We start from the raw sequence: 56,879 nt of genomic DNA, 5'->3' as shown, positions 1-56,879 counted from the left end.
GGACGCTTGACCGGGCCGAAAAGGTGTTCAAGGTATTTAACGACCTGCTGGATTGATGCGTTGAAGCACCATGCGCCTTCTCTTGATAGCTCTTGGTTGACTGTGTACTCGCAGAGACGGGCGGCCGCGACTGCTTTGTGCTGCGCTCGGCATGCTCGAAACGATCGTCGGGCATAGAGTTGTTTCTCAAACTGCGTACGCCGCTCCTAATGAGTCGCCGTTCGACCTCAACCAACCCACCGGTGCTGGTCCGCACACGTCTGCTCCTGGCTAGCGGCGGACATTGACGGAGAAGGGGATAAGACTGATTTATCGGGGGTAGGGAAGGGGACTTTTCGACCCATAGCGGACATGGGCGGAGCACGCCATCACTCGCTTGCGGTTACCCAGCTTGCAGAACACACTTAGGCTGACACTTCACGCATGAGAGCAAAGCCGATGCGTGCTCAGCGCGATAACGCGCTCGGTCGAGCCAGATTGCCCTGGATCACCAGTACGCAGATCGACACGGCGCCGTGTGCATGAGTGCGGATGTCAAGCAGCGTTTCTGGCGGCACCGGCGCCGTCTTCTTATCGCTACTGTCGAGCACACACAAAATTGCCGTGCGCTTGGATTTGGCTACGGCATAGCTAGCGGTTTGGGCGAGGAATGGTTCGCACTGGTCGACAGAGGTGATCAGCGTGTCGACGACTTTCAGTTCGATCGGTATTCCGCGCAATGACAAATCGGTGATGCCGCCGGCGGCATGGGCGTGTTCGTCCAGATCCGCGCCTATCGGTGGGTGGCGACGCAACTCTGCGCGCACGTGGCGTTGAAATGCAGCTTCGTCCCATTGCCCTTTAAACTCGGCGTCCTGAACCGCGCGGCCAGCCAAATTGCAGAGCGTGGCGAGCACGAGCAGCGCATCGGCAGTTTCCGCTTGCGGCACGCCCGGGCGGCGACGCAGCGCCTCCCGAAGTGCGAACAGCGTTTGGTCCAGCCCTGGGTAACCGCAGATCTGTAGCTTCGTGACGTCGGCACCGTCCACGATCAGCGTGCGGTGTCCTACGACGGCCACCGGTTGATCCCCCCGTTCAGGGATGAACTCGGCCGTGTATTTGAACTCGAAGGGGCGCGCCTGCATGCCTTGGGGTAGCAACAAGGCGGCGCGACCACTTTGCCGCATCGTGTACGGCGCCTCGCCGTCAGGCTTTTCGAACTGGAAGCTGGGGAAGTCATAGGTGGACTTCGGCTCGACGGAGATCGGCGTCAGCCGCAGCTCTCGCTTGTCTTGCGGCCAGCGCGACACACGCACTTCGATCTCAAGATCGTGAACCTCTCGCGCCACCAGCTGGTGTACTTCCGCGGCAGGTTGGCCGTCGAACTGGAACTTCAAGAACGCCACGGTCAGGTCGACCAGCGGTTCCTCTTTCGGGGCAGCCAAGTCCGCCTTGATGGCCCAGTCCGGTCGTATCGGCTGCGCGAAGATGCCGATGGGCAGCGGCACGGCGGTCAGCGCCCGGGCGATGTCGGCGACCTGATTAGTCGATTCCAGGCTTGCCAGGCCTTGTGCGGCTGCACACAGATCCGCCGCGGCATCGCTGTGGCCGTAGTCTTCCAACCATAGGCGATGACGCTCGCGGGCGCTGCGCAGATACCGATCGGCATCCGGCTCGGCGTCGAGGACGGCCCGGCGCCAATGCGCCAACATGTCGACAATGCGCACGACGCCGCCGAAGGCGTTGTATGCCGTTGCGGCCGCCGCACTCGACAAGGCCACCGACACCGAATCCAGGGCCACAGCCAGCGCCTTCAGATCATGCGGCGGCCACTGGCCCTGGGCGATGGCCGCCAAGGCCTCCACGGCCTGCAGGCGCGGCTGCAAGGACTCAGAAGAGAGGGAATTTTTCATCGTTCTCAAACAATTGTGCCAGCTCGGCGTCGGTCTGCATCCAGGCTTGACCCAAAGCCAAGGCCTCTTCCAGTTGGCGCTCGCTGATCAAGTATTCGAAGCAGATACGGCGCTCGAGCTGCTGCGCCTGCAGTCGGCGCACACGTTCGCGCACGGTGTCGGGGAAGGCGGCCACATGCAACGCGGCGACCTGCGTTGCGCCCAACCAAGCGCGATCGCGCGAGAGGAGCTCCACGAATGTGCAGCACAACTGGAGGTTGGTTGGGTCGGTCGCTACCGCCTCCAAAATCGCCGGCACGTGGGGTGCGCACGCGCCTAGGGGAAGATCCGCCGCCAGTTCCAGCGCATGCTCGAGTTCGTAGTCTTCCCGGGATTGGGCGACCCAACCTAACACCAACGCTGCCCATCCATCGAGGTGCTGAAACTCCCTGAGGAAGTATTGGTGTCCGCTACGCAAGAGCACCGACGGCTCCAGCTCCGCGATCAGGGCCAGCAGGAGCTGGCCCTGCTCCTGGGGCATAGGGCCTTCGCCTCGGTACATCGCCACCTTCGCCTCGATGCACTCGAGCAAGAACTCGGAATCATTGCCATGTCGATAGGCGACGATGAGGTTATCCAGGGCGGCGGCCACCAAGCGGTGGAAATGGGCCGGAAGCCGAAGTCGCCCCAGCGCCTGCACCGCCGCCTTGTGCACGACAACGTAGGGATCGAAGAGCATCAGAACCAGGCTGTCGGCGACCAGGTCTGGCAGATCGGCGAATCGCTGTCTGCCGATGTCCTTGAGTGCGTCGGCGGCCGCGGCGCGGCCGACGACCGAGGCACCGACCATCGCGCCGTACAGGTAAGGCAGCATGGCCTTGAGCCCGGCGCTGGTCGCGAGCAGCGGAGCGATCTCCCGCACGATCGCCGCCTCGAACGAGTCGCCGAGCAGGCCGCGCTGGCTGAGAAACGCCTCAAAGCGGGCCAGTCCCTCGGCATCGGCGAGCGCGCCTTGGATGGCCAGCTTGAGCAGCGCAGCACGCAGATACCACAGATTCGAGCGACGGTTGGCTTTCTCCATGTCCGCCAGCGGATGGGGGGGCGTGAGGACGCTGGGCTTTGGCTCTGGCACCTGCAGCTTGGAATCGAGTACTGCGGCGGTGCCCAGCAGCACATCCATCGCAGCCTTCGCGGCCTGTGCGAGCGCGGCACTCGGATGTCGAAATGCGCTCAGGACCTGCTGGGTGACCTCGCTGTTGTCCGAGGTCCCCGACAGCGCCGCCAGCCGTCGAATCGCCACGACGAACGCATGGGTGTGGGCCGGCCCGACGACGAGCGGGGTGTCACGAGTGCGATGCGCGAGACGCAGCACGTGCTCGTAGACTCCCGCCACGCGACCTTCGCCTTCGTCCGAGGCACTCTCGAACTGGCGCATTAGTTCTTCATCTGCCAAGTCGGGCGCGGCCAAGAAAGCACTGGCCAAAGCCACCTGGAGGTCATGGGCGATTTTGCGCAGCTCGGAGTCGCGCTCGATCTCGACCAGAACGTCCAGCCGGGACAGGTGCCCCGCCAGCGGACGCAGGAAGGGGCGGATCCAACGCTCGCTTCGAGCGATCAGCTGGCCCATGGCCCGGGTTGTCACGCCTACCCGGAGTTGATCGCGGCGTGTGAGCAAGGCGAGCAGGCCGCGCTCAACGGCCTCGGGAAAGCGATCCGCCAATTGGGTTAACGGTTTCGAATCGCCATCGTCGTGGTGCTGGTGGCCAAACTCCGAACGAGGTGGCGTCGCGACGTACGCCAAGCCGATGACCGCCTCGGTGACGTCGGCGGCATCGATGTCGTCCAGTCGCTGCGTAACCGTCGCGGCGGCGAGATCGAGCGCATACCCCTGTCGCAGGCATTTCATCGCACAGCGGACCAGTCGAGGCTGGTCTGGCGTGTCGGCCAGAAGGGTCATCCCGACCGCATCCAGCCAGTGGTCGTCACCTTCTAAGACCGAGAACAGGTATTCGGTCAGCGCGGGCACGAGCATTTCCGGCGCTAGGCGGGCGCTCTCGATAACGCGGGTCGCCGCCTCGTCATTGCGATCGGCATCGAGCCGATCCAGATCTTCCATGAAGGTCTTGGCCAGGACCGGCAAAATCGTCCGCAGCTCGGCGCGGACGGCTACGCGGGCTTCCAGCGCGGCCTCCTTGGTGCGTTGCGCTTCCTGCTTACGCGTCTGTGCATCTTGGCGATCGGTGTCGCGTTGCGCCACCAGCATGGCGAGGTTGGGCAACCCGACCGGCATGCGATGCGGGCAGCTCACGCAATTGGCGTCATGGAAGCGCACCGCGGATTCTTCCAGTAGCCAGGTCGCCATCCCGGAGGCCGGAGCGAAATCGCAAACCATGGAGTGGTGTCCGATGGGCAGGCCGGTTTGCATCTCGATCATGCCCGTGCCGCCGAACTTCTGCACGCGGGCATGACGGCACCAGTTGTGGATCAGGCGTTTGGCTTCCTGGTTACGCTCGCCATCCCGGATCGTGCGCTCGATGTCCAGATCCCGACTCACCCAATCGCTCCTGTCACGATTGCCTGTTTCCCTGGCAGAGTATACCGGTTGCCTGCACGAGACTTGACCAGGCAAACCCTGTGTTCAATGCAGGTATTTTGCCTGCCGATTCTCAAATGCCGGGGTGGTGCCCTCAAGCACGTTGAGGACGGACTTATTCAGCTCCATGCTTTCAATGGCTCCGCTTTGGTAACGCAACGCATATCCTCCAGCACGATCAAACTCCGCGTGGATGATCTGCTCGGCGTCACAGCACACGGCTAGGTTGGCATTGTGAGTAACCATCACGATCTGACGGGTCTGCTTGGCCCGCTGGATGATCGGAACCAGCATTGAGTAGACCGTCTGGTTATCAAGGTTCTCCTCGGGTTGATCGAGGATAAGGGGTGTGGGGTCAGTATCGACGAGCAAATAGAAGATCAGCAGCAATGCCCCCCTTTGACCAGGCGACATTTGCTGGATGCTTGTACCTGCCAGGCTGAGAGAAAACTTTGCCTCCAGATTGCGAAGATCGAAAAGGGAATCATAGAAATGCGCCGCCTCAACCTTTGCTCTCAGAATCGGCAATAAGGGCAATTCGGTATCGCCACTTTGCGTGATCTCGTTGCGAATTCCTCGTAGCCCGGCAACAACGCTCTCTGTGTCGTTGAAGTCAATACTGCGAAGTAGCCGGGTAAGTTTCGATGCGCCTTCCTCCTCGCCCCGGAAGCCACCTGTGTTCTGCTTCACCTGCCCAAAGAAGCTTTCAAAGAATGCGTTTCGATCGAAGAACAGGGCGCTCTGAAACGCGACCTTGAGCTCCTCAGCGACGCCAGGCACTGACCTGACAATCTCTTCGACGCCATCGAAGAGCGGTCGACGCAACTCCGCAATTGAAAGGAGCTCTTGGTGAATCTGACGCACAAGCTCATCCTGCTTCACCTGCAGCTCCCTGCATCGGTGGGGCAGGGTGGATAGCTCTGCAATTCTGGCCTTGTAGAAAGCTATGGTGTCTGTCTGGCTATCTGTGCCAACAATCTGTGCGCGAACGCGCTCCCATGACGCACTCGCAGCCAAGTACTGCTGGTAGGCTTTGGACGGGCCGTCTAGCTTTTCCTGAAGCTGCTTCTGCTCGGTTTCCAGCGTCTGCCGAACCACTTGATGCTCCAGCTCCTGTCTAACAAGCTGCTCGACGTGAAGCGCATCCTCTGCCGCCACCTCTCGCAAAAGAGCTGACTTGACGTCAACTGTGATCAGAGACTGGATGTTGACAGCTACTTCTTCTAGCTCCTTTTCCAGGCTTGCACTTAGCTGCGTGGCCTGTGCGGCGTAGTCGTCCAGGCGCTGTGCAACGCTGACCACCTTAGTGCGTCGTGACGCCAGCATGCGCCGGGTTGCCTCGGAGCTTTGACGTATCGATTCTCTGGTAGCCAGCTCCTCGGCAATGACCTTCAGTCGCTCCGCTTCCGGGGATGCGTCATCACTGCTGGTTTCAGGTTTCAGGACCTCGACGGGCATCTTGGCGTTGTGATCACCGAGCTCGAGCTCCTTTGAAGCCAGCCGCTCCCTGAGCTCATTGAGGTGGCTTGCGCTAGCTTGACGCTCCAGGTCAGCGAGCGCGTTATTGATCTCGCCGAGCGCGATTCTGTGAGCACTGACGCGTTCATGCGTAGGGCGCTCCTTGTCCGCCAGGTATTCATCCAAGCCGGCGTGTGAACCCTTGTCAGCGCTATCCAAGTGCGAGAAAAGTACTTGCCGAATCTCTGCGCTGAATTGATCGGACTGTCCGTTGATGTGATCGTTGCAGAGCATCTCGAAGTAGTCCTGCGAGATGTACTTTACGCGCTCGGGTTGATCCTCTTTGAACCGCTGGTCCAACGACACTTGCCCTACATCGTCGTTGCACCAAGTCAGCGCTGCCTCGAACGCTGTGGCCCGCTGGGTCGCCCCGCTCTTGAAGCGATCATCGATCAGGAAGGTGAAGTACTCATGGGCTTTGGAATTGCCGGCCAAGGCCAATACTTCTGCCAAGCCGCTCTTGCCTGAGCCCTTGTTGCCGATGATCGCCACCAGATCCGGGTTCAGCTCAATGTCCGTGCCGTCAAACCACGCCTCGGTAAGGGTGGCCGAGGGTTTGCGCGTGACCTCCAGCCTTTTCATGAACAGGCGGCCGTTGTCTCTCACCTGAGCCAATTTGGATGGAATGTCGCCGATAAAGGAACGGAAGGATGGCTCCTTGATCGCGTGGCACATGCCTTGGAACGTAGGCTCGGCCTTGATCCACGTCTTCATGCCGTTCGGAAACACGCCGTAGTCTGCATGCTTGTGGGCATCGGTACCACGCACACACAATCGCGGGGTCGACCCCAGCGATTCCCAAAATGCGTCAAAGTACTTCTCATTGGCAGCCGACCTGACGCCGTGAAAGGCGTCGCGGTTGCCCTGGTCCTTGCATTCGAAGATGCTCGCGGCGGTCATGTGACGCCTGACCTCCGCATAGTGCGGCCCCGACTTGATATCTTTGAGACCGCCATAGGTGTCCCAAGGCATCAGAAGCAGTCCGCGCGAGCCCAGCGTGTCCAGTGCTTTGGTCAGGGACTGGGGCGTCACCATTGCGGTTTGCCACCCAACCTTCAATGCGTACTCGGCGTCTTGGGCTAGAAGTGTAGGGTCGAAGCCGGAAGGGGTGAGTTTGTCTGCGCCCAGCTCTCGGGCGTACTGCACGAGGCACGCCTCGCTCAGCCCTCGTTCGCCTCCACGAAGGCTTAGTTTCAGGTCGTTCAACACGTCTTGGAGGACTTGGCGCTCTACCGTAGGATCGATGATCAGATGCACATTGAGTCGCTTGTCCAGCGAGCTCTCTACACGCAGCTCGATACCGGGGAAGACCTGCTTGTTCGGCAGCTCATCCGGGTGCTGGCGCACATAGTCGGCCACCGCCAGGTAACCATCGAATGTCCAGTAGTCCATAATTACGAAGACATCCGGTTCGGCATTCTTCAGTGAAAGGACGGTCTGTTTGACGATCGCCTGCCTGGCCTCGCCAATGGCTCCACGCAAGTTGGGTGAACCATTCCATTGATACGATGCCGGTGTGTGACAGTGGAAGTCCCACACTCTCCACAGCGCCCCTTGCGACGTACGATCCATCACTGAACTCCCCTGTTCTCGTAGTTGTATATCGCTGCCAACGTTTCGCGCCGGACGAAGCCAAGCAGATGCGCCTGCGTGGACTTCACCGGTTTGTGTGCAGATCAGACCCTATCTTCAGCTTCAGTCCTGGCAGCGCCGCATCAGGGCTAACCACAGCGCAGAGCAGTTCGCCGATGGCCATGCGCTCGGCGGGCACCCCGGCACCGAGGCCCGTCCAGGGGGAGCAATCCATCCTGAAGATGTTTCCATTCTCCAGCGGCGCGTCGGTCGAGGTATTCGGCTGATGCGCATTCATGTGAATTCGAGAATCCTGCTTTCCGCGCTGGGCGATCAACCGCTGCTCGCTGACGAAGCTCTCGACCATCACAGCAAAATCAAGGTTCGCGCCACGATCCACGCTGATTTCCGATCGGCTTATGTGGGTAATGAACTCAAAGCCCACACGCTCAATGCGAACGGCTGCCTTCTGTAGCCGCAACTGGCAGAAAGGTGTGCCAGTGAAGTCAAGTTCAGCACGGGCGGACAGTTGCAGTATTCCGCGCTGTGACCAGTCACGCGCCGGCTTGAGCTGGCTGACAAATGACAGAAGCAGGCGATGGGCCTCCCCCAGTAGACTTACCAAGCTCGCGCCGTGTTCCCCCGTGCGTGTTGAAAACAGATCGAATTGAGGATCCAATGCCTTCTCGGGCCGAAGATCGATGTGTAACTCAAGATCCGGCTCTAACTCGTCGATGAGTGGAATGGCGGTTGCAGCGAAGTGCACATGTCGCAGTTCGGCCGCAGCCAGATGCGCGTGGAAGTGCAGGTGCCTGCCCGGCAGTCCCCACTCCTGATCCGAAAGATCACGAACCAGGTACAGCTCAATGCCCTTGCTACGAGCATACGCGACCGCCCCTTCCTCAAACCCCGTGGTCGTGAATATGGCACCGTGATTGGCTGCCAAGCCTTCCAGGCTGACCGCAAGCACGTCGACACGGTCACGCCCCACGGGCTCCTTCCAGCGCTTGCATTCCACCAGCGTAGTGAAGGTGTAGAGCGGAGATTTTCGAACGATTTTGACGTCAATCTGCCGCTTGGCACCGTACCGATCAACTTCGGTGACATTGTGCTGGACGATGACATCCCCGTCGGCGGCATGAAGCTCCTTGATGAACCGCTCGAACGCATTCCAGTCGTAGTACTGATGCATGAAGCCCGATGGATCCACCTCCCCCCCTTCGGTGCGAACTCCGCGCACATGGTGCTCAGTCCGATTGTACTGCGGCCCGCACACGTTCGGGCCGCTACACCTTCACCCACAGCAATCCACCGTCAGCGGCGGCAGCGAGCCCACACCCGTCGGAACAGCGCCCCTCGGTGAGCCAGGCCTGCAGGGCGACAGCGACCGGCCCAGCAGCGGCTTGTCCGGACCGTGGTACCCGCTCCATCGACGAGCCTTAATGGCGTTGGCCTTCAGTCTTCAAGCAATCGAGCAGCTGGATTTGCTGTAGCTCCGCCTGTTTGAAAATACCCTACAACACTCGACACCGCCCGGTGCTCGGTCATCTGCATGATCGCGGCCAGCGGCACGCCTTGGCGGCTGGCTTCCGTCACGAAGCCCGAGCGAAGGCTGTGTCCCCCAAAGTCTCCCTCGATTCCCGCGAGCTTCGCCCGGCGTTGCACGATCTCGGCCACGGCGGCGGGGGACAGGGCAGGGCCCACGCGGCGCTTCCACAGACGGCGGAAGATCGCCCCCTCCTTAATGCCCGCCTCGGCGATCCATTCCTCAAGGGCCACAGCAGCGCGGTCCAGCACCGGCTTATCCGGGGTCGAGCTCGCGGTGACGCCAGCCTGCTGCGTCTTGCTGTGCTCCAGGCGGTAGAGGTAGCCCGCCTCTCCGATCCGGCGCAGGTCGCGTAGGTCGGCCGCGGCGATCTCGCTACGCCGGCGGCCGCCGCTGGCGAACCCAAAGCAGAGCAGGGCGCGGTCGCGGATCCCTTCCAGGCTGTCGTCACAGGTGGCCAGCATCGCCTCCAGCTCGGGTAGGGTGATCGCGGTCTTCTTGCGCGGTCGCTCACCGCGCTTGACCGCGGCCCGGGCTGCCCGGCTCAGCACCGTGCGGATCGCCGGCTGCTCGCAGGGATTGGCCACCTGTTTGAGCCGGTGCGCGGTCGACAGCACGGCGACCCGATGCCGCACGGTGGCCAAGGTCCAGGGCCCAAGCTTGGCCTTCAGGCCGGCGGCCACCAAGGTCTGGTCCACGATCGGCGGCAGCTCCCACGCCAGCTCACCGTCAGTCGAGCGGCGCTGCACGTGGTCGACCACAAACTGCAGCACGGTGGCTTCGGGCACCGGCAATGTGAGCTCGATGCCGTAGCGCGCCGCATGCCAGCCGGCCCAGTAGCGCAGGGCACTGGTGTAGCTGCGGGTGGTGTTCTCTGCCGCTGCTTCGGCCAGCAGCTCGCGCACCGCGTCCGCCGCCTGTTGCGCCAGCTGTTCGGGCAGTACCAGCTGGTGGACGGTCTGGACGAGGGCGGCACTAGTGGAATTAACATTCATAGTATGTAATGTACGCTACGAATTAGCAGGCGTAGCCACGATAATCATCACTTATCGCGAGTACGTCAACTGCAGGGCAGGGCGCCAATCCGGGAGGCACTTCAATGGCCAGAGGCATCACAGAATCAGACGTCCACGCCGCCGCCGACACGCTTGTCGCGCTTGGCGAACGTCCGACCGTGGAACGCATCCGTGCTCATCTAGGCACCGGATCGCCGAACACTGTCGTGCGGCACCTCGAGACCTGGTGGAAAGCGCTGGGCAAGCGCCTCGCAAATAGCGATCAAGCCCGCGTTGCCACGGCTAACGTACCGGAGGCTATCGCTAACCTGGCGGGGCAGTGGTGGGCATTGGCGCTTGACCATGCGCGCATGCATGCTGACGAGGCCTTAGCCAGCGAGCACACCGCTCTGTTGGATGCGCGGGAGGCATTGGATCACGATCGCCAAAGTATGGACGCAGAACTTGTCCACATCCGCGCGCAGGCTGACTCCGCCCGTCAGGCGGAGCGGCTTGCGGAAGCACGCGGCGGCGAGCTAGAACGTCTTGTCGAACAGCTGAAGCATCAGGTGGCTGAGCTAGGCAGACAGCGCGATGCCGCACTAGCACGAGTCGTCGACGTAGAAGCCAACCGTGATGCTCTACAGATCCAGATTCAAAACCTACAGGAAGCGGCTCGCGTCGAGCGCGAGGATTTGACAAGCCATGTACGCGCAATAGAGGACCGCGCTCACGCAGAGATTGATCGTGCACGGCAAGACGCTAACGAGCTGCGCCATCAGCTGGCCGCGCTCCGGCACAATCTGGCAGCCATAGAACGAGACCATCGCGAATCGCTCAGCGAAGCGGCTGCAACAGCCGGCAGTTTGCAACAGGAGCTCATTGCACAGCGAGCTCGAGCGGATGCGCTCGATACTCAGTTGATGCATTTACGAGATCTACCTGCTGCTCTGGAGGCCGCTTGGCGGAAGCATGGGCCAGAGGCCGAACCGGTGGCAGCAAAGCCAAAACGAGCACGTAAGTCACGTGTGGCAACCTAGATCCTCTCATCCGCCGGATGCGCAGGGCGTCCTGCAGTGGAAATATGGCGCGTTGATCCGGATGTGGACGCCAAGCTCTCACTGGACGGTCGCCTAGACTACCAAGGTGACGAGGTCACAGACAACGTCGAGTTGGAGCTCTCAATCGCTGAAGCCGAACAGTTGGCCGAAGGACTGCTCGCTGCTGCAAGGATTGCCGCCGATAAGCTCAGGCGTTGTACACCTGTGTAACGCTGCGGATGACCACCTCAGGGCGCCCCACTTCACGTCAGAATTCAGCCACACCGGCTGCACGCAAGCCACGCCGAGCCGCACGTTAGACAACAAGTGCATGGTATGTTCAAGCTATGAGTGTCCACCACACTTGGAGAACAGTATGGGTGACCTCGCAGACCATCTAGATCCATCATACCGATCATGGCTGTTGTCTCAGGCCGCGCCGCGAGTGTGGGCTGCGACGTTTGCTCTCCATCTTGATAAAGGCGAAGACGCGGCAGTCACGGCAGCTGATGCCGCCGCAGGCGTGGTGAAAAAGCTAAAGGACGAACCTCTGCTTTCTCCAGAGGCCATTGTTGCTAAGTCGGGCTTCGTCTTTTCCTATGACGATTTTCAGGGCTGGTACCGGGTAGCTCATCGATTGCAGCAGCCCAGTGGCTCACTCTACCAAGATCCCACTGATTCGCAGATCGAGCAGGCTTTTCAGGTCTACCGACGAAGCAGTAGTGACTTCTACTAGGAGCCAGACGTCCGCGATTTCGCAGCGCGTATTCCATATATGAAGCACATTGCCGGATCCTCATCTACCCATGACAACCGCAGCCGAAACAGTCCGCCATATCACACAGGCAGGAGCCTTCCTCGTTGAGCTGGCTCTCAACGAAGACTTACCACGTGAAGTTCGCCAAGAAGCGTGCAGATTGGTCCGTCACTATCCAACGCTCAGTATGACCAAGCAGTTGGCGCGCGCCTTAGGCGTCGACGAGCAGGTCCCGGAGCCTTCTTGGCTCGCCGGCTATGAACACGGGCCGCTCACAGAAAGTCTCAGCGATAGGCTGTCACGGCTAACTTACAAGTCGCAGGATTAGTCGAGACTAATTGTGCGACAGCGGGGCGGCTGCTCACAATTTGGTGCGCTCAACACCTGGTTGCACACTCGTTGCGCCCGAAGAAGTAGCACAGTTACATGGCGCGTGGTAGCAGATTTACCTGCTTCGTCAGTCGAGCGGCGCTGCACGTGGTCGACCACGAACTGCAGCACGGTGGCTTCGGGCACCAGCAATGCGAGTTCGCATAATGTATATTATGTAAAACACACTGGTAGCTCTGTGCCACAGCGGCAAAGACCCATGCACCTCGCTCAAATCGAACGCTCAAATCGTACCTGGACACCCCCCCGCACACCGAGCCTGCATACCGAGGTCCCGCCCTGGGTGCTCGTTCGTGCCAAGCCACGACCGCAGTTTTGCGCTACCAACCATCGAAGTGCTGATCGTCAGATAGTGCAAGCATGACAAGAACCGGCTCTGCATTGCCCGCTACGCGTTTAGCGACGGCGCCGACTGCGCATGGGACCATCAGCAGCGCCATCGGCCTGTACTGATCGAACCACCCACGGACCTGGCACTAGACGACCGGTCTAATCGAGTGTATGGTGCCCCCATGAACTCCGCCACAGCCACTGACACCGTCGATGCCCGCCAGAAGATCCTGGTCACAGGCCAACGGATCATCGGTGGCAAGGGCTTCTCGGCCGTCGGGCTGAACGAGGTCCTGACGGCCGCGGGCGTGCCGAAGGGGTCCTTCTACCACTACTTCGCGTCCAAGGACGCCTTCGGCGAGGCGCTGCTCGAGGATTACTTCGAGGACTATCTCGCCGAGATCGACACCATCTTTCGCCAGCCAGGCCAGACGAAGGCGCAGCAATTAAGCAACTATTTCCTGGCCTGGAAGGACAACCAATCTTTCGAGGATTGCCAGGGCAAGTGCCTGGCCGTGAAGCTGGGCGCCGAGGTCGCTGATCTGTCCGAAGCCATGCGCGCCAGCCTGAAGCGCGGGACCTCGGCGATCATCGACCGCCTGGCGCGCGCGATCGAGGCAGGCGTGGCGGAGGGCTCGCTGTCCATCGACGGCGAGCCGCATACCGTGGCGCAAAGCCTCTACCAACTCTGGCTGGGCGCCAGTGTCATGGTCAAGATCGTCCGCAACACCCAACCGTTCGAAACAGCACTGGGCACGACGGCTCGGATTCTTCACCTTTCGCCCTGACCGGGGACCGCTGCACGCACTTCCTCGTCGAGGTGCATTTCCACGACCGCTTTCCAGACGACCGGTCTATTACAATCCACTACAGGAGCATCACCATGAAAGTCCTCATCGTTCTGACCTCGCACGACGAACTCGGCGACACCGGCCGCAAGACCGGCTTCTGGCTCGAAGAGCTGGCCGCGCCCTACTACGCGCTCAAGGATGCCGGCGCCGAGATCGTGCTCGCCTCTCCCAAGGGCGGCCAACCGCCGCTGGATCCGAAGAGCAACGAGCCCTCCTTCCAGACCAAACTCACGCATCGGTTCGAAGCCGATCCGGCCGCGAACGCGCAGCTGGCGAGCACCGTTCGCCTCGACAGCGTCTCGCAGGCGGACTTCGACGCGGTCTTCTACCCGGGCGGCCACGGCCCGCTGTGGGACCTTGCCGAAGACCAGCACTCCATCGCGTTGATCGAGTCGTTCATCGAAGCCGGCAAGCCGGTCGCGCTGGTGTGTCACGCGCCGGGCGTACTCCGCCACGTCAAGGCATCGAACGGCAGGCCACTGGTCGAAGGCAAGCAGGTCACCGGATTCACCAACACCGAGGAGGACGGCGTCGGCCTGACCGAGGTGGTGCCGTTCCTGGTCGAGGATGCGCTCAAGGCCAACGGCGGCCTCTACTCGAAGGGTCCGGACTGGGGTTCGTACGTCGTCAGCGACGGTCTGCTGATCACCGGCCAGAACCCTGCCTCGTCCTCGGAAGCGGCGGCCGCGCTCATCGCGCAGCTCGCCACGATTGCCAAGGCTTGAAAGCCGATATCGGATCGCTCCACCGCCTTGCGAAGGGCGCCATCATCCAGATGGCGTTGCATGGCGCATCGACGTCGTGCTGGACGCCGCCGGCAGGCGCGGCCATGCATCGCTTCCGGCGATGAAGACGTACGGGGGCCATCGCCGTCCCGCCTGTCGGGCGCGGGCGGCGCGAACACAACGCGCCGCCCTACGCGTGAGGAGACGTCTTCGACAGACCGAAGACCCGCCTGGTCCGCACTAGAGCCGTGCGGAAGAACAAGCCGGGCTGGCCGCTCGTCGCCACCTCCCGTCACGTCGCCTGCGCCAGCCGGCGATGTCGCGCGGCCGGAAACAGCAGCGCGATCGCCACCGCGCCCAGGCCTACCGCCATCGAGCCCAGGTACAGCCACGTGTAGCTTCCGTAGCGATCGTACAGCCAGCCGCCGGCCAGCGGCCCCAGCGCCATGCCCAGGCTGGACAGCAGGCTCGCCGCGCCGAGCACGGTGCCGAGGATCCGCGGGCCGAATGCTTCGCGCGCGAGCGAGGCGTACAGCGGCATGGTGCCGCCATAGGCCACGCCGAACACGATCGCCACCGCATAGAAGCCGCCGAGCTGGCTCGCCTGCAGGTAGGCGGCCGCGGCCAGCGCCTGCACGAGCAGGCCGGCCACCAGCACGGGCTTGGCCCCCACGCGGTCGGCAAGGACGCCGAACAGCAGCCGCCCGCCCAGCCCGGCCGCGCCCTCCATGCTGTAGATGGTGACGGCGGCGGTCACGCTCAGGCCGCAGCCGATGGCATAGCTCACGGTGTGGAAGATCGGCCCCGAATGCGCGGCGCAGCAGGCGAAGAACGTCGTGGCCAGCACGATGAACGGCCTGGAGCGCAGCGCCTGCCCGGCCGACAGCGTTTGCGTCGCGCCGCCGTCGTCGCTGGCGGCCTTGGCTGCGCAGGCGCTGCGCACGAACCAGGCCGCCGGCAAGGTCAATGTCCAGGCCAGCGCACCGACGATCAGCAGCGTGGTACGCCAATCGTGTTCGCTCACCAGCCATGCCACCAGCGGCGACAAGGTCATCGGCGCGACGCCCATGCCGGCCGACACCAGCGATACCGCCAGGTTGCGGCGCCGCTCGAACGACGCCGCGGTGGCGGCGATCACCGGCGCGAAGAAGCTGGCCGCCGCGGCGCCGAGCAGCACGCCGTAGGCAAGCTGGAACTGCAGCAGGCTGGTGGCGCGGCTGGCCAGCACGCAGGCCAGGCCCAGCAGCAGCGAACCGGCCAGCACCACCGCCCGCGGGCCGAAGCGGTCGCTCAGGATGCCCCACCCGAAACCAGCCACGCCCATGCTCAGGAAGGCGAGCGTCATCGCGCTGGAAAGGCCCGCGCGCGACCAGCCGGTGGCCGCGCTCATCGGCCCGAGCAGCACCGCCAGCGAAAACACCGTGCCCACCGCCACGCAACCCATCAGCGCGCCGGCGGCGACCAGCGGCCAGTTGCGATCCATGGCCATGGCGGGAGTGTCCGTGGAGTCGTTCATCGGCGATAGCTCGGCAAGGTCGTCCTCCGTACGACGAAGCAGTCGCAGCGGAATCGACATTCGCGCAGGTTGCGGATCGTTCCCCACGGCCACTCGCACTGCCGCTGCCGGGAACGGCACTCGTCTGCAGCGTCGGCTGCAACGGGCAGGTCCATTGCCGGCAGAAGCAGCGCAGGCCTGGCACGGCCCAGGCGCGCCGCCGATCGGCCGATGGATCGTCCTATCGGCTGTATAGGATGTTGTAGAACGACGCGCGATCGTCCTCGATCGCGGACAGGTCATGGCCGAGGTCGATACCGTCGAACGTCGCCCGGTCGACCTCCATCCGGCGCCTGATCAGCGCCTCCAGCAGCTTGCCGAACCGGCCGTCGTCGCCGATGCGCCGTTTCAGCTTCAGGATCTCCCGGGGCCGTTCCTTCAACACATGGAACGAGTAGTTCATCAGGATCATGTTGGAGACGAACAGATTCTCCGTCGACTGGAGCGGGTCTACCGTATCGGCGAGCGCCATGAAGATCCGCTTGTCGTTCCTGGCGTAGGCCTCCAGAAAGATGTCCGGATACATGAATTCACTGTTCCGGTCGTCGATGGCCAGCCGGTGGTCCAGGCCATCGGGCTGCGCCAACAGCCGCACGACGCTGGCCTGGTAGTCCTTCAAGGTCGCCAGCAATGCATGTTCCTTCCTGCCGGCCGCGTCGAGCGCGTCGTAGACCAGATCGATGACGCGCAGGAAGTCCACGGACCCCAACGCATCGGTGGCCATCGCCATCCGCTCGTCCCTGATGCCGAACCGGCGGTAGGCCTCGTCGTCGATGCCCAGTTCGAAGAGAAGGAACCTGAGCATGTGGTTCCTGATCCGCCCGTCGGCATCGATCCGGCTGTTCTTCAACCGGATCAACTGGATCAGATAGAAGAAGACGAAGTAGTCCTTGTTGATCCGCCGCCGGTTGTCGATTTCGAGCAGATGGCCCAAGCGCGACAGGACCACGAGGATCGCGTGGCAGTCAGGCTCGCTGAAGCCGCGTTTCGCCATGGACCTTTCGAAAGCGCTCACGGAAAACAGCTCGTGCCAGCGGCTCACGAACAAGCGCGAACCGTCGCTCTTCCTGGCGGCGACCAGGAGCAGACCGATCTCGTCGTGCTCATGGAAGACCGGACCCTGCGCCTTTGCGCACGGCCGGATGTTGAGGAAGTTCTCCAGCTTGTACGAAAGAAGGTCGAATACGTTCATAGGCTCCCGGCCTTTCCTTGTTGTCGGATGCTGCGCCATCGGCGTGTCGATCGATGCCACTGCCTGGACGACATGGCAGGCGCGTGGACTGCTGCGGATGCCGCCCACCTGCCCTGCCCCTGCGTCAATCGGTGCACGCCAGCGCCCTCAGCGCATCCCGCTCCCCTTTCGAGAAACAATTCTTCGCCGCGACGAGGATACATTCGCGGTTGCGTTGTGCATCGGCTCGCAGCCCAGACTCGTCGCTCATTTTTTCCTACACGACCTTGCTAAGTGGAGAGTGCCTCCATATCATAAGTGGAGTAACCCTCCATTTTCGCATGAAGGCATTCGGATGACTAGGCGATTTGAAAACAAGGTCGTAGTAATTACCGGCGGCAGCGACGGTATCGGCTTGGCAACGGCAAAACTCTTCGCAAAGGAAGGCGCCCAGGTTTACATTACCGGACGCCGGCAGGAACTGCTCGATGAAGCTTTGAAACATATCGGCCACGGCGCCATCGGCGTACGAGGCGATGCCTCCAACCTCGCCGACCTGACCAGGCTCTACGAACGGATCGAGCGCGACCACAACAAAGTCGATGTTGTTTTCGCCAATGCCGGAATTCACGAGGTCGTCCCGCTCGAGGCGATCGACGAAACCCACTTCGACACCGTATTCGGCCTGAACGTCAAGGGTATGGTCTTCACCGTGCAGAAAGCACTGCCGCTGATGACCGACGGAAGTACGATCGTCCTCAATGGCTCGATCGCCGGCTCCAAAGGAATACCAGGTCAGTCGCTCTACAATGCCAGCAAGGCAGCAGTTCGCTCGTTCGCGCGAAGCTGGACGACCGACCTCAAGGAGCGAGGCATTCGCGTCAACGTCGTGGCACCTGGCGGTACGGAGACACGCCTTATTCGCAGCTATCTCGACGCGCGACCGGGAGCGGAAGACGTCCTGACCCAGGGGGTGCCGCTTGGGCGATTGGGACAGCCGGACGAAGTGGCGCGGGCGGTGCTCTTCTTGGCATCCGAAGATGGCAGCTTCGTCGCTGGCCACGAACTGTTCGTGGATGGTGGCGTCGCAGCTGTCTGACAGGACAGACCATTCGGAGCAATCACGTTCGGGAGTGGTCGCTCCGTTTGGTAGCGGAAGGACAGGCTTCGTTGATATCGAATGACAGCTATCCGACTTGAGAGCCGAAAAGCTCCCGGTCCTGTCCCCCCTCATCAAAGAAATATGGAGATTAGCCTCGGAATGACCGCATTGGGCCGAACTCGGACCGCGGCCACAAGAAAGGCGATGTCCGCTTTCCTGCATGTATGCCGTTGCAGTGGGGCGGCCGAGCCATCGCCCACAAATTCCCAAGGTCGAACCGAACGTCGCATTGCAACGCACAGATAGGAATGCGTATCATTAACGCGACAGTCGTTCCTCTGCCGCGCCCCGCTAGCCTGACGCCATGCCGGTGCCTCCACCCGACAGGCCTATGCATCCCACCTCGCCCCCGGTCTCGTCCCGACCGGCTCCCGCCGCCTCGCGGCGCCCGCTCCCGCCCTGGCTGGGCGTGCTGTCGCGCACGCTGGCGGCGATCTTCGGCGGCTATGCGCTTGCCGCGGCGACCTCGGCGCTGATCCCGCTGCTATGGCCGGCGCTGCGCGCGCAGGCGGTGCTCAGCGGCATGATGCTGGGCATCGTGGTCTGCGCATGCACGGCGCTGTGGGCGTTCGCCACGCGCACCGCCACGCGCGCCTGGCTCGGCATCGCCGCGTTGCTGGCGCCGATGGCGCTGGGCATCGCCTGGCTGCAGTCGCACGCATGAAGCGGCACGCATGAAACAGGGTTTCCGCCAATCAATGGCATGGCTGCACACCTGGACCGGCCTGTTGGTCGGCTGGGTGCTGCTGCTGATCTTCATGGCCGGCACCGCCAGCTACTTCCGCAGCGAAATCAGCCGCTGGATGCGTCCGGAGTTGCCGCGCACGCAGGTGAGCGCGGTCGTCGCCGCGCAAAGCGCGATCGCGCTGCTCGGCGAGAAGGCGCCGCACTCGCCGCAGTGGACGGTGGCGCTGCCCAGTCCGCGCGCACCGTTCACCCAGTTGTACTGGCGCAATCCGCCGCCGGCCGACGGCGGCAGGCAAAGCCGCCGGCAGGCGCTGGGCAGCGCGCTGGTCGATCCGGCCAGCGGCCGCGAGGCGACGGTACGCGAGACCCGCGGCGGCGACTTCTTCTACCGGCTGCACTTCGACCTGCACTACATCCCGGCGATCTGGGCGCGCTACATCGTCGGCTTCTGCGCGATGTTCATGCTGGTGGCGATCATCACCGGGGTCATCACCCACAAGAAGATCTTCAAGGACTTCTTCACCTTCCGCCCGGCCAAGGGCCAGCGCTCGTGGCTGGACTTCCACAACGTCAGCGCGGTGCTGGCCCTGCCCTACCACGCGATGATCACCTACACCGGCCTGGTCACGCTGATGCTGCTGTACCTGCCATGGGGCATCAAGGCCGCCTATCCGAACGACAGCGAGCGGTTCTTCGTCGAGGCGTTCAACCAGGCCGGCGAGGCGCGCGAAGCCAGCGGCCAGCCCGGCGCGCAGCTGCCGATCGCGCGCCTGCTGGACGTGGCGCGCCGCGAATGGGGCGATGCGCCGATCGCCGGCTTCGCCGTCTACCATCCTGGCGACGCCGCGTCGTCGGTGGAGATCCGCCAGGGCGACGGGCAGCGGCTGGCCTACGACGCGCCGACCCTGATGCTGGATGCGACGAGCGGCCGGATCCTCGGCCGCAGCGGCGCGCCGGGGGCCGCCATGCAGACGCGCAACGTGATGTACGGCCTGCACCTGGCGCACTTCGCCGGCTCCGGACTGCGCTGGCTGTTCTTCGGCTCCGGGCTGCTGGGCTGCCTGATGGTCGCCAGCGGCGTGATCCTGTGGGCGGTCAAGGAGCGGCCCAAGCACGCCAAGGCCGGCAGGACCGGGTTCGGCCTGCGCCTGGTCGACGCGCTGAACATCGGCACGGTGGCCGGCCTGCCGATCGCGTTCGCGGCGTATTTCTGGGCCAACCGGTTGATCCCGGTGCAGGTGGCCGAGCGCCCGGAACGCGAAGTGGCGGCGTTCTTCGCCGCGTGGGGCCTGGCGCTGCTGGCCGCCTTCGTCCGGCCCAGGCGCGCGATGTGGGCGTGGCAGCTGTACGCGGGCGCGGCGCTGTTCGCGTTGCTGCCGCCGCTCAATGCCCTGACCACCGGCATCCATCTCGGCGTCACCGTGCCCGCCGGCGACTGGGCGCTGGCCAGCGTGGACCTGGTGTGCGCCGGGCTGGGCGTAGCGCTGGCGATCGCCGGCCGGCGCATGCAGCGCTGGCAACCGCCGCTGTCGGCGGCCGAACGCCGCGCGCGCGAGCGCGCCGCCGCGGGCGCGGCGCCGCTGGCGGACGCGCCCGCCGCGCTGGAGTCGCCGTGATCGCGCCCGCATTGGCCCTGTCGTTCTCCGGTTTCGCCGCGCTGTGCCTGGCGATGGAGAAACATCAGCTCGAACTGTACGGCCCTCGCCGCGCTTCGCCGCAGCGGATGCGCCAGCTGCGCCTGGCCGGCTGGCTGGCGCTCGGCGCGGCCCTGGCGCTGTGCGTGTCCGATCGCGGCTGGGCGATCGGCCCGGTGCTGTGGCTGGGCACGCTCACCGCCAGCGCGGTGCTGCTTGCCTTCGGCCTGCTCCCTTACCGGCCCCGCATCATCGTGCCGCTGGCGTTCGCGGCACCGCCGCTGGGCCTGGCCGCCACGCTGCTGTCTTGAGCCCGCGCCCAGGCGCGGCCGCGCTCACTTGGCGGCGCTGGCCGCCGGCGGGCGCAGTTCCGTCGCCACGCGCGCGCCGCCGAACACCAGCAGCAATCCGGCCACCAGGGTGATCGCCAGGTACAGCGGCACCATGCCCCCTCGCCCGCCGCGCACGAACACCAGGCTCTCCATCATCAGCGAGGAGAACGTGGTCAGGCCGCCGAGCAGGCCCACGATCAGCAACGCCCGCCAGTACGGCGCGCTGGCGCCCCTGCCGTCGATCCAGACCAGCAGGAAGCCGCCGAAGAAGGCGCCGACCAGGTTCACCGTCAGCGTGCCCCACGGAAAGCCGGCGCCGTAGCGCTGCAGCAACGCGCTGCCGACCGCGAAACGCAGCCCGGAACCGACCGCGCCGCCGGCCATCGCCAGCAGCAATTGCTGCCACCACAGGGCGAAGTTCATGCGCGGCTCCGGCGCGCGGCGGCGGTGGCTGAGGCGGCGAAAACGAAGGTCGGCATCGTGGGCTGCTCCACAAGGGGCGATGCCGGGGCGCGGTGCCGCCGCCACGGCGCGGATGGGCGGGCATCATCGGCGCACAGGGGCTGCGCGCGGTCGAGCAGGAATGCCATCTCCTTCATCGATTATGGCCGCGGCGGCTTGGCCTTGTCGGCCTGCGCCTGCTCGCGTGCGGCGCGCAGGCGGTCCAGCTTCTCCTTCAGCTTGATCTCCAGGCCGCGCTCCACCGGCTGGTAGTAGACGCGCTCGCCCATCGCATCGGGAAAGCCGGTCTGGTCCAGGGCGATGCCGCCGTCGGCGTCGTGGTCGTACTGGTAGTCCTTGCCGTAGCCGAGGTTCTTCATCAGCTTGGTCGGCGCGTTGCGCAGGTGCAGCGGCACCTCCTGGGTGCCGGTCGCGCGCACTTCGGCCTTGGCCAGGTTGAACGCCGCATAGCCGGCATTGGATTTGGCGGTGCTGGCCAGGTACAGCACCAGCTGGGCGAAGGCCAGTTCGCCCTCCGGGCTGCCCAGGCGCTCGTAGATGTCCCAGGCTTCCAGCGCCATCTGCTGCGCGCGCGGATCGGCCAGGCCGATGTCCTCGATCGCCATGCGGGTCAGCCGCCGCGCCAGGTAGGACGGATCGCAGCCGCCGTCGAGCATGCGCGTGAGCCAGTACAGCGCGGCGTCGGGGTTGGAACTGCGCACCGACTTGTGCAGCGCCGAGATCTGGTCGTAGAACTGCTCGCCGCTCTTGTCGAAGCGCCGGGTGCGGTCGGCCAGCACCTGCAGCAGCGTCTGCGGGGTGATCTCGCCGTCCTCGCCCTGGGCCAGTTCGGCGGCGATCTCCAGCAGCGTCAGCGCGCGGCGCACGTCGCCGTCGGCGGCGCTGGCGATCTCCAGCAGCGACGCATCCGACACCCGCAGCGTCTCGCCGCCGAGGCCGCGCTCGGCATCGTGCAAGGCGCGCTGCAGCGCCTCGACGATGTCCTGCGGCGACACCGCCTCGAGCACGTGCACGCGGCAGCGCGACAGCAGCGCCGAGTTCAGCTCGAACGACGGGTTCTCGGTGGTGGCGCCGACGAACAGGATGGTGCCGCGCTCGATGTGCGGCAGGAACGCGTCCTGCTGCGCCTTGTTGAAGCGGTGCACCTCGTCGACGAACAGGACGGTGCGGCGCCCGTCGGCGAACCGCTGCGCCGCGTCGGCCAGCACCAGCCGCACTTCCGGCAGCCCGGACAGCACCGCGGAGATGGCCTTGAATTCGGCATCGGCGTACTGCGCCAGCAGCAGCGCCAGCGTGGTCTTGCCGCAGCCCGGCGGACCCCACAGGATCATCGAGTGCACGCGCCCGGACTCCACCGCACGGCGCAGCGCCGAGTTCGGCGCCAGCAGGCGCTTCTGCCCGACCATCTCGTCGAGCGTGCGCGGGCGCATGCGCTCGGCCAGCGGACGCATCGCGTCACGGTCGACGCTCAGCAGGTCGGGCGTTTCGGGATCGAGAAGTCTGCGCTTGGCCACCGCCGTATTCTATCGCCGCGGCCCCGCAGGCGCGCGCGTTCGGCACGGTGGGTGCGGCGGCGGCGCGAAGATGCGCCCGATCGGCCGCGGGCAGGTAGCCGGTGCGGATGCCCGCCTGCGCCACGCTCGCGGAAAGCCGCCAGGCTTCGCCGCGCGGCCGATGGCGCCACGTGCGTGTCTCTCCTGCGGCGCCCGCCGCATGGGCCGGACGGCTGCCCTACAATCGGCCCCGCCCCCTGTCGGACCGCCCGCGATGAGCCATCACCAGACCCTGGAACCCTTCACCCACAGCCACGACTTCCTCGGCGAGCGCCACGAGCGCAACGCGCGCCGGACCTGGGCGGTGGTCGGCTTGGCCGCGGCGATGATGGTCGTGGAGATCGCGGCCGGGATCTGGACCGGATCGATGGCGCTGCTCGCCGACGGCATCCACATGGCCACGCATGCCGGGGCGCTGTCGATCGCCGGATTCGCCTACTGGTTCGCGCTGCGCCACCGCCACGACCGCCGTTTCAGCTTCGGCACCGGCAAGGTCGGCGACCTCGCCGGCTTCTCCAGCGCGCTGATCCTCGCCTTGATCGCGGTCGGCATCGGCGTGGAATCGGCGGTGCGGCTGGCGCAGCCGGTGCGGATCGCGTACGACGAGGCCATCTGGGTGGCCTCGCTGGGGCTGCTGGTGAACCTGGTCAGCGCCTGGATGCTGGGCGCCGACCACCACCATGGCCACGATCATGCCCACGCCCATTCCGGGCACGGCCATGCGCACGGGCATGGGCATGGCCATGACCATGGCGATCACGACCACGATCACCATCACGACCACGATCATGCCCACGCGCACGGCGCCCACGCGCATGCCCAGCAGCGGCACGCGCATGCCGATCACAACCTGCGTTCGGCCTACCTGCACGTGCTCGCGGACGCGCTGACCTCGGTGCTGGCCATCGTCGCCCTGCTGCTGGCCAAATGGATGGGCTGGCTGTGGATGGACGCGCTGATGGGCATTGTCGGCGCCGTCGTCATCGCCCGCTGGTCGCTGAGCCTGATCCGCGACACCGGCGCGGTGCTGCTAGACGCCTCGGCGCCCGAAGCGCTGCAGCAGCAGATCCGCGGCCGCCTGGAGCAGGACGAGGACCGCATCGCCGACCTGCACGTGTGGCGGGTCGGTCCCGGCCATCATGCCGCGATCGTGTCGGTGGTGACCCACCGGCCGCGTCCGGCGGCGTTCTACCACGCCCGCCTGGAGGGCGTGGCCACGCTGGGACACGTCAGCATCGAAGTGCAGACCTGCCCGGACTAGAGCCTGTTAACGCTATCGGGATAGGCCACGCCGTGCTTCGGCGCGCGCGGGGCAAGGAAAAGCGAGGGAGCTTATGCCGATAAGCGACCGAGCGATGACGCCGCCCCGTGAGCGCCCAAGCGCGGCCCTTCGGGTTGCCCTGTCCCGATGGCATTAACAGGCCCCAGGCGCAGGCTGCGGATTCCGCTCGCAGCCGAGGCCTCTCCTGCAGTGGCAGGCACGGCGCGCGGCTCCTGCAGGGCAGCCGCGGTGACCGCGAAGTCACCGGCCGCGACGCACCAGGCCGACCCGACCCGCCGGCGGATCGACGCGCGGCGCCGCCTCAGCGGTCGCCGACCACGTCCACGCCCTGCTGCGGGGTGTAGCGGAAGGTGTCGGCGGCGAAGGCCGGGTTGCGCTTCCAGCCGCTGAAGCTGATCTCGGTACGCTGGCCGACCGCGTCGACCACTTCCATCCGCGCCAGGCCGTCGGCGCCGAAGCCGAGCTTGGCGATCTGGAAACTGGCCTCGGTGTCCACCTTGGGCGTCAGCGACAGCCACTGCAGCCCGTCGCGCGCTGTCGCCTCTTCGCTGACGTCGAACTGGCGGTCCAGCTTGCCCGGGTCGATCAGCGCGGTCAGCGGGCTGTTCTGCTCTTCCTGGCCCTGGGTACGCACCGTGGCCTGGCGCAGGTCCGGGTCGTACACCCAGACCTTGCCGCCGTCGGCGACGATCAGCTGTTCGTACGGCTTGGTGTACTCCCAGCGGAACAGGCGCGGCGCCGCCAATGCGACGCGGCCGCTCGAGCTTTCCTTGAGCTTGCCCTTGCCGTCATAGACCTGCTGCGAGAACTGGCCGTCCAGGCCCTTGAGCCCGCGGGTGAAGGTGTTCAGTTCGTCGCGCGCGCCGGCGAAGGCGCTGCCGGCCAGCAAGGCGGTGGCGAGAACGGTATAGCGAAGTGAGCGAAGCATCGGAGGGGTTTTCCGGATGGGATGGTGGAAGTGTGCCGCGTCCAAGCTGAATAGGCGACCAGGGTCCGCGTCAGCGTTCGGTCTGGACCCGGTCGAGGTCGCCGTACAGGATCTGGCCGCGGAAACCGCGCCGCACCTGCTGGTACAGCTCGCGGAACGCCGGATAGTCCTGCGCCTGGCACAGCGCATCGGGCCCGTGCACCGCGCGGCGATGCAAGCGGTGCGTGGCGGTGACGGTCTGCCCTTCGCGGACCCAGTCCGCGCTGTATTCGCCGGCGGCGTTGCGGAAGCGGGTGTTGGCCGGGATGGCGATGATCGGCACGCTGTCGGGGAAGGTCAGCCGGTAGGTCTCGGTACGCGCGTTGTCGTTGCAGTAGAACGGGGTCAGGTTGCTCTCGGCCGAGGTGGTGGCGTAGACCCCGCGCACCGAATCGGCGCCGGGCATGTCCGGCAGGGTCATGCCGCCGACCACGCCGAAGTCCACGTAGTCGCTGGCGCGGAACCGGTAGCCGTAACCGAACGGCTTGCCCAGGTCCTGCGGCGCGCCCTGCAGCACCAGTTCGCCGCTGCCGTCGAAACCGGACGCGGCGATGATCGATTCCTCGATGCGCGCGCGGTTCTGCGCGTTGAGCTGCACGAACATCGCGCGCAGCCCGATCTCGCCGATCTCGCCGCTGTCCAGCCGGGTCGTGCCGGTCAGGCTGCCGTCGGCGGCGAAGCGGTAGTCGGCCTGCGCCTGGTAGCGGTTGACCCGTGCGTCGTTGGGCGGGGTGCGCGCCAGCTTGCCGTCGACCGTGTGCAGCACCGGCACGCCGAGGTCGCCGGCCGGCAGCTGGCCGAAGCGCGCGTACGGATTGGTCGAGTCCACGTACAGCTTGAACTCGGGCAGATAGGTGATGGCGTGGTTGAAGCGGCCCAGCACCGGCACCCGCGGCAGGGTCGGCCCGCCCTCGGCGCCGATCAGCACCGGCGTGCTGGCGATGCCCTTGGCCGCCAGCAACGCCTCCAAGATCACGGTGTGGTCCTTGCAGTCGCCGTAATGGTTGTCGAGGATGCTGTCGGCGCTGTTGGGCTCCAGCCCGCCGTTGCCCAGGTACACCGCCACGTAGCGGATGTTGCGCGCCACCCATTCGTACAGCGCCGCCGCCTGCGCGCGGCGGTCGTGTATCCCGGCGGTGATCTGCTCGGCGCGTTCGCGCACCTTCGGCGTGACCTGCGCGGCCTGGCCGCCCTTGATCTGGTAGGCCAGGCCCATCTGCGACCAGTTGCGGTAGGTGCTGGCCATGATGGTCGGGCTGAACTCCCAGGTCGCCGCGGTCCAGTTCTGGCTCTTCATCGGCTCGCGGCGCTGGTAGCGCCACTGCCAGCGCGCCTGGTCGCCGCTGACCTCGGGCTTGTCGCCGCCTTCCACGCCGCGGGTGTACAGGTGCATCGGCAGGCGCTTTGGCGCGACCAGGGTCACCACGGCGTCGTCGTACTGGGCGAACACGCTGAAGGTCTCCCACAGGCTGAAGTAGCCGGGGAAGTACGGCACGTTCTGGGTGCGGCGCACGCGATACACCAGCCGCGTGCCCGGCGCCAGGTTCGGGAACACCACGACCTTGACTTTGCGGTCGGCGTACATCGCTGCCGACGCGCTGGAATAGCTTTCCTGGGTGTAGATCTTGTCGGCCGGCACGTCGTGGCGCAGGCCGTCGGCGGTGATCGTGTAGGCGGCCAGCACCTCCAGCGTCTCCAGCTTCTCGCTGTAGCTCAGCCGCACCTGGCTGAACTGGTCCACGCCGGCCTTGGTCTTCAGCAGCAGCTCGTACTCGTCGGTCTCCACGCTGGTGGCGTCCTCGCGCACCTCGTAGTCGGCGCGGTAGCGCACGTAGCTGAAGTTGTTGCTGGCCTCGGGCTCGGCGGCCGCCGCCGGCGCGGCCGCCTGCGATTGCGCGGCGAGCGGCGCGGCCAGGCACGGCGAGAGCAGCAGGAACACGAGCGCGAACAGTCGGGACATCGTCGAAAGCATCGTCAGGAGCCGCGCACAGCATCGCATGGGCGCGGCGCCGGCGGCCGCGGCGCCATGCTCACTTCGGCGGCGGCGGCGCCAGCACGCTGCGGTCGCCGTTGTGCTCGGGCGGACTGACCACCCCGGCCGCCTCCATCGCCTCGATCAGCCGCGCGGCGCGGTTGTAGCCGATCTTCAGCCGCCGCTGCACGCCGGAGATCGACGCGCGGCGGGTCTCGGTGACGATGCGCAGCGCCTCGTCGTACAGCGGGTCGGACTCGTCCCCTCCCCCGCTGCTGCTCTCCGGCAGGCCGGTGGCGCCGACCACGGTGCCGTCGCCCATGGTCTGCACCTCGTCGAGCACGCCCTCGATGTAGTCGGCCGGGCCGCTGGCCTTCAGGTGCTCGACCACGCGGTGCACCTCCTCGTCGCTGACGAAGGCGCCGTGCACGCGGTCGGGCATCGCCGTGCCCGGCGGCAGGTACAGCATGTCGCCGTGGCCGAGCAGGGTCTCGGCGCCGGACTGGTCGAGGATGGTGCGCGAATCGATCTTGGAGCTGACCTGGAACGCGATGCGGGTGGGGATGTTGGCCTTGATCAGGCCGGTGATCACGTCCACCGACGGGCGCTGGGTGGCCAGGATCAGGTGGATGCCGGCCGCGCGCGCCTTCTGCGCCAGGCGCGCGATCAGCTCTTCGACCTTCTTGCCGACGATCATCATCATGTCGGCGAATTCGTCGATGAAGATGACGATGAACGGCAGCGTGTCCAGCGGACGCGGCGCTTCGGCCAGGTCCGGGTTGGGCTTGAACAGCGGGTCCATCAGCGGCTGCCCGGCGTCCTGGGCGTCCTTGACCTTCTTGTTGAAGCCGGCCAGGTTGCGCACCCCGACCGCGCTCATCAGCTTGTAGCGGCGCTCCATCTCCGCCACGCACCAGCGCAGGCCGTTGGCGGCCTCCTTCATGTCGGTGACCACCGGCGCCAGCAGGTGCGGGATGCCCTGGTAGACGCTCAGCTCGAGCATCTTCGGGTCGATCATCAGCATCCGCAGGTCCTTGGCCGAGGCCTTGTACAGCAGGCTCAGCACCATCGCGTTGACCGCCACCGACTTGCCCGAGCCGGTGGTGCCGGCGACCAGCAGATGCGGCATGCGCGCCAGGTCGGCCACGGTCGGGCGGCCGGCGATGTCCTTGCCCAGCGCCAGGGTCAGGTGGCTGGGGGACTTGTCGTATTCCTTGGAGCGCAGCAGTTCGCTGAGGTAGATCATCTCGCGGCTGACGTTGGGGATTTCCAGGCCCACCACCGACTTGCCCGGGATCACGTCGACCACGCGCACCGACTTCACCGACAGCCCGCGCGCGATGTCCTTGTCCAGCGAACTGATCTGGCTGACCTTGATGCCCGGCGCCGGCTCGATCTCGAAGCGGGTGATGACCGGCCCCGGATACGCGCCGACCACCTGCGCCTCGATGCGGAAGTCCTTGAGCTTGAACTCGATCTGCCGCGACAGGGTCTCCAGGGTCTCCTCGGAATAGCCCTTGGCCTGCGGCTTGGGGTCGTCCAGCAGCGCCAGCGGCGGCACCCCGGACGGATCGCCGCCGGTGCCGTGGAACAGCGGGATCTGCTGCTCGCGCTTGGCCCGCTCGCTCTTCTCCACCACCGGCGCCGGCGGCGGCTCGATCTTGACCGGCTCGCGCTTGGCGCGCTGCACCGCGTCGACCTTGCGCACTTCCTCGCGTTCCTCGCGCAGGGCCCGGGTCTGCTGCCATTCGTTGGCCTGCTGGCTGCCGCGGCGCAGCAGCGTGGGCACGGTCATCACCGCCTTGCCGATGCGCTCCATCACCGCGAACCAGGACAGGCCGGTGGCCAGGGTGATCGATCCCAGCAGCAGCACCAGCACGAACAGGTTGCTGCCCAGCGTGCCGAAGCCGGCGCTGAGCGAGTTGCCGACCAGCCGCCCGAGGATGCCGCCGGCGCTGGCGACGTCGCCGCCGAACAGGCGCAGGTGCAGCAGCCCGGTCGCCCCGATCAGGAAGCCGACGATCCCGACCAGGCGCAGCGCCGGGCCCAGGTCGGCTTCGCCATCGCCGTCGCTGTCCATGCCGAACAGCGCGATCCACGCGATCGCGCCGATCACCACCGGTAGCAGGAACGCGACGTAGCCGAACAGCTGCAGCAGCACATCGGCCAGCCAGGCGCCGACCCGGCCGCCCATGTTGTGGATCGGCGCGACCACGCTGCCGGTCTGCGACCAACCCGGATCGGCCGCCGAATACGTGGCCAGGCTGGCCAGCAGATACAGCAGCAGCGGCGCGATGGCGATCAGCGCCAGGTCGCGCCACAGTTTCTGCCGGCGCGGGTTGGCCGCCGCCTGCTTGCGTGCGGCGGCGTTGGCGCCCTGGGATTTGCCGCGTTCCGGAACCTGCTTCGCCACGCTATGACCAGACCTTAGAAATGCATCGTTAGTATTTGATAATAAACGAATCGGCCCGGCTTTTCAGCTGTGGCATCTGAACCCTGGCGGCACCTTGCCGGCCACGGCGCGGGCGCCGGGGCGGCGGCACGGCGCGAGGCAGGCTCGGTGGGATCGGGGCGTCGCGGGCCGCAGCGTTCTCGCCACGCGCTTGATTCGTCCCGGCCCGGCCGCCACTCTATGCGGCTTCGCCGGATGCTGCGAAACGCCGCCATTCCGTCGCCATTTCACCCTCTTCGCGAGTATACATGAGCCCCTCTCCCGTCAATTCCGCCAAGCATTCCCGCCTGCTGATCCTGGGTTCCGGCCCGGCCGGGTGGACGGCGGCGGTGTATGCCGCGCGCGCCAACCTCAAGCCGGTGGTGATCACCGGTCTGCAGCAGGGCGGGCAGCTGATGACCACCACCGAGGTGGACAACTGGCCGGGCGATGCGCACGGGCTGATGGGCCCGGACCTGATGGCGCGGATGCAGGCCCATGCCGAGCGCTTCGACACCGAGGTGATCTTCGATCACATCCATACCGCGGACCTGTCGCAGCGCCCGTTCACGCTGCGCGGCGATGGCGCCGACTACACCTGCGATGCGCTGATCATCGCCACCGGGGCCACGGCCAAGTACCTGGGGATCCCGTCGGAGGAGGCGTTCAAGGGCCGCGGCGTGTCGGCCTGCGCCACCTGCGACGGGTTCTTCTACAAGGACCAGGACGTGGTGGTGGTCGGCGGCGGCAACACCGCGGTGGAGGAGGCGCTGTACCTGTCCAACATCGCGCGCAAGGTGTACCTGGTGCACCGGCGCGACACGCTGCGGGCGGAGAAGATCATGCAGGACAAGCTGTTCGCCAAGGTGGCGGCGGGCAGGATCGAGCCGGTGTGGCACCACGCCATCGACGAGGTGCTGGGCAACGAGGCCGGGGTGACGGGGGTGAGGGTGAAGTCGACGCTGGACGGCCGCACGCGCGAGCTCGAGGCGCACGGCTTCTTCGTGGCGATCGGGCACCATCCGAACACGCAGCTGTTCGATGGCCAGCTGGCGATGAACAACGGCTACCTGGAGATCCGCTCGGGGCTGGGCGGGGCGGCGACGGAGACGTCGGTGCCGGGGGTGTTCGCCGCCGGCGACGTGGCCGACCAGCACTACCGCCAGGCGATCACCTCGGCCGGCTTCGGCTGCATGGCCGCGCTGGATGCCGAGCGTTTCCTGGACAAGGGTGCCTGAGTCCGCGGCGGGCCTGGCCGCTAGCGCGCCGGTGACGGTGATGGCCGCCGCCGGCGGCAGGCGCGCGCCGGCATGACCGCCGCGCGCTGGCTGCGCGGGCTCGACGAGGTCGCCGCGCCGGCCTGGGACGCCCTGCACGACGGCCGCAACCCGTTCGTCGCCCATGCGTTCCTGTCAGGGCTGGAGCGGCATGGCTGCCTGCGCCCGGACTGGGGCTGGTCGCCGCTGCACCTGACCCTGTGGGACGGCGAGCAGCTGGTGGCGGCGGCGCCGGGCTACCTGAAGACCAACTCGCACGGCGAGTTCGTGTTCGACCACGCCTGGGCCAATGCCTATGCGCGTTACGGGCAGGACTATTTCCCGAAGTGGCTGTGCGCGGTGCCCTATTCGCCGGTCACCGGGCCGCGGCTGCTCGCGCGCGACCTGCCCGGGCGCCAGGCGCTGCTCGAGGCGATGCAGGCGCTGACCCGCGCCAGCGGCCTGTCCTCGGCGCACGTGAACTTCCATGGCGCCGACGACGACGCGGCCTTCGCCGAGGAGTGGCTGCCGCGCACCGACGTGCAGTACCAGTGGCACAACGACGCCGGCTGGCGGGATTTCGACGCCTTCCTGGCGGCGATGGACCACAAGCACCGCAAGAACATCCGCCAGGAGCGCGCCAAGGTGCAGCGGGCCGGCATCGGCTTTCGTGTCGTGCACGGCGACGAGGCGAGCGAGGCGGACCTGCAGGCGATGTACGGCTTCTACCTGCGCACCTTCGACGACTACGGCAACTCGCCGGCGCTGACCTTCGAGTTTTTCTGCCATGTTGCGCGAGAAATGCCGCGTAACTTACTGATATTTCTTGCAACACTCGAGGGAGCCCCGATCGCAGGCGCCCTCTGCCTGCGCGGCGGCGATACCTTGTACGGGCGCTATTGGGGCGGCGATGCCCTGCCCGGCCTGCACTTCGAGACCTGCTACTACCAGGGCATCGAATACTGCCTGCGCGAAGGGCTGACCCGGTTCGAACCCGGCGCCCAGGGCGAGCACAAGATCGCCCGGGGTTTCCTGCCGCGCTTCGTGCGCAGCCGCCACTGGATCGCCGACCCGGGCTTCCGCCTGCCGCTGGCCGAGTGGTGCGCGGAAGAAGGCGCCGCGGTCGCCCGCTATGCGGCCACGCTGGAACGGCACTCGCCGTTCCGCCGCGACTGAACCCGGCCGCGCCCGCCGATGCGTCGCCTGCCCGCCCTGCTCTCCGCCGACCCCGCCGCGCCCTTTCCCGCGCCGTCCACGGCGCTGCGCGACCCCGACGGCCTGCTGGCGCTGGGCGGCGACCTGTCGCCGACCCGGCTGCTCAACGCCTACGCCCAGGGCATCTTTCCCTGGTACTCGGCTGGCCAGCCGATCCTGTGGTGGAGCCCGGACCCGCGCACCGTGTTCCGCAGCGACGCGGTGCGGCTGTCGTCGCGCTTTCGCCGCTCGCTGCGCCGTTCGCCGTGGCGGGTGCGCGCCGACACCGCCTTCGCGCAGGTGATCCAGGCCTGCGCGCAGACGCCCCGGCCCGGCCAGGACGGCACCTGGATCACCGACGAGATGCGCCAGGCCTACCAGGCGCTGCACGACGCCGGGCACGCGCATTCGGTGGAGGTGTACGACGGCGACAACCTGGTCGGCGGCATCTACGGGGTCGCGCGCGGGCGCATGTTCTTCGGCGAGAGCATGTTCAGCGCGCGCAGCGGCGGCTCCAAGGTCGCCCTGGCCGCGCTGGCGCTGCGGCTGCGGCAGTGGGGCTGGCCGCTGCTCGATGCGCAGGTCGAGAACGAGCACCTGCTCAGCCTCGGCGCCGAACGCTGGCCGCGCGAGGCGTTCCTGCGCGCGGTCGCCGAACTGGTCCGGCACGAGGAGCCGGCACTGGGCTGGACATCCCGTTTCGGCGACCTGGCGGCCGCCGATCTGGCGCAGCCCTGAGCCCTGGTTAACGCAAACTTTGCATGCAGCGGCCGGGGCGCGTAAAATCCCCGCTCTTAAGGCCCTTCGGCCGTCCGCGAAATCGCCACAGGATTACATGTCGAAAGACGACTCCATCGAATTCGAAGGCACCGTCAGCGAGACGTTGCCCAATACCACCTTCCGGGTCAAGCTGGAAAACGGGCATGAGATCATCGCCCACATCTCCGGACGCATGCGCAAGAACTACATCCGCATCCTCACCGGCGACCGGGTGAAGGTCGAGATGACCCCGTACGACCTGACCAAGGGTCGCATCACCTACCGCATGAAGTGACCGCCACGCAGCGGTCGTGAAAAAGGCGGCCATTGGCCGCCTTTTCATCTGCATCGGTGGTTACCCAGGGCGACTGCAGCACGCTGCAGCCGCCTTTTGTCGTGCCTGCCTTTCGGCAGGCCAGCCTTGCCGTCATTCGACGGTGGCCGGCAGCAGGCGCTCCGGTTCGGACTGGGTTTCCACCACCAGTTCGCCGTTGCGCACGTCGATGGTGACGCGGCCGCCGTGGACCAGCTTGCCGAACAGCAGTTCGTCCGCCAGCGGGCGCTTGACCTTGTCCTGGATGACCCGCGCCATCGGCCGCGCGCCCATCAGCGGGTCGAAGCCGTGCTGCGCCAGCCAGTCGCGCGCGGTCGGCGTGGCCGACAGCGTCACGTGCTTCTCCTGCAGCAGCATCTCCAGCTCGATGATGAACTTGTCCACCACGCGCAGGATGTGGTCGAACGCCAGCGGCTGGAACTGCACCACCGCGTCCAGGCGGTTGCGGAACTCCGGGGTGAAGCTGCGGCGGATGGTCTCCATCGCGTCGGTGGAGTGGTCCTGCTTGGTGAAGCCGATCGAGCGCCGCGAGGCCTGGGTGGCACCGGCATTGGTGGTCATCACCAGGATCACGTTCTTGAAGTTGGCTTCGCGGCCGTTGGTGTCGGTCAGCACGCCGCGGTCCATCACCTGCAACAGGATGTTGAAGATGTCCGGGTGCGCCTTCTCCACCTCGTCGAGCAGCAGCACGCAGTGCGGCGTCTTGACGATCTTCTCGGTCAGCAGGCCGCCCTGGTCGAAGCCGACGTAGCCGGGAGGCGCGCCGATCAGGCGGCTGATCGAATGCGGCTCCATGTACTCGCTCATGTCGAAGCGGACCAGCTCGATGCCCAGCTGCAACGCCAGCTGCTTGGTCACCTCGGTCTTGCCCACGCCGGTCGGGCCGGCGAACAGGAAGTTGCCGATCGGCTTCTCCGGGTTGGCCAGGCCCGAGCGCGCCAGCTTGATCGACGAGGCGAGCGTCTCGATCGCCGGGTCCTGGCCGAAGATCACCATCTTCAGGTTGCGCTCCAGGTGCTGCAGCACGTCCTTGTCGGTGGCGCTGACCTGCTTGGCCGGGATCCGCGCCATCTTGGCGACGATGGTCTCGATCTCCTCGATGTCGATCAGCTCCTTGCGCACGCCGTCGGGCAGCAGGCGCTGCCGCGCGCCGGCCTCGTCCATCACGTCGATGGCCTTGTCCGGCAGCAGGCGGTCGCCGATGTGCTTGACCGACAGGTCCACCGCCGCCTGCAGCGCGTCGTCGGCGTAGGTGACGCCGTGGTGCGCCTCGTACTTGGGCTTCAGGCCCTGCAGGATCTCGAAGGTTTCGCCGACGGTGGGCTCGACGATGTCGATTTTCTGGAAGCGCCGCGCCAGCGCGCGGTCCTTCTCGAAGATGCCGCGGTATTCCTGGAACGTGGTCGAGCCGATGCAGCGCAGGTCGCCCGAGGCCAGCGCCGGCTTGATCAGGTTGGACGCGTCCATGGTGCCGCCGGACGCCGAGCCGGCGCCGATGATGGTGTGGATCTCGTCGATGAACAGCACCGCGTTGGGCACCTTCTTCAGCGAGGTCAGCACGCCCTTCAGGCGCTTTTCGAAGTCGCCGCGGTACTTGGTGCCGGCGACCAGCGCGCCCAGGTCCAGCGAGTAGATGACCGCGTCGGCCAGCACCGCCGGCACGCTGCCTTCGACGATGCGCTTGGCCAGGCCCTCGGCGATCGCGGTCTTGCCCACGCCGGCTTCGCCCACGTACAGCGGGTTGTTCTTGCGCCGGCGGCACAGCACCTGGATGGTGCGCTCGATCTCGTCGGCACGCCCGACCAGCGGGTCGATACGGCCGTTGCGCGCCTGTTCGTTGAGGTTGGTGGCGTATTCGGCCAGCGCGTCGCCCTTGGACTCGCCCTCGCCCGCCTCGCCCTTGGCCTCGCCGTCCGACGGCGCCGGGCCTTCGCCTTCCTCGCCGAGCTTGGCGATGCCGTGCGAGAGGTAGTTGACGATGTCCAGCCGGGTGATGTCCTGCTGGTTCAGGAAATACACCGCATGCGAGTCCTTTTCGCCGAAGATCGCCACCAGCACGTTCGCGCCGGTGACCTCCTTCTTGCCCGAGGACTGCACGTGGTAGACCGCGCGCTGCAGTACCCGCTGGAAGCCCAGCGTGGGCTGCGTGTCGCGGCCGTCGTCTTCGGCCAGGCGCGACACCGACGCTTCGATGGCCTGGTCCAATTCGCCGCGCAGGCGCTCGGCGTCGGCCCCGCAGGCCTTCATCACCGCCTGCGCGGAGGGGTTGTCGAGCAGCGCCAACAGCAGGTGCTCAACCGTCATGAATTCGTGACGGGCCTCCCGGGCGCGCTTGTAGCACTGGCCGATGGTCTGCTCGAGATCTTTGCTGAACATGGTTCACTCCGACGTCTGTTGCCAACAATATGCGGCTTGGATTGCGAATTTCCACAACCCTATCGGATCAGTGTGTTCAGACAGCGTTAGTCCGGACATGACCGGGCACCGACGCCTCCCACTATCAGGCTTTTTCCATCGTGCACAACAGCGGATGCTGGTTCATCCGCGAGAATTCGTTCACCTGAGCTACCTTGGATTCAGCCACCTCGCGGGTGTACACGCCGCACACGCCGCGTCCGCGGGTATGCACGTGCAGCATCACCTGGGTGGCCTTCTCAAGGTCCAGCGAGAAAAACTGCTGCAGCACCGTCACCACGAAGTCCATCGGGGTGTAGTCGTCGTTCAGCAGCAGGACTTGGTACATCGGCGGGCGGGCGATCTCGGGCTTGCCGGTCTCGACCATTACGCCGTGGTCGTGGTCTGGGGAGTTCTTGCGAGGCATGGGCCAATTATACGGTCCCGATCCGTCCGGATTGGACGATCGCCGCCCCTGCCCGCACAATTCCCCCTCTTCAGATGGCGCAACGCATGCATTCGATGAGCTTCCGTACGATCTGCCGCCTGGCCGCCTGCCTGGCGGTCTGCGCCGCGCCGTCGCTGGCGCTGGCCGCGCCGCCCGACGCGGCCCTGGGCCAGCGCCTGCGGGCGCTCGGCTACGACGCCCAGGCCGACGCGAACGGCGACTACCAGGTGCTGTTCGGCCTGCGCGGCCAGGGCGCCGAGCGCAGCCAACTGGCCTACGTGCGCTCGCCGGTGGAAAGCTTCGGCAGTTACCGGATCCGCGAGATCTGGTCGCCGGCCTACCGCACCGACGGCGACGCCCTGTCCGCGGCGGTCGCCAACCGCCTGCTGGAGGATGCGCAGTCGAGCATCCTCGGCGGCTGGGTGCGCCAGGGCGGCACCGCGGTGTACGTGGTCAAGGTCGCCGCCGACGCCGGCGACGCCGCGCTGCGCGAGGCGCTGGAGGCGGCCGCGCGCACCGCCGATGCGATGGATGCGGAACTGAACGACGGCAAGGACGCGTTCTGATGGCGTCGGCCCCCGCTCCCTGGCAGCCCGACGTCACCGTGGCCACCGTGGTGGTCCGCGACGGCCGCCTGCTGCAGGTCGAGGAAGCCATCGCCGGCAAGCTGGTGCTGAACCAGCCGGCCGGCCACCTGGAGCCGGACGAGAGCCTGCTGCAGGCGGCGCTGCGCGAGACGCTCGAGGAGACCGGCTGGCAGGTGCGGCTGACCGCGTTCATCGGCGCCTACCAGTGGAAGGCCGACAACGGCCGCCACTACCTGCGTTTCGCCTTCGCCGGCGAGCCGCTCGCGCACGACCCGCTGCGCCCGCTGGACGAGGGCATCGTGCAGGCGCTGTGGATGACCCCGGCCGAACTGCAGGCCGCCGGCGAGCGCCTGCGCAGCCCGCTGGTATGGCAGGTGGTGGCCGACTTCCTCGCCGGCCGGCGCTATCCGCTGGACCTGGTGCGGCAGGTGGCATGAACGGCGCACGGGTCATGGTCGGCGTCTCCGGCGGCGTCGATTCGTCGGTCGCCGCCTGGCAGCTGGTCCAGCAGGGCGAGCGCGCGGCCGGGCTGTTCATGCAGAACTGGGCCGACGACGGCAGCGGCGATGTGCAGGACAGCGCGAGTGTCGCTGAAGGCAGGACGCCGAAAGCGACCGGCTGCCGCGCCGAGGACGACCGCCGCGACGCGGTCGCGGTCTGCGGCCTGCTCGGCCTGCCGTTCCACTTCCGCGATTTCTCGCAGGAGTACTGGCAGGGGGTGTTCGAGCACTTCCTGGCCGAATACGCTGCCGGCCGCACCCCGAACCCGGACGTGCTGTGCAACCGCGAGGTCAAGTTCAAGCACTTCCTCGACGCGGCGCGCGAACTGGGCGCCGAGCGCATCGCCACCGGCCACTACGCGCGGGTGGCCTTCGCCGACGGACGCTGGCGGCTGCTGCGCGGCGTGGACCGCAACAAGGACCAGAGCTACTTCCTGCACCAGCTCGGCCAGGCGCAGCTGGCCGCGACGCTGTTCCCGATCGGCGAGCTGCCGAAGGAACAGGTGCGGCGCATCGCCCGCGACGCCGGGCTGCCGACCCATGCCAAGAAGGATTCGACCGGGATCTGCTTCATCGGCGAGCGCGATTTCCGCCAGTTCCTGGGCCGCTACCTGCCGGCCCGGCGCGGCGAGATCCGCGATCCGCATGGGCAGGTCGTGGCCGAGCACCCCGGGGTGTTCTATTTCACCCTGGGCCAGCGCGAAGGCCTGAACATCGGCGGGGTGCGCGGGCGCGCGGCCGCGCCGTGGTACGTGGTCGGCAAGGACGTGGCCGGCAACGTGCTGTACGTCGACCAGCAACACGACAGCCCCTACCTGATGTCCACCCGGCTGCAGTCCGAGCCTGCGCACTGGATCGCCGGCGCGGCGCCGGCGCGGCGCTTCGACTGCACCGCGCAGACCCGCTACCGCCAGGCCGACGAGCCGTGCACGGTCGAGGTCGGCGACGACGGCCGGCTGGCGGTGCGCTTCGCCCGCCCGCAGCGCGCCGTCACTCCCGGCCAGTCGCTGGTGCTGTATCAGGACGACGAGTGCCTGGGCGGCGCCGTGATCGCCACCACCGATGCCCCGCTGGAACGCCGCCTGGCGCAGCGCACCGATCTACACGAGGAAACCATCCGATGACCGATTCCATGGACGCGCGCGTGCTGGCGCTGGCCGGCGTAGCCCAGGCCCTGCAGCAGGTACGCCGCATCGCCGAGACCGGGCAGTCGGAGGCGTCGCTGGTGCGCACGCTGCTGGACAGCGTGTTCCGCACCGACGCCGAGACGCCGGCGGCGGTCTACGGCCGGGTCGAGGACGTGGCGCCGGGCCTGCGCCTGCTGCACAACTACTTCAACAACCAGACCCAGGACGAGGCGCTGCCGCGGCTGGCGCTGGCGGTGCTGCAGCTGGAGCGGCGCTTCGTGCGCGACGCGGCCACCTCCGAGCAGGTGACCGCGGGCATCGCGCGGATCGCGCCGCAGGTGGCCGAGCACGGCGACAGCGCGCACCCGGACGTGATCGGCGCGCTCGGCCAGCTGTACGCCGACACCATCAGCCATCTGCGGCCGCGGGTCATGGTGCAGGGCAATCCGCACTACCTGGGCCAGGCCGGGGTGGTGGCGGAGATCCGCGCGCTGCTGCTGGCCGCGGTGCGCTCGGCGGTGCTGTGGCGGCAGATGGGCGGCAGCCTGTGGGATTTCCTGCTCGCCAAGCGGCGCATGATCGATGCGGTGGACCGCGCGCTGCGCTGAACGGTGCGGCATTGCGCCGCGCGTGGTGCGATCGGGCACGCGCGGCGACTAAAGACCCGGGGGGTACGGCCGATACAGCAACCGTGACTCTGCCGAGAACGTCCATGTACTCACGCCTCCTGATCCGTCTGGCCGCCCCGCTCGCCCTGACGTTGTTGTTCCCCATCGCCGCCGGTTTCGATTGGCCGGCCCCGGTCCGTTGGGCCATCCTCACCACCATGACCTTGAGCTGGTTGGGCTTCGCCGCCTGGACCGCCTACAGCCAGACCCGGCGCTCGCCGGAGCAGGCCAAGATCATGCGCGAGCAGGATCACCTGCTGTCGGAGCTGCGCAGCTTCGTCGGCAACGAGATCGACGGCTCGCGCAGCGAGATCGAGCGCGCCCGCGAATTGATCCGCCAGGCCGTCAGCGGCCTGGGCGGCAGCTTCGAGGCGATGAACCGCAAGTCGCGGCAGCAGAGCCAGGCGCTGGCGCGGATCGTCGACCGGGCCGGCGACGACGGCGGCGCCGGGGTCGACGTGGCGCGCTTCGCCCAGCATGCCAGCCAGCGCATGGAGCAGCTGGTCGAGGCGCTGGAACAGGTCAGCGGCCAGAGCAGCGCCACGGTGCACTACATCGACGACATGTCCCAGCACCTGGACGGCATCTTCGCGCTGCTGGAGGACGTCAAGTCGATCGCCGACCAGACCAACCTGCTGGCGCTGAACGCGGCGATCGAAGCGGCGCGTGCCGGCGAGGCCGGTCGCGGCTTCGCGGTGGTCGCCGACGAGGTGCGCAACCTGTCCGAGCGTTCGACCACCTTCAACGAGCAGATCCGCAAGCTGGCGCACAGCTCCAAGGACGCCATCGCCAAGGTGCGCGAGACCGTCTCGCACATGGCCTCGCGCGACATGGACCGTTCCCGCGAAGCGCGCGCCGAGGCCGCGGCGATGCTGGACAACGTGGCAGCGATCAACAGCTCGCTGGGCGACGGCATGCGCGAGATCTCCGAATGCGGCCGCGCGATCGACAGCAGCGTCGCCGAAGCGGTGCGTTCCCTGCAGTTCGAGGACATCGCGACCCAGGCGCTGGGCGGGGTGCACACCCACCTGGACCGCCTGACCGCGATCAACCGCGAGGCGGTGGGCCTGCAGGAACTGCTGCATCGCAACGGCGGCGTGTTCGACAATGAACTGGTCGAGGCCCTGCAGCGTGTCGGTACCCGCCTGCGCGAGATGCGCGTGGAGTGGGAGCGTCCGCCGCACAAGGCGGTGGCGCAGCAGAGCATGGGCGCCGGCACGGTCGAACTGTTCTGACCAACGCCGTGCCGCCCGCCGCTCCATGAAACGACGAGTCCCCGGCCCCGGCCGGGGCTTGTCGTCTCTGCCCTTCCCTGCCCGGCCGAGCCGATGCCTTTCCAGTCCCCGTCCCGAGTCGAGGCCATGCCCTGCGACGACCTGACCGCCCTGCCCGATGCCGCCCCCGGCAACGCACCCGCGACGCCGCTTGCCGGCGCCACGGCAACCCCAGCGCGGCGCCAGCCGGGCAGCGCGCTGCGGCAGCTGGAGAAGGCGGTCATGGGCGAACTGCAGCACCTGCTGGCCGCGCGTGGGCGCGCGGCGCACCACGCCAGCATCGCCGATCCGGTCTGGGCCGGCCTGGCCTGGGACATGGGCCTGAACGGCACCGCCATCGATACGGCTGGCACGGCGGCGCCGCTGCCTGGCTACCTGGCGCTTGACGATCGCGACTGACCGGTCGACATAGTCGCCGCGCGGTCCGCGCCGCGGCTGCGGCACCACATCGAGTGCATCTCCCGTCGTCGCGTTTCCGCTGCTCGCGCTGCGGATTCTGTAGGAGCGGCTTCAGCCGCGACCCGCGCCTGCGGTGAGGCCCGGTCGCGGCTGAAGCCGCTCCTACAAGGTCCCGGATGCAAGGTCCCGGCGCCTGCGAATCGAATGAAGGACGCTAGCCGGGGTCTGCAGCGAGAACAGGTCCGCTGTTTGTCGTAGGCGAAATGCTCGGCGCAGCGCGCCCAGCTGGCCACCGCCTGCACGGTTTCCCCTGCACAGGCTTCGGACCTGCGGTCTTCCAGCCAGCCCGGCCATCAGGTTGCTCGACCCCCGCGGCAGCACCATGGCGATGCCGCTGCCGGAGAACACGTCTTCGCGCGCCGGCGGCAGCTGCGCGCTGGTGATCATGTGCACGTAGATGTCGTCCACCAGGGCGCGGAATGCTGGCGCCAGGCGCTGCGTGGTTGCGGGTTGCGGGTTGCCGCACCACCAGCGCGCGCGCCAGACCCACGCTGGCGCATGCGGCCGCAAAGTCCGTTCGTTATAGACGCCCGTAGCCGTCCAGGCCGATCAGGTGGATCAGGTGGATCAGGTGGATCAGGTCGATCGCTGCCAGCGTCCCGCCGACGCCGCTCGTCGGCAAGCCACCCTGCGCCTCCAGGCCGACTTCCACGCTCTGCAGCACGGCCGCCGCGGGAACCGCGCGAAGCTCTGGAACATCATGGCGATGTCGCCGATCGCCTGGGTCGACGTGGCGTCGCGGAAATGGAAGGAGGAACGGCGTGGCGTCGCGCCAGGCAGCCGCTCGGTCCGGCAAGGAGAGATCCAGACCCAGCATCAGCCAGGGTGGCGTTGCGATGTCCGGCCAACATTCCCATTGGCATTGGCCGGCATGCGTGGTCGCGGCGGCGTGCAGCCACAGACCGGCACCGGCATGCGCGGTGCGACCGGCCGCGCCGTCAAGGCGCACAGCCACGACGACGGACGCATCCGTGGCTCCGGCTGCGCAAGCGCCAGTGGCTATGCGCGGGGTCCTCGCGGATCGGGCATGCATATTGCGGGAACCAGGTCAGCGCCGCGGCGGCGAGAGCGAACGATCCCATCATGAGCGGACAGAGTCCATCCGGGACGAACCCAGACCTTGGCGGTCCTGTCAGCTCGGCAGCTGCAGCCTCGGTCCAGGATGACTGTCCAAGCCGGAAGTAGCCTCTGCCCGGGAGCGATGGATGCGCAATATAGCCAGCGGCTGCGGCGCCGCGACACCGCGCCGCGGGCAGGCGCGAGGCGCGTTCACTGGCCAGCCAGCACCAGGCGCGGCAGCGACGCCGGCGCGGCGGCGTGGCGGGTGCGCAGCCAGGCCGCCAGCTCGCGCGGCGGCAGCGGGCGCGAGTACAGGTAGCCCTGGATCTCGTCGCAGCCCTGCTCGCGCAGCAGAGCCTCTTCCTGCACGGTCTCCACGCCTTCGGCCACCACCTGCATGCCCAGCGCGTGGCCGAGCTGGACGATGGCCTGGGTGACCTTGGCGGTGCCGCTGTCGTGCAGCATGTCCTGCACGAAGCTGCGGTCGATCTTCAGCCGCTGCACCGGAAAGCGGTGCAGGTAGTGCAGATTGGAGAAGCCGGTGCCGAAGTCGTCCACCGCCAGCAGCACGCCCTCCTGTTCGAACAGTTCGAAGCAGCGGCGCAGCGACTCGCTGTCGCGGATCAGCGCCGACTCGGTCAGCTCCAGCTCCAGCCGCCGCGGCGGCCAGCCGTTGCGCTGGCACAGCTCGATCACGCGTTCGGCGAAGCCGCGATCGCGCAACTGCATCGCCGACACGTTGACCGAGATCCGGTCGAAGTTCAGCCCCGCCGCGTCCCAGGCCGCGGCCTGGCGGCAGGCCTCGCCGATGACCCAATCGCCCAGGCGCACGATCTCGCCGCATTCCTCGGCGATCGGAATGAACTCGGCCGGGTTGCAGTGGCCGTGGCCGGGGCGATGCCAGCGCAGCAACGCCTCGATCGCCGGGGCGCGCTCGCCGGTGGTATGCACCAGCGGCTGGTACACCAGCGAGAACTCCTCGCGGTCCAGCGCGCCGTGCAGCGCGTGCTCGATCTCCAGGCGCCGCTGCGCGCGCAGCAGCACGTCCTGGCTGTAGTAGTGGCAGGTGTTGCGCCCGGATTCCTTGGCCGCGTACATCGCCGCGTCGGCGGCGCGCAGCAGGCTGTCGAAGTCCTGGCGCCCCTCCTCCATCAGCGCGATGCCGATGCTGGCGCCGATCTTGATCACGCTCTCGCCGTTGTGCAGCGGCTCGGCCAGCGCCGCGATCAGCTTGCGCGCCACGTGCCCGGCGTCGCCGGGCTCGGCCAGGTCGCGCAGCACCACCACGAATTCGTCGCCGCTGAAGCGGCCGAACAGGTCGCTGGTGCGCAACTGCTGGTGCATGCGCGTGGCGGCCAGCTTGAGCAGCGCGTCGCCGGTGGCATGGCCGAAGGAATCGTTGATGCTCTTGAAGCCGTCCAGGTCGATGAACAGCATCGCCAGCGTGCTGCCGCGCTCGATCGCGTCGTGCATGGCCTTTTCGGCCTGGTCGCGCAGCAGCGAGCGGTTGGGCAGCCCGGTCAACAGGTCGTAGTGCGCCAGCAACTCGATGCGCTCGCTGGCCTCGCGCTCGCGGGTGATGTCGCGGAACAGCACCACGAAGCGCGGCGGCAGCCCGTCGCGGTCGTCCAGTTCGATCAGCACCTGCACCCAGACCCGGTGCCCGGAGGGGCGGTGGAAGCACAGGTCCAGCTGCTCGGGCAGCGCGCCGTGGGCGATGCGCGCCAGCGCCGACTCGAACGCATCGCGCGAATCCAGCGTGTACAGCGCCAGCGCCTGGTCCAGGCTGATCGATTCCTTGCGCAGGCCGTGGATGCGGTAGCACTCCTCGGTCCACTGCATGCGCCGGGTGCCGACCTCGATCTCGCAGCCGCCGATCTTGCCCAGCGCCGAGACCCGGTTGAGCAGCTCGGTGCGCCAGCGGATCAGCGCGTCGGTCTGGCGCTGTTCGGTGATGTTCTGCACCTGGCCGAGGATGCGATGGATGCGCCCGCCCTCGTCGAGCATCGGCTGCGCCCATACCCGCAGGTGCAGCGGCGACTCGCGCCCGGCCAGCATCTCCACCTCGAAGTGGACCGGCCGCCCGTCGCGCTTCATGCGCCGCCAGGCGGCCGTCGCCTGCGCCGCCGACTCGCGGCTGAGCATGCGCAGCCAGCCGCGGCTGCTCGGCAGCTGGCCTTCGTCCATGCCGGTCAGCGCGAGCACCTCGCGCGACCACGACACCTGGTCGGCGCCCGGGTCCCACGACCAGGTGCCCATGCTGGTCATGCGCTGCGCCTCGCGCAGCAGGGTCTGCTGGTCGCGCAGGCGCTGCTCGAGCAGCTTCTGTTCGTGGATGTCGGTATGCGTACCGACCATGCGCAGCGGGCTGCCGTCGGCGGTGCGGGCGACGATGCGGCCGCGGTCCAGGATCCAGCGCCACTGCCCGTCCTGCTGGCGCAGGCGGAATTCGCAGGCGTAGGTGGCGGTGCGGCTCTCGAAGTGCGCGCGGATGGCCTCGCGCAGCCGTGCCTGGTCGTCCGGGTGCACCAGCGACATCAATGCGTTCAGGCCCACCGCCGGCGCCTCGCCCTCGTAGCCGAGCATGCGCTTCCAGCGCTCGGAGCGGAACGTGGTGTCGCTGGGGATGTCCCAGTCCCACAGGCCGTGCTCGGCGCTGTCCAGGGCGATTTCCCAGCGCGTGGCGCCGTCGCTGCCGACCGGCTCGGGCACGCTCAGCGTATACGCCAGCAGCGCGCCGGCGTCGTCGTGCACCGCCCGCAGCCAGCCGTCCAGGCGGCGTCCGGCGGTGCCGGGCAACGCGCAGGCGAGCATGTGCTGATCGCCGTGCAGGCGCTCGCGCACGTCGCGCAGCAGGTCCGCATACGCCTCCACGGTCCGCGGCAGCTCCAGCGCCTGCGCCGCCCGGTTGGCAGCCAGCGGCCGTCCCTCGGCGTCCAGCAGGACCAGGGCCGAAGTGAGCGGGTGCTGCAGCAAGCTTGCGATGACGCCTCGATCCACGCCGTAGTGCTCCGATTCAACCGCCCTGGGGGCCGGCGGACGAAGGTGATAACGGCATCGGGCGGCATTTATTGAGCGCCGGCACGGCGCGCGGCTGGGCCGCGGCGGCCGGTTGCCGCTAAGATGCCCATGGACGAACACCGCCACACCAGGCTGCGGGGCATGGAACCACAACACCTCGATTCTTCCGCGCAGCCCCATCCGCTGTCGGGCATGCGCCTGGCGCAACGGCTGAACCGCGGCATCTGGCAGATCGCCCTGCTGTACCTGCTGCTGGGCCTGCTGTGGACGTTGGGCACGGACCTGATGCTGGCGCAGCTGGTGACCGACGCGCGCACGCTGGCCGTGCTGCAACTGGTCAACGGCGTGCTGTTCCTGCTGCTGACCGCGGTCGCCCTGTACTGCCTGCTGCGGCCGCTGGTGCGCGGCACGGTCCAGGCCCACGACCGGCTGGCGATGTCGGAGGCCGGCTACCGCGAGATGTTCGAGGCCAACCCCAGCCCGATGCTGGTCTACGACCTGGAGCGGCTGCAGATCATCGACGTCAACCCGGCGGCGGTCACCTTCTTCGGCTGGACCCGCGACGAGTTCGTCGGCATGGCCCTGGGCCGGCTGTGGCCGCCCTCGGTCGGCGAGCGCCTGCTGGATGTGATCCGGACGATCCGCGAGGCGCCGGACAAGGTCTGCGTGGTCGCCGAGCCGCTGTGCCTGCGCGACGGCAGCCAGCGCATGGTCGAGGCGCGCAGCACCGGGCTGGAGTACCGCGGCATCGCGGCGCGGCTGGTGGTGATCAACGACCGCAGCGCCGAACACGAGGCGCAGCAGCGCCGCGACCAGGCGCTGGCGCGGCTGGAGGAGGCGCAGGCGGCGGCCCGGCTGGGTTCGTGGCAGCTGGATCCGGCCACCGGCCTGGGCAGCTATTCCGACCAGGTCTACAAGATGCTCGCCCGGCGTCCGCCGGAGGGCGCGCGTGCGCACCGCTTCGAGGAGCTGCTGGTGCCCACCGACCCCGCCGCGCAGACCCGCATCCAGCGCCTGATCGAGGACATGTGCGGCGCCGCGCCGCTGCAGCTGGACATGCTGCTGCCGGTGCTCGCTGCCGACGGCCAGCAGCGCATGCTGCACCTGCGCGCCGAGACCGCCAGCGACGAGCGCGGCGGCACCTGCGTGCGCGGCACGCTGCAGGACGTCACCGAGCACGAGCGCTCGCGGCGCCTGCTGCACGAGCGCGAGGAGCAGTTCCGCGAGCTGGTGCGGGTGCTGCCCGATGGCGTGGCGATCCTGCACCAGGAGCACGTGCTCTACGCCAACGCGGCCTGCGCCGGGCAGTTCGGCTACGGCGGCGAGAACCTGCTCGGCGAGCCGCTGCAGAGCCTGGTGTTCGACGCCGACCTGCCGCGGGTCCGCGAGCAGATGCGCAACGCCGCCGAGCGCGGCGAGCGCGGCGAGCGCGGCGCCGCGGCGCGGATGCGGCGCCAGGACGGCTCGCTGTTCCACGCCGGGCTGTCGTTCGGCGACGTGCGCTACAGCGGCCGCGACTGCAAGCTGCTGATCGTGCGCGACCTCAGCGAGCCCGAGCGCATGCGCGACGCGCTGGCGCTGAGCAACCGCGAGCTGCAGGCGATGGCGCGAAGGCTGTTCTCGCTGCAGGAGGACGAACGCCGCGCGATCTCGCGCGACCTGCACGACGACATCGGCCAGGCGATCACCGCGATGAAGCTGTCCGCGCACGCCGCGCTCGACGAGCCCGATGCCGAGCGCCGGCGCGAGGACCTGCAGGAGATCGTGCAGCTGGCCGACACCAGCATCACCAAGCTGCGCAACCTGTCCACGCTGCTGCGTCCGCCGCAACTGGACGCGCTGGGCCTGGAGGCGGCGCTGCGCTGGCAGGCCGGCATGCTGTTCCGCGCCTCGCCGGTACGCCTGGAACTGGACATCGATGCCCTGCCCTCGCGGCCCAGCGGCGAGGTCGAGCAGGCCTGCTTCCGCATCGCCCAGGAAAGCCTGACCAACGCGCTGCGCCACGCCTGCGCCGGCGAGGTGCGGATGAGCCTGCGCGACGAACAGCGCCGCCAGCTGCGGCTGGAGGTGGTCGACGACGGCGACGGCTTCGATCCGGCCGGGCCGCGCGGCCTGGGCCTGATCGTGATGCGCGAGCGCGCGCAGAGCGCAGGCGGTACCCTGCAGATCGAGTCGGCCCCTGGTGCCGGTACGCGGGTGACGTTGTGCCTGCCCTACACGACGGCGGCGGCGACGCCACCCGACAGCCGTGGACATTGAAGCGATGTGGAATCCCGCAACCGCGCCGCAAGGCGACGAACTGCCCTCGCGCCTGGGTGCCGGCCATCCGGCGCTGAGCGGCATGATCGCCGAGGCGCTGGCCGGCGGCCCCGGGGTGATGCTGCTGCACATCGACATCGACCACTTTTCCTCGATCAACGAGAACATGAGCGCCGAGGTCGGCGACCAGGCGCTGGCGCTGCTCGCGCAACGGCTGCAGGCGCACCTGCGCGGGCGCGGGCTGCTGTGGCGCCACGGCAGCGACGAACTGGTGATGGCGGTGCCGCGCACCGCCGACGTGCCGCCGTCGGAGGCGTTCGCCGAGGAGATCCGCCAGCAGATCGAGCTGCCGCTGTCGGTGCTGCCGTACACCTTGTTCATGACCGGCAAGATCGGCGTGAGCCTGTGCCCGGAGCACTCCTCGCGCCTGTCCACGCTGCTGGACTACGCCGAGGACGCGGTCTACCAAGCCGCGCGCGAAGGCGGCAACATGGTGCGGATGTACACGGCCGACGGCCCGCCCAGTGCGCACAGCGAGAGCATCATCTCGCGGCAGATCGTCGATGCGATCCCCAACGGCGAGTTGCGCCTGCGCTACCAGCCGATGGTCAGCGCGCGCGACGGGCGCGTGGTCGGCATGGAGTCGCTGCTGCGCTGGCAGTCGCCGACGCTGGGCATGCTGGTGCCGGAGCGCTTCATGCGCACCGCCGAACGCCTGGGCGTGATCGTGCAGATCGGCACCTGGGTCATGGAAGGCGCGCTGCGCCAGGCGCGGCTGTGGCGCGACCAGGGCTTCGACGACTTCACCATCGCGATCAACGTCTCCACCCTGCAGTTGCTGCGCCCGACCTTCTTCAACGAGGTGATGTCGGCGCTGCAGGCCGCCGGCGTGCCGCCGCAGATGATGGTGCTGGAGATCAACGAGAGCGCGCTGACCAACAACGTCAACTTCGTCCACGAGACCCTGGCCAACCTGTGCCGCGAAGGCATCAGCCTGAGCCTGGACAACTTCGGCACCGGCGATTCGAGCCTCAGCGCGCTGGTGCGCTACCCGGTGGACAAGCTGAAGATCGACCGCAGCTTCATCAAGAGCGCGCCGGCCGGCAACCGCGAGGCGGCGATCGCCCGCGCGATCATCGCGATGGGCCACCAGCTGGGCATGGTGGTGATCGCCAACGGCGTGGAGTCGCAGGCGCAGCTGGGCTTCCTGCGCCGCAACGACTGCGACATCTTCCAGGGCTACCTGTTCGGCGAGCCGATGTCGGCCGAGGCCGCGGGCATGGCGCTGCGGCGCCGCTACCTGCGCCCGGAGTCCTTCGCCGAGACCCGGCCCGACCGCACCCTGCTGCTGCTCGACGACGAGGAGAACGTGCTGCGCTCGCTGGTGCGCCTGTTCCGCCGCGACGGCTACCGGATCCTGGCCGCGGGCAACGTGCGCGACGCCTTCGACCTGCTGGCCACCAACGACGTGCAGGTGATCCTGTCCGACCAGCGCATGTCGGACATGAGCGGCACCGAGTTCCTGGGCCGGGTGAAGATGCTGTACCCGGACACCATCCGCCTGGTGCTGTCCGGCTACACCGACCTGGCCACGGTCACCGACGCGATCAACCGCGGCGCGATCTACCGCTTCCTGACCAAGCCGTGGAACGACGACGAACTGCGCGAGCACATCCGCCAGGCGTTCCGCACGCATGACGAGCAGCGGCGGGATGGGCAGGCATGAAGTCGGGACCGGGGACCAGGGACCGGGGACCCGGAACAGCGGCGACTCTGGCGTGCTGTCGTTATCGTGCTGTTGCTCTTGCTCTTCCGGGTCCCTGGTCCCCGGTCCCCGGTCCCGGCCTCACTTAGGCTGCCGCACCGGGATCACGATCCGGAAGCTGGAGCCCTCGCCGACGGTGCTGGTCACGTCGATGCGGCCGTGGTGCTTGTTGATGATGCCGTAGGAGATCGACAGGCCCAGGCCGGTGCCGCTGCCGACCGGCTTGGTGGTGAAGAACGGGTCGAAGATGCGCTGCAGCAGGTCCGCCGGAATGCCGGCGCCGGAGTCCTTGAACTCGATCCACACCTCCTCGCCGTCCTGGCCGGTGCTGACCACGATGGTGCCGCGCTCGCCGATCGCCTGGCCGGCGTTGAGCAGCAGGTTCATGTACACCTGGTTGAGCTCGGACGGCAGGCACTCGACCAGCGGCAGGTTGCCGTAGCGGCGGTCCAGGGTGACCTTGTACTTGAGCTCGTTCCAGATGATGTTGATGGTCGATTCGAGCCCGGAATGCAGGTCGACCAGCTTCCACGACTCGTCGCGCCCGGAATAGGAGAAGTCCTTCAGGTCGCGGACGATGCGGGTGACCCGCTCGATGCCTTCGCGCGACTCGGCCATCAGCTGCGGCAGGTCGCGGCTGATGAAGTCGATGTCGAAGCGGGTGCGGATGTCGTCGATCTCCGGGATCAGCGCCTTCGGGTCGGGCGCGCGCAACGCGCGCTCGTAGGCCTCGATCAGGGTGAACAGGCTGCGCAGGTATTCCTGCAGGCTGCCCAGGTTGGAATGCACGTAGCCGATCGGATTGTTGATCTCGTGCGCCACGCCGGCGGCGAGCTGGCCGATGGAGGCCATCTTCTCCGACTGCAGCAGCTTTTCCTGCGCGCCGTTGAGCCGCAGGTAGGCCTGCCGCAACTCGGCATGGCGCTGCTGCAGTTCCTGTTCGTAGTCCTGCTGGCCCTCGATGCCCTGGATCAGCACCAGGTAGTGGCCGGGGTCGGCGCCGTCGCCGTCGCCGGCATCGGCGTAGAAGTACAGGTGCGCCAGCACCACGTGCTCCTCGGTGGGCAGGCTGCCGGTCCAGCGCCCGCTGCTGCGCGCCTGCGACAGCGCGTCGCCGGGCAGCAGCTGGGTCAGGCGTTCGCCGAGGGAGCGGTTGTCGCTGGCGTCGGACCTGCACAGGTGGCCGCGCGAGGCGCTGTTGGCCAGCACCAGGCGGCCGTCGGCGCGGAACACCATCAGGCCTTCGTACATCAGCTCGCTCAGCGCGAGCAAGGTCTTGCGCGAGGGCAACGGAACCGGGTCGGAGGAATGCGGGTCGGCGAAGTTCACGAAGAGGCGCAGGTCATGAGCGGACGCCCAATATACGCCGTTGCCCCGATGGCGTGCGCGGCCTCGCCTGCCGGCGGGCGCGCACGCGGCTGCGTCAGGCGACCGCCAGCGGCCGGCTGGAGCGCAGCGTGTCGGACTGGCCCTTGGCATCGTAGGACGAACCGCTTTCGCTGCGTCCCAGGTGGCGCAATGCCCAGTTGACCTCGCGCCGGCGCCGCGACAGCAACGCGCCGTTGGCGCGGTTGGCGTCGGCCAGCTCGCGCAGGCGCGACTCGGCTTCGGCACCGGCCGGCATGTCGGCCTCGATCGCGCGCAAGGCGGCCAGCTTTTCGCTGGTCGCGCGCATCAGGCCTTCCACGTCGTGATCCAACAACGCCTGCCGTTCGCCGGCGAGTGCGTCGCTGAGCTGCTGCAAGGGGTGGGTCACGGATGTGTTCATGCGCTGAGTTGTCGATCCAGGTCGAGCATGCGGCTGGCGATGGCGTCCGGGTTGATCTTGTAGCTGCCGTTCTGCAATGCGTCGCGCACGGACTGCACGCGCGCCTCGTCCACCGCCGGGGCGGTCGACAGTTCGCGCTGCAACGTCTGCAGGCCGGAAGCCTCGCCGGTCAGGCGCAGGCTGTCGGCCGCGGCCGTGGCGTCCACCGCGCGGGTACGGCCGTCGTCGGACACGCCGGTGGCGGCCTTGGTGTTGACGGCGGTGGTGCGAAGGGCGGCCGGGGTCGGCGAGTTCCCTTCTATCTTCTGGCTCATGGCGGAGTCCTGCTAACGGGTTCGGTGAAGGTAACGGCGACCTCCGTCCGAACTTTAGGAGGAAATTTCACCGCGTCACGAAAACGTCGCCATTTTGTGACACCGTTCCCTGAACGACCCGCCGTGACGACAGGTTTTCGACGGATATCCGCTCGTTCTCCCCCGCATCGGCCAGTGCGCGCCCGGCCATGCGCACCTCCAGGCCGCCCCGGCGCGCCACCAGCGCCACATTGTCGCCGCGCCGGACCAGCCGCTGCGGCACCAGATCGGTGGCCGACAACAGATTGCCGGCGGGCAGCGTGCGCCGCACCACCTTGCCGACGGCCGCGGCCGGATCGGTCAGCACCGCGCCGACGATGCGCGCCGCGTCGCGCCGCTCGGAGGTGAGATCGGCCGCGCCGACGGTTTCTCCAGCGGCCAGGCCGCGGGTGAGGATCAGCACGTTCTGGAAGCGGCGCACCTTGACCGGCACGAACAGGCGCCAGCCGGCCTCGCGCGGGCAGCTCACCTCCACCGTCGTGGTGCCGGTGGGCTGCGCCTGCAGCGGGCCCGGGCACAGCGGCAGCCGCAGCGACGGGTCCAAGGTGGCGTCGGCTTCGGCGTCGGCGCCGATGGTGGACAGCGCCGCGGCGCGGATCGACTCGACCGACTGGAACTCGGCCGCCCAGGCCGGTGCCGCCACCAACAGGATCAGAATCAGGATCAGGCGCATGGGGCCGGGCACTCCGCAGAGACGATAGGGTCGTCCAGGGCCATGCAATCGCCGTGCCGCGATTGGCCGGCGCCGCGCATCGCGGTCCTGCTCAAGTTCCGCCGCCGATGCGCCGATAAGAACGCCATGTCACATGATCTGCTCAACCGAATCGAACAGAGCACCCGCCTGGCGGGCCATAACCGGCTGGCCCTGCTGCTGTTCCGGCTGGGCGGTCGTCAGCTTTTTGGCGTGAACGTGTTCAAGGTGCAGGAAGTGCTGCGCCGGCCGGACCTGTTCCAGGTGCCGGGGCTGCCGCTGCAATTCTCCGGCGTCGCCGACGTCCGCGGCCGCTCGGTGCCGGTGCTCGACCTGGGCCTGGCGATCGGCCACCCGGAGCGCGACACCGACCCGGACAAGGCGCCACGCTACCTGGTGGTCACCGAGTTCAACCGCTCGGTGCAGGGCTTCCTGGTCAGCGGCGTGGAGCGCATAGTCAACATCGCGGTCGAGGACATCCATCCGCCGCCGGAAATGGGCGCCGAGGCCAGCTACCTGACCGCGGTGACCCGCTTCCAGGGCGAGCTGATCCAGGTCATCGACGTGGAAAGCGTGCTGGCCGACATCGCCCAGACCCGGATGGAGGCCAAGATCGACCCGTCGCTGGCGCTGTCCTCCAACGGCCCGCAGCTGCAGGTGCTGGTGGTCGACGACTCGCGCGTGGCCCGGCAGCAGATCCGAAGCGTGCTGGACCAGCTCGGGGTCGGCGCGACCCTGCTGTCCGACGGCCGCCAGGCGCTGGACCATCTCCTGCAGATCCACGCCGGCGGCGAGAATCCGGCCGACCGCTACGCCATGGTGATCTCGGACATCGAGATGCCGGCGATGGACGGCTATACGCTGACGACGGAAATTCGGCGCCATCCGGGCCTGGCCGGCCTGTACGTGCTGCTGCACACCTCGCTGTCGGGCGTGTTCAACAACGCGATGGTCGAACGCGTGGGCGCCAACGCCTTCGTCGCCAAGTACAGCCCGCACGAACTGGCCGACTACGTGCTGGCGCGCCTGCGGGTGGTCGCGCAGGCCCAGGCGGCCTGAGTTTCCGCGGCCGCCGGCGCAACGCCGGCGGCGCTTCCCATTGCCGCGCAGCGGCAGTGCACGGGCCCAGGCCCGCCTCCGATTCGCCCCCTGCCCGCTCCCGGGGCGCTGTTTGGCACAGCACTTGCCTGTCTCCTTGCACCACACCGCGGGAGCGCGCCATGTCCAATCTGATTTCATCCTATCTGGGGGTCCACGGCGACGCCCTGCCGCTGCGCGAGCAACGGATGAAGCTGATCGCCAGCAACCTGAGCAACGTCGACACGCCCGGCTACCAGGCGCAGGACCTGGATTTCGACGCGGCGATGCGCCAGGCGCAGGGCCAGCGCGACGGCCGCCAGCTGGCGGTGACCGACAGCCGGCACCTTGCGGTCGGCGGCAGCGGCGATGCGCTCAACCCGTTCCAGATCACACGCCAGGCCGCCCAGCCCAGCCTGGACGGCAATACCGTCGATCCGGATGCCGAGCGCGCCGCCTACGGCCGCGCCGCGCTGGAGTACCGCGCCTCGCTGAGCTTCGTCGAATCCAAGGTGCGCACCCTGCTCACCGCGATCACAGGCCAATAAGCCATGAGCAACCTCCCGATCTTCGATGTCGCCGGCTCGGCGCTGAAGGCGCAGTCGGTGCGCCTGAGCACCATCGCCAGCAACCTGGCCAACGCCGATTCGGTGGCCGGCTCGGCCGAGGCGGCCTACAAGCCGATCGAGCCGATCTTCCAGGCGGTGAAGAACCCACGCGACAGCAGCCTGACCTCGGTCAACGTCAAGGAGATCACCCAGAGCAAGGACCCGCCGCTCAAACGCTACGAACCGGGCCATCCGCTCGCCGACGCCGACGGCTACATCTATACGCCCGACGTGGACCCGGTGTCGCAGATGGTCAACCTGATCTCCGCCTCGCGCAATTACCAGGCGGGCGTGGAAGTCCTCAACACCGCCAAGGAACTGGCGCTGGCCACCTTGACCATGGGCCGCTGAGCGCCCTCACCCCCGCCGCCTAGCGGCCTAGGACCTATCCGATGAGCACCGTTTCCAGCGACCTGTACGCCAGCCTCGGGCTGACCTCCGCCAGTACCACCAAGACCCCCGAGTCGTCGTCGTCGCTGAACCAGGCCGACTTCCTGCGACTGATGACCGAGCAGCTGCAGCACCAGGACCCGCTCAAGCCGATGGACAACAGCCAGATGGTCTCGCAGATGGCGCAGCTGTCCACCGTGCAGGGCATCGGCGACCTCAACAAGACCGTGACCGCGCTGTCGGCGTCGATGAATGCCGACCAGATCCTGCGCGGCGCGGCGCTGGTCGGGCACGACGTGCTGGTGCCGTCGGCGACCGTGCCGCTGAACGCCGAGGGCAATGCCAACGGCCTGGTCGCCGCGCCCAGCGCCGGCATCGTCAACCTCACCGTGACCGACGCCAACGGCGTGGCGGTCAAGCAGATCAGCGTCACCGCCAGCAAGGCCGGCGAAACCAACTTCAGCTGGGACGGCACCGACGCCAACGGCAACCGCCTGCCGGCGGGCAAGTACACCATCGCCGCGGTCCACACCGACGGCTCCGGCACCGACAGCAAGCTCTCCACCTTCGTGCAGGCCCCGGTCGAGAGCGCAACGCTCGGCTCGGACAGCATCTATCTCGATCTGACGGGGCTGGGCACAGTTCCGATCGCCGACGTGCTCCGCATCAGCTGAGCCGGTCAATCCACAGGAGTCCATCATGGGTTTCAACACTTCGCTGTCCGGCCTCAAAGCGGCCAATACCGACCTCAACGTCACCGCCAACAACATCGCCAACGTCAACACCACCGGCTTCAAGGAATCGCGCGCGGAGTTCGCCGACCTGTTCTCGACCACCGGCTACGGCCTGTCGCGCAACGCGGTCGGCGCCGGCGTGCGGGTCAGCAACGTCGCCCAGCAGTTCTCGCAGGGCAACGTCGATCCGACCGGGCGCAACCTGGACCTGGCCATCTCCGGCGAGGGCTTCTTCACCCTGACCTCCAACGGCGCCAAGGTGTACTCGCGCGCCGGCAACTTCCAGACCGACGGCAACGGCTACGTGGTCAATCCGCAGGGCGCGCGGTTGCAGGTGTTTCCGCCGGCGGCCAACGGCAACGGCTTCGCCGTGGGCACCCTGACCGACCTGCAGCTGCTGACCACCGACAGCTCGCCCAAGCAGACCGACGCGGTGAACCTGATGTTCACCCTGCCGGCCAATGCCACCGCGCCGACCGTGGCCACCTTCAGCCCGACCGACGCCAACAGCTACAACCATTCCACCGGCGGCATCACCGTCTACGACTCGCTGGGCGTCAGCCATACCCAGACCTCGTACTTCGTCAAGACCGCCACCCCCAACCAGTGGATGGTCCACAACTACGTCGACGGCGCGGCGGTCGGCACGCCGAGCACGCTGCAGTTCGATGGCAACGGCGCGCTGACCGCACCGGCCGACGGCCGCATCGCCCTGGATCCGTTCACCCCGAGCACCGGCGCCGGCGTGCTCAACCTGAGCCTGGACGTGAGCGGCTCCACCCAGTACGGCGAATCGTTCGCGCTGCGCGACGCGCGCCAGGACGGCTACGCCAGCGGCAAGCTCAACGAGATCAGCATCGACGCCAACGGCGTGGTCTACGCGCGCTACTCCAACAACGCCGACCGCGCGCTGGGCCAGGTGGCGATGACCAACTTCGTCAACCCGCAGGGGCTGACCTCGCTGGGCGACAACGTGTGGGCGGAGAGCTCGGCCTCCGGCAACGCGCGCACCGGCGCGCCGGCGACCTCGGACTTCGGCGACATCCAGGCCGGCGCGCTGGAATCCTCCACCGTCGACCTCACCGAACAGCTGGTCAACATGATCGTCGCGCAGCGCAACTTCCAGGCCAACTCGCAGATGATCTCCACGCAGGACCAGGTCACGCAGACCATCATCAATATCCGTTGATGGTGAACCCGGGACTCGGGTTCCGGGACTCGGGACTCGGAAAAGCGACGGCAGCGGCGGCATAACGCACACCTGCCGATCTCCGCGCTTTTCCGAGTCCCGGGTCCCGAGTCCCGAGTCCCGGCCCCCAGGAGCTTCCGATGGACAAAGCACTCTACGTCGCCATGACCGGCGCCCGCGCCTCGCTGCAGGCGCAGGGCACCGTGTCGCACAACCTGGCCAACGTCGATACGCCCGGGTTCAAGGCGGCGCTGGCCAATACCGAGGCGTTCCGCATCCGCGGCGCCGGCTATCCGTCGCGGATCGACGCCATGCACGTGGACCAGGGCTTCGACCGCGAGGTCGGCGCGCAGCAGGTCACCGGCAACGCGCTGGACGTGTCGCTGGGCCAGGACGCATGGCTGGCGGTGCAGGCGGCCGACGGCAGCGAGGCGTACACCCGCGGCGGCGAACTGGCGCTGACCCCGAACGGCCAGCTGGTCACCGCCAGCGGCCGCGCGGTGCTGGACACCAACGGCAACCCGATGGCGATCCCGCCGAACCAGTCGATGGAGATCGGCAGCGACGGCACGATCTCGATCGTGCCGCTCGGCGAAGGCCCGCAGACCATGACCATCGTCGGGCAGATGAAGGTGGTGCAGGCGCCGGCCGAACGGCTGACCCGCCGCCCCGACGGGCTGATGCGCAACATCAGCACCGATCCGGCCCAGGCCTTCGTCCAGGCCACCGGCCGCGCGGTCAACAGCGGCGCGCTGGAAGGCAGCAACGTCGATGCGGCCGGCGCGCTGGTGCAGATGATCCAGCTGCAGCGCCAGTTCGAGATGCAGGTGAAGGTGATCAAGCACGGCGACGAGAACGCGCAGTCCGCCAACACCCTGCTGCGCCTGAACGGCTGACGCCGGCGGTCGCCGGAAACCCGGCGACCGCTTTGGCACGGCGCATGCATCAGTCCCAGTGCCCCGTCGCAGCGTTCGGGGCCACCATCAGAGGAATCGGGTCATGAATCAGGCTTTGTGGGTCGCCAAGACCGGACTGGATGCGCAGCAGACGCGCATGTCGGTCGTCTCCAACAACCTGGCCAACACCAACACCACCGGCTTCAAGCGCGACCGTGCCAGCTTCGAGGACCTGCTGTACCAGCAGGTGCGCCAGCCCGGCGGTTCCACGTCGGCGCAGACGCAGCTGCCGTCGGGCCTGCAGCTGGGCACCGGCGTGCGCGTGGTCTCCACCTCCAAGGACTTCGAGCAGGGCAACCCGCAGCAGACCGGCCGCGCGCTGGACGTGATGGTCAACGGCCGCGGCTTCTTCGAAGTGCTGATGCCCGACGGCACCTCCGCGTTCACCCGCGACGGCAGCTTCCAGATCAACGCGCAGGGCGAGCTGGTCACCAACAGCGGCTATCCGGTGCAGCCCGGCATCCAGGTCCCGGAAGGCGCGCAGTCGCTGACCATCGGCACCGACGGCACCGTCAGCGTGCAGATGGCCGGCACCGCCGCGGCGCTGGAGATCGGCTCGCTGACCCTGACCGACTTCATCAATCCGTCGGGCCTGCAGGCGCGCGGCGAGAAC

General features: G+C 67.4%; 52 protein-coding genes (2 of these 52 cut by a window edge). 31 read left to right on the top strand and 21 right to left on the bottom strand.

Annotated elements, in window-relative coordinates:
• Positions 1-56, top strand: partial view of an AAA family ATPase gene (locus tag JR065_RS07375; protein WP_206233379.1) — the 3' end only. The gene continues 1,906 nt to the left of window position 1, outside the view; 56 of the gene's 1,962 nt are visible here — the last part of the coding sequence; its start codon lies beyond the left edge, outside the window; it ends in the stop codon at positions 54-56.
• Between the two features lie 390 nt (positions 57-446).
• Here JR065_RS07375 and JR065_RS07370 read toward each other — a convergent pair whose 3' ends face one another.
• From JR065_RS07370 to JR065_RS07350, 5 genes are all read right to left on the bottom strand, one after another.
• Entirely contained in the window at positions 447-1,892 is a 1,446-nt protein-coding gene (locus JR065_RS07370) for a hypothetical protein (protein ID WP_206233378.1), read from the bottom strand.
• Positions 1,870-4,425: a hypothetical protein gene (locus tag JR065_RS07365; RefSeq protein ID WP_206233376.1), complete on the bottom strand. Its 2,556-nt coding sequence runs from the start codon at positions 4,423-4,425 to the stop codon at positions 1,870-1,872. Before JR065_RS07365 ends, JR065_RS07370 begins: the two co-directional genes overlap by 23 nt.
• An 84-nt stretch (positions 4,426-4,509) precedes the next feature.
• Positions 4,510-7,554 (bottom strand): TrlF family AAA-like ATPase, encoded by a 3,045-nt coding sequence (locus JR065_RS07360; RefSeq protein WP_206233375.1) that lies wholly within the window; start codon positions 7,552-7,554, stop codon positions 4,510-4,512.
• 85 nt (positions 7,555-7,639) lie between these two features.
• Positions 7,640-8,746 carry a restriction endonuclease gene (locus JR065_RS07355; RefSeq protein WP_206233374.1) on the bottom strand — a complete coding sequence of 369 codons (1,107 nt, stop codon included), beginning with the start codon at positions 8,744-8,746 and terminating at the stop codon, positions 7,640-7,642.
• A gap of 263 nt (positions 8,747-9,009) precedes the next feature.
• Positions 9,010-10,095 (bottom strand): site-specific integrase, encoded by a 1,086-nt coding sequence (locus JR065_RS07350; RefSeq protein ID WP_206233373.1) that lies wholly within the window; start codon positions 10,093-10,095, stop codon positions 9,010-9,012.
• Positions 10,096-10,199: 104 nt separating this feature from the next.
• Here JR065_RS07350 and JR065_RS07345 point away from each other — a divergent pair, with 104 nt between their 5' ends.
• From JR065_RS07345 to JR065_RS21690, 6 genes are all read left to right on the top strand, one after another.
• The gene (locus JR065_RS07345) at positions 10,200-11,135 is read left to right on the top strand and encodes a DNA-binding protein (protein WP_206233372.1); all 936 of its coding nucleotides are present in this window, start codon (positions 10,200-10,202) and stop codon (positions 11,133-11,135) included.
• A gap of 376 nt (positions 11,136-11,511) precedes the next feature.
• A complete protein-coding gene (locus tag JR065_RS07340; protein WP_206233371.1) occupies positions 11,512-11,871 on the top strand; it encodes a hypothetical protein in 360 nt (119 codons plus the stop codon).
• Between the two features lie 70 nt (positions 11,872-11,941).
• Complete coding sequence (locus tag JR065_RS21860) at positions 11,942-12,220, top strand: BPSL0761 family protein (RefSeq protein ID WP_429001846.1); 279 nt, start codon at positions 11,942-11,944, stop codon at positions 12,218-12,220.
• A gap of 574 nt (positions 12,221-12,794) precedes the next feature.
• Positions 12,795-13,400 (top strand): TetR/AcrR family transcriptional regulator, encoded by a 606-nt coding sequence (locus tag JR065_RS07335; RefSeq protein ID WP_206233370.1) that lies wholly within the window; start codon positions 12,795-12,797, stop codon positions 13,398-13,400.
• Between the two features lie 95 nt (positions 13,401-13,495).
• The gene (locus JR065_RS07330) at positions 13,496-14,188 is read left to right on the top strand and encodes a type 1 glutamine amidotransferase domain-containing protein (protein WP_206233369.1); all 693 of its coding nucleotides are present in this window, start codon (positions 13,496-13,498) and stop codon (positions 14,186-14,188) included.
• Positions 14,185-14,313: a hypothetical protein gene (locus tag JR065_RS21690; RefSeq protein ID WP_277420130.1), complete on the top strand. Its 129-nt coding sequence runs from the start codon at positions 14,185-14,187 to the stop codon at positions 14,311-14,313. The genes JR065_RS07330 and JR065_RS21690 overlap by 4 nt, the downstream gene beginning before the upstream one ends.
• Positions 14,314-14,480: 167 nt before the next feature.
• Here JR065_RS21690 and JR065_RS07325 read toward each other — a convergent pair whose 3' ends face one another.
• Both JR065_RS07325 and JR065_RS07320 read right to left on the bottom strand, forming a co-directional pair.
• A complete protein-coding gene (locus JR065_RS07325) occupies positions 14,481-15,677 on the bottom strand; it encodes an MFS transporter (protein WP_206233368.1) in 1,197 nt (398 codons plus the stop codon).
• A gap of 247 nt (positions 15,678-15,924) precedes the next feature.
• Complete coding sequence (locus JR065_RS07320) at positions 15,925-16,935, bottom strand: hypothetical protein (protein WP_206233367.1); 1,011 nt, start codon at positions 16,933-16,935, stop codon at positions 15,925-15,927.
• Between the two features lie 334 nt (positions 16,936-17,269).
• Here JR065_RS07320 and JR065_RS07315 point away from each other — a divergent pair, with 334 nt between their 5' ends.
• The 4 genes from JR065_RS07315 to JR065_RS07300 all read left to right on the top strand — a co-directional run bounded on the left by JR065_RS07315 (position 17,270) and on the right by JR065_RS07300 (position 20,708).
• On the top strand, positions 17,270-18,013 hold the full coding sequence (locus JR065_RS07315) for an SDR family NAD(P)-dependent oxidoreductase (protein ID WP_206233366.1): 744 nt from the start codon (positions 17,270-17,272) through the stop codon (positions 18,011-18,013).
• Between the two features lie 394 nt (positions 18,014-18,407).
• Entirely contained in the window at positions 18,408-18,740 is a 333-nt protein-coding gene (locus tag JR065_RS07310; protein ID WP_206233365.1) for a DUF3649 domain-containing protein, read from the top strand.
• Positions 18,741-18,750: 10 nt separating this feature from the next.
• The gene (locus JR065_RS07305; protein WP_206233364.1) at positions 18,751-20,379 is read left to right on the top strand and encodes a PepSY-associated TM helix domain-containing protein; all 1,629 of its coding nucleotides are present in this window, start codon (positions 18,751-18,753) and stop codon (positions 20,377-20,379) included.
• Positions 20,376-20,708 (top strand): DUF3325 family protein, encoded by a 333-nt coding sequence (locus tag JR065_RS07300; RefSeq protein WP_206233362.1) that lies wholly within the window; start codon positions 20,376-20,378, stop codon positions 20,706-20,708. Before JR065_RS07305 ends, JR065_RS07300 begins: the two co-directional genes overlap by 4 nt.
• Before the next feature lie 24 nt (positions 20,709-20,732).
• Here the strand turns inward: JR065_RS07300 and crcB are convergent, their stop codons facing one another.
• Together crcB and JR065_RS07290 are read right to left on the bottom strand one after the other, a co-directional pair.
• Positions 20,733-21,152, bottom strand: a complete 420-nt coding sequence (crcB, locus tag JR065_RS07295) for a fluoride efflux transporter CrcB (protein WP_206233361.1) — start codon at positions 21,150-21,152, stop codon at positions 20,733-20,735.
• 179 nt (positions 21,153-21,331) lie between these two features.
• Positions 21,332-22,642, bottom strand: a complete 1,311-nt coding sequence (locus JR065_RS07290) for a replication-associated recombination protein A (protein WP_241093462.1) — start codon at positions 22,640-22,642, stop codon at positions 21,332-21,334.
• A 316-nt stretch (positions 22,643-22,958) separates the two neighbouring features.
• On the opposite strand from JR065_RS07290, the gene JR065_RS07285 reads away from it, so the two are divergent.
• Complete coding sequence (locus JR065_RS07285; protein ID WP_206233359.1) at positions 22,959-24,005, top strand: cation diffusion facilitator family transporter; 1,047 nt, start codon at positions 22,959-22,961, stop codon at positions 24,003-24,005.
• Between the two features lie 322 nt (positions 24,006-24,327).
• On the opposite strand, the gene lolA is transcribed toward JR065_RS07285, so the two are convergent.
• The 3 genes from lolA to JR065_RS07270 all read right to left on the bottom strand — a co-directional run bounded on the left by lolA (position 24,328) and on the right by JR065_RS07270 (position 29,378).
• The gene (gene lolA / locus JR065_RS07280) at positions 24,328-24,954 is read right to left on the bottom strand and encodes an outer membrane lipoprotein chaperone LolA (RefSeq protein ID WP_206233358.1); all 627 of its coding nucleotides are present in this window, start codon (positions 24,952-24,954) and stop codon (positions 24,328-24,330) included.
• Positions 24,955-25,024: 70 nt separating this feature from the next.
• Entirely contained in the window at positions 25,025-26,953 is a 1,929-nt protein-coding gene (locus tag JR065_RS07275) for a DUF3857 domain-containing transglutaminase family protein (RefSeq protein WP_206233357.1), read from the bottom strand.
• Positions 26,954-27,023: 70 nt separating this feature from the next.
• Entirely contained in the window at positions 27,024-29,378 is a 2,355-nt protein-coding gene (locus JR065_RS07270; protein WP_206233356.1) for a DNA translocase FtsK 4TM domain-containing protein, read from the bottom strand.
• A 287-nt stretch (positions 29,379-29,665) separates the two neighbouring features.
• Between JR065_RS07270 and trxB the strand changes: the two genes are divergently transcribed.
• From trxB to infA, 4 genes are all read left to right on the top strand, one after another.
• The gene (gene trxB / locus JR065_RS07265) at positions 29,666-30,634 is read left to right on the top strand and encodes a thioredoxin-disulfide reductase (RefSeq protein WP_206233355.1); all 969 of its coding nucleotides are present in this window, start codon (positions 29,666-29,668) and stop codon (positions 30,632-30,634) included.
• Positions 30,635-30,706: 72 nt separating this feature from the next.
• Positions 30,707-31,828: a GNAT family N-acetyltransferase gene (locus JR065_RS07260; RefSeq protein ID WP_206233354.1), complete on the top strand. Its 1,122-nt coding sequence runs from the start codon at positions 30,707-30,709 to the stop codon at positions 31,826-31,828.
• A gap of 18 nt (positions 31,829-31,846) precedes the next feature.
• Positions 31,847-32,584: a leucyl/phenylalanyl-tRNA--protein transferase gene (gene aat, locus JR065_RS07255; RefSeq protein WP_206233353.1), complete on the top strand. Its 738-nt coding sequence runs from the start codon at positions 31,847-31,849 to the stop codon at positions 32,582-32,584.
• Between the two features lie 97 nt (positions 32,585-32,681).
• Positions 32,682-32,900 (top strand): translation initiation factor IF-1, encoded by a 219-nt coding sequence (gene infA, locus JR065_RS07250; RefSeq protein WP_004425677.1) that lies wholly within the window; start codon positions 32,682-32,684, stop codon positions 32,898-32,900.
• 132 nt (positions 32,901-33,032) lie between these two features.
• Here the strand turns inward: infA and clpA are convergent, their stop codons facing one another.
• Together clpA and clpS are read right to left on the bottom strand one after the other, a co-directional pair.
• A complete protein-coding gene (clpA, locus tag JR065_RS07245) occupies positions 33,033-35,315 on the bottom strand; it encodes an ATP-dependent Clp protease ATP-binding subunit ClpA (RefSeq protein WP_206233352.1) in 2,283 nt (760 codons plus the stop codon).
• A 124-nt stretch (positions 35,316-35,439) separates the two neighbouring features.
• Positions 35,440-35,760 (bottom strand): ATP-dependent Clp protease adapter ClpS, encoded by a 321-nt coding sequence (clpS, locus tag JR065_RS07240; RefSeq protein WP_206233351.1) that lies wholly within the window; start codon positions 35,758-35,760, stop codon positions 35,440-35,442.
• Positions 35,761-35,834: 74 nt separating this feature from the next.
• On the opposite strand from clpS, the gene JR065_RS07235 reads away from it, so the two are divergent.
• The 6 genes from JR065_RS07235 (at position 35,835) to JR065_RS07210 (ending at position 40,336) form a co-directional block, all read left to right on the top strand.
• Positions 35,835-36,347, top strand: a complete 513-nt coding sequence (locus JR065_RS07235) for a hypothetical protein (RefSeq protein WP_206233350.1) — start codon at positions 35,835-35,837, stop codon at positions 36,345-36,347.
• Complete coding sequence (locus tag JR065_RS07230; RefSeq protein WP_206233348.1) at positions 36,347-36,805, top strand: NUDIX hydrolase; 459 nt, start codon at positions 36,347-36,349, stop codon at positions 36,803-36,805. Before JR065_RS07235 ends, JR065_RS07230 begins: the two co-directional genes overlap by 1 nt.
• Positions 36,802-37,992: a tRNA 2-thiouridine(34) synthase MnmA gene (mnmA, locus tag JR065_RS07225; protein ID WP_206233347.1), complete on the top strand. Its 1,191-nt coding sequence runs from the start codon at positions 36,802-36,804 to the stop codon at positions 37,990-37,992. The genes JR065_RS07230 and mnmA overlap by 4 nt, the downstream gene beginning before the upstream one ends.
• Entirely contained in the window at positions 37,989-38,603 is a 615-nt protein-coding gene (hflD, locus tag JR065_RS07220; RefSeq protein ID WP_206233346.1) for a high frequency lysogenization protein HflD, read from the top strand. The genes mnmA and hflD overlap by 4 nt, the downstream gene beginning before the upstream one ends.
• Positions 38,604-38,707: 104 nt before the next feature.
• Complete coding sequence (locus JR065_RS07215; RefSeq protein WP_206233345.1) at positions 38,708-39,898, top strand: methyl-accepting chemotaxis protein; 1,191 nt, start codon at positions 38,708-38,710, stop codon at positions 39,896-39,898.
• Between the two features lie 126 nt (positions 39,899-40,024).
• Positions 40,025-40,336: a hypothetical protein gene (locus JR065_RS07210; protein WP_241093449.1), complete on the top strand. Its 312-nt coding sequence runs from the start codon at positions 40,025-40,027 to the stop codon at positions 40,334-40,336.
• Between the two features lie 162 nt (positions 40,337-40,498).
• On the opposite strand, the gene JR065_RS07205 is transcribed toward JR065_RS07210, so the two are convergent.
• The 3 genes from JR065_RS07205 to JR065_RS07195 all read right to left on the bottom strand — a co-directional run bounded on the left by JR065_RS07205 (position 40,499) and on the right by JR065_RS07195 (position 44,455).
• Entirely contained in the window at positions 40,499-40,804 is a 306-nt protein-coding gene (locus tag JR065_RS07205) for a hypothetical protein (RefSeq protein WP_206233343.1), read from the bottom strand.
• Between the two features lie 112 nt (positions 40,805-40,916).
• Positions 40,917-41,351 carry a hypothetical protein gene (locus JR065_RS07200; RefSeq protein WP_206233342.1) on the bottom strand — a complete coding sequence of 145 codons (435 nt, stop codon included), beginning with the start codon at positions 41,349-41,351 and terminating at the stop codon, positions 40,917-40,919.
• A 314-nt stretch (positions 41,352-41,665) separates the two neighbouring features.
• Entirely contained in the window at positions 41,666-44,455 is a 2,790-nt protein-coding gene (locus JR065_RS07195; RefSeq protein WP_206233341.1) for an EAL domain-containing protein, read from the bottom strand.
• Between the two features lie 162 nt (positions 44,456-44,617).
• Here JR065_RS07195 and JR065_RS07190 point away from each other — a divergent pair, with 162 nt between their 5' ends.
• Together JR065_RS07190 and JR065_RS07185 are read left to right on the top strand one after the other, a co-directional pair.
• Positions 44,618-46,735, top strand: coding sequence for a PAS domain-containing sensor histidine kinase (locus JR065_RS07190; RefSeq protein ID WP_241093447.1), 2,118 nt, complete (start codon positions 44,618-44,620; stop codon positions 46,733-46,735).
• 4 nt (positions 46,736-46,739) lie between these two features.
• Positions 46,740-48,461, top strand: a complete 1,722-nt coding sequence (locus JR065_RS07185) for an EAL domain-containing protein (protein ID WP_206233339.1) — start codon at positions 46,740-46,742, stop codon at positions 48,459-48,461.
• Positions 48,462-48,581: 120 nt separating this feature from the next.
• Here the strand turns inward: JR065_RS07185 and JR065_RS07180 are convergent, their stop codons facing one another.
• The 4 genes from JR065_RS07180 to flgA form a co-directional block, all read right to left on the bottom strand.
• Positions 48,582-49,751, bottom strand: coding sequence for an ATP-binding protein (locus JR065_RS07180; RefSeq protein ID WP_241093461.1), 1,170 nt, complete (start codon positions 49,749-49,751; stop codon positions 48,582-48,584).
• A gap of 172 nt (positions 49,752-49,923) precedes the next feature.
• Positions 49,924-50,268, bottom strand: a complete 345-nt coding sequence (locus tag JR065_RS07175) for a flagellar protein FlgN (protein WP_206233337.1) — start codon at positions 50,266-50,268, stop codon at positions 49,924-49,926.
• Positions 50,265-50,582: a flagellar biosynthesis anti-sigma factor FlgM gene (gene flgM / locus JR065_RS07170; RefSeq protein WP_206233336.1), complete on the bottom strand. Its 318-nt coding sequence runs from the start codon at positions 50,580-50,582 to the stop codon at positions 50,265-50,267. Before flgM ends, JR065_RS07175 begins: the two co-directional genes overlap by 4 nt.
• Positions 50,583-50,649: 67 nt before the next feature.
• The gene (flgA, locus tag JR065_RS07165) at positions 50,650-51,294 is read right to left on the bottom strand and encodes a flagellar basal body P-ring formation chaperone FlgA (protein WP_206233335.1); all 645 of its coding nucleotides are present in this window, start codon (positions 51,292-51,294) and stop codon (positions 50,650-50,652) included.
• Positions 51,295-51,420: 126 nt separating this feature from the next.
• Between flgA and JR065_RS07160 the strand changes: the two genes are divergently transcribed.
• The 7 genes from JR065_RS07160 to flgG form a co-directional block, all read left to right on the top strand.
• The gene (locus JR065_RS07160; protein ID WP_206233334.1) at positions 51,421-52,371 is read left to right on the top strand and encodes a chemotaxis protein; all 951 of its coding nucleotides are present in this window, start codon (positions 51,421-51,423) and stop codon (positions 52,369-52,371) included.
• A 161-nt stretch (positions 52,372-52,532) separates the two neighbouring features.
• Complete coding sequence (flgB, locus tag JR065_RS07155) at positions 52,533-52,937, top strand: flagellar basal body rod protein FlgB (RefSeq protein WP_206233332.1); 405 nt, start codon at positions 52,533-52,535, stop codon at positions 52,935-52,937.
• Between the two features lie 3 nt (positions 52,938-52,940).
• Positions 52,941-53,348: a flagellar basal body rod protein FlgC gene (gene flgC / locus JR065_RS07150; RefSeq protein ID WP_206233331.1), complete on the top strand. Its 408-nt coding sequence runs from the start codon at positions 52,941-52,943 to the stop codon at positions 53,346-53,348.
• A gap of 41 nt (positions 53,349-53,389) precedes the next feature.
• On the top strand, positions 53,390-54,061 hold the full coding sequence (locus JR065_RS07145; RefSeq protein WP_206233330.1) for a flagellar hook capping FlgD N-terminal domain-containing protein: 672 nt from the start codon (positions 53,390-53,392) through the stop codon (positions 54,059-54,061).
• 25 nt (positions 54,062-54,086) lie between these two features.
• Entirely contained in the window at positions 54,087-55,310 is a 1,224-nt protein-coding gene (gene flgE / locus JR065_RS07140; RefSeq protein WP_206233329.1) for a flagellar hook protein FlgE, read from the top strand.
• A gap of 140 nt (positions 55,311-55,450) precedes the next feature.
• On the top strand, positions 55,451-56,206 hold the full coding sequence (locus tag JR065_RS07135; RefSeq protein WP_206233328.1) for a flagellar basal body rod protein FlgF: 756 nt from the start codon (positions 55,451-55,453) through the stop codon (positions 56,204-56,206).
• Positions 56,207-56,309: 103 nt separating this feature from the next.
• Positions 56,310-56,879: the 5' portion of a flagellar basal-body rod protein FlgG gene (flgG, locus tag JR065_RS07130; protein WP_206233327.1), read on the top strand. It continues 216 nt past the right edge of the window; 570 of the gene's 786 nt are visible here — the first part of the coding sequence; its start codon is at positions 56,310-56,312; its stop codon lies beyond the right edge, outside the window.

The sequence above is a fragment of the Xanthomonas sp. genome, from assembly GCF_017163755.1.
GTDB lineage: Bacteria > Pseudomonadota > Gammaproteobacteria > Xanthomonadales > Xanthomonadaceae > Xanthomonas_A.
The sequence above is the reverse complement of the archived record's forward strand: the minus strand, read 5'-3'. Positions and strand labels throughout refer to the sequence as shown.

Excerpts from the sequence above, each read along its gene's own strand:
- infA (WP_004425677.1), top strand. The coding sequence starts at position 32,682 with ATGTCGAAAGACGACTCCATCGAATTCGAAGGCACCGTCAGCGAGACG.
- clpS (WP_206233351.1), bottom strand. The coding sequence starts at position 35,760 with ATGCCTCGCAAGAACTCCCCAGACCACGACCACGGCGTAATGGTCGAG.
- JR065_RS07230 (WP_206233348.1), top strand. The coding sequence starts at position 36,347 with ATGGCGTCGGCCCCCGCTCCCTGGCAGCCCGACGTCACCGTGGCCACC.
- flgA (WP_206233335.1), bottom strand. The coding sequence starts at position 51,294 with ATGCGCCTGATCCTGATTCTGATCCTGTTGGTGGCGGCACCGGCCTGG.
- JR065_RS07290 (WP_241093462.1), bottom strand. The coding sequence starts at position 22,642 with ATGCGTCCGCTGGCCGAGCGCATGCGCCCGCGCACGCTCGACGAGATG.
- JR065_RS07160 (WP_206233334.1), top strand. The coding sequence starts at position 51,421 with ATGTCACATGATCTGCTCAACCGAATCGAACAGAGCACCCGCCTGGCG.
- JR065_RS07260 (WP_206233354.1), top strand. The coding sequence starts at position 30,707 with ATGACCGCCGCGCGCTGGCTGCGCGGGCTCGACGAGGTCGCCGCGCCG.
- JR065_RS07360 (WP_206233375.1), bottom strand. The coding sequence starts at position 7,554 with ATGGATCGTACGTCGCAAGGGGCGCTGTGGAGAGTGTGGGACTTCCAC.
- JR065_RS07285 (WP_206233359.1), top strand. The coding sequence starts at position 22,959 with ATGAGCCATCACCAGACCCTGGAACCCTTCACCCACAGCCACGACTTC.
- flgB (WP_206233332.1), top strand. The coding sequence starts at position 52,533 with ATGTCCAATCTGATTTCATCCTATCTGGGGGTCCACGGCGACGCCCTG.
- JR065_RS07305 (WP_206233364.1), top strand. The coding sequence starts at position 18,751 with ATGAAACAGGGTTTCCGCCAATCAATGGCATGGCTGCACACCTGGACC.
- JR065_RS07325 (WP_206233368.1), bottom strand. The coding sequence starts at position 15,677 with ATGGCCATGGATCGCAACTGGCCGCTGGTCGCCGCCGGCGCGCTGATG.
- JR065_RS07355 (WP_206233374.1), bottom strand. The coding sequence starts at position 8,746 with ATGCATCAGTACTACGACTGGAATGCGTTCGAGCGGTTCATCAAGGAG.
- clpA (WP_206233352.1), bottom strand. The coding sequence starts at position 35,315 with ATGTTCAGCAAAGATCTCGAGCAGACCATCGGCCAGTGCTACAAGCGC.
- JR065_RS07190 (WP_241093447.1), top strand. The coding sequence starts at position 44,618 with ATGGAACCACAACACCTCGATTCTTCCGCGCAGCCCCATCCGCTGTCG.
- hflD (WP_206233346.1), top strand. The coding sequence starts at position 37,989 with ATGACCGATTCCATGGACGCGCGCGTGCTGGCGCTGGCCGGCGTAGCC.
- flgE (WP_206233329.1), top strand. The coding sequence starts at position 54,087 with ATGGGTTTCAACACTTCGCTGTCCGGCCTCAAAGCGGCCAATACCGAC.
- JR065_RS21860 (WP_429001846.1), top strand. The coding sequence starts at position 11,942 with ATGACAACCGCAGCCGAAACAGTCCGCCATATCACACAGGCAGGAGCC.
- mnmA (WP_206233347.1), top strand. The coding sequence starts at position 36,802 with ATGAACGGCGCACGGGTCATGGTCGGCGTCTCCGGCGGCGTCGATTCG.
- lolA (WP_206233358.1), bottom strand. The coding sequence starts at position 24,954 with ATGCTTCGCTCACTTCGCTATACCGTTCTCGCCACCGCCTTGCTGGCC.
- flgC (WP_206233331.1), top strand. The coding sequence starts at position 52,941 with ATGAGCAACCTCCCGATCTTCGATGTCGCCGGCTCGGCGCTGAAGGCG.
- JR065_RS07330 (WP_206233369.1), top strand. The coding sequence starts at position 13,496 with ATGAAAGTCCTCATCGTTCTGACCTCGCACGACGAACTCGGCGACACC.
- flgM (WP_206233336.1), bottom strand. The coding sequence starts at position 50,582 with ATGAGCCAGAAGATAGAAGGGAACTCGCCGACCCCGGCCGCCCTTCGC.
- JR065_RS07210 (WP_241093449.1), top strand. The coding sequence starts at position 40,025 with ATGCCCTGCGACGACCTGACCGCCCTGCCCGATGCCGCCCCCGGCAAC.
- aat (WP_206233353.1), top strand. The coding sequence starts at position 31,847 with ATGCGTCGCCTGCCCGCCCTGCTCTCCGCCGACCCCGCCGCGCCCTTT.
- JR065_RS07335 (WP_206233370.1), top strand. The coding sequence starts at position 12,795 with ATGAACTCCGCCACAGCCACTGACACCGTCGATGCCCGCCAGAAGATC.
- JR065_RS07235 (WP_206233350.1), top strand. The coding sequence starts at position 35,835 with ATGGCGCAACGCATGCATTCGATGAGCTTCCGTACGATCTGCCGCCTG.
- JR065_RS07340 (WP_206233371.1), top strand. The coding sequence starts at position 11,512 with ATGGGTGACCTCGCAGACCATCTAGATCCATCATACCGATCATGGCTG.
- JR065_RS07145 (WP_206233330.1), top strand. The coding sequence starts at position 53,390 with ATGAGCACCGTTTCCAGCGACCTGTACGCCAGCCTCGGGCTGACCTCC.
- trxB (WP_206233355.1), top strand. The coding sequence starts at position 29,666 with ATGAGCCCCTCTCCCGTCAATTCCGCCAAGCATTCCCGCCTGCTGATC.
- JR065_RS07345 (WP_206233372.1), top strand. The coding sequence starts at position 10,200 with ATGGCCAGAGGCATCACAGAATCAGACGTCCACGCCGCCGCCGACACG.
- JR065_RS07320 (WP_206233367.1), bottom strand. The coding sequence starts at position 16,935 with ATGAACGTATTCGACCTTCTTTCGTACAAGCTGGAGAACTTCCTCAAC.
- JR065_RS07350 (WP_206233373.1), bottom strand. The coding sequence starts at position 10,095 with ATGAATGTTAATTCCACTAGTGCCGCCCTCGTCCAGACCGTCCACCAG.
- JR065_RS07370 (WP_206233378.1), bottom strand. The coding sequence starts at position 1,892 with ATGAAAAATTCCCTCTCTTCTGAGTCCTTGCAGCCGCGCCTGCAGGCC.
- JR065_RS07315 (WP_206233366.1), top strand. The coding sequence starts at position 17,270 with ATGACTAGGCGATTTGAAAACAAGGTCGTAGTAATTACCGGCGGCAGC.
- crcB (WP_206233361.1), bottom strand. The coding sequence starts at position 21,152 with ATGAACTTCGCCCTGTGGTGGCAGCAATTGCTGCTGGCGATGGCCGGC.
- JR065_RS07135 (WP_206233328.1), top strand. The coding sequence starts at position 55,451 with ATGGACAAAGCACTCTACGTCGCCATGACCGGCGCCCGCGCCTCGCTG.
- JR065_RS07275 (WP_206233357.1), bottom strand. The coding sequence starts at position 26,953 with ATGTCCCGACTGTTCGCGCTCGTGTTCCTGCTGCTCTCGCCGTGCCTG.
- JR065_RS07215 (WP_206233345.1), top strand. The coding sequence starts at position 38,708 with ATGTACTCACGCCTCCTGATCCGTCTGGCCGCCCCGCTCGCCCTGACG.
- JR065_RS07175 (WP_206233337.1), bottom strand. The coding sequence starts at position 50,268 with ATGAACACATCCGTGACCCACCCCTTGCAGCAGCTCAGCGACGCACTC.
- JR065_RS07180 (WP_241093461.1), bottom strand. The coding sequence starts at position 49,751 with ATGTACGAAGGCCTGATGGTGTTCCGCGCCGACGGCCGCCTGGTGCTG.
- JR065_RS07310 (WP_206233365.1), top strand. The coding sequence starts at position 18,408 with ATGCATCCCACCTCGCCCCCGGTCTCGTCCCGACCGGCTCCCGCCGCC.
- JR065_RS07185 (WP_206233339.1), top strand. The coding sequence starts at position 46,740 with ATGTGGAATCCCGCAACCGCGCCGCAAGGCGACGAACTGCCCTCGCGC.